This window comes from Micromonospora sonchi (genome assembly GCF_014646235.1).
GTDB lineage: Bacteria > Actinomycetota > Actinomycetes > Mycobacteriales > Micromonosporaceae > Micromonospora > Micromonospora sonchi.
This window is the reverse complement of record NZ_BMNB01000017.1, coordinates 1-56214: the sequence shown is the minus strand read 5'-3', so window position 1 is coordinate 56214 and position 56214 is coordinate 1. Positions and strand designations below refer to the sequence as shown.

General features: G+C 70.4%; 53 protein-coding genes, 1 tRNA gene, 1 other RNA gene and 2 pseudogenes (1 of these 57 only partly in view). 36 read left to right on the top strand and 21 right to left on the bottom strand.

Annotated features, from left to right (window positions below):
* Together IEY61_RS18755 and IEY61_RS18750 are read right to left on the bottom strand one after the other, a co-directional pair.
* Positions 1-668, bottom strand: partial view of an ACP S-malonyltransferase gene (locus IEY61_RS18755; RefSeq protein WP_189046123.1) — the 5' portion only. 325 nt of this gene lie to the left of the window's left edge; only the first 668 of its 993 coding nucleotides appear in the window; its start codon is at positions 666-668; the stop codon falls past the left edge of the window.
* A 78-nt stretch (positions 669-746) separates the two neighbouring features.
* Positions 747-2057: a PucR family transcriptional regulator gene (locus IEY61_RS18750; protein ID WP_308424579.1), complete on the bottom strand. Its 1311-nt coding sequence runs from the start codon at positions 2055-2057 to the stop codon at positions 747-749.
* 104 nt (positions 2058-2161) lie between these two features.
* Here IEY61_RS18750 and IEY61_RS18745 point away from each other — a divergent pair, with 104 nt between their 5' ends.
* Complete coding sequence (locus tag IEY61_RS18745; protein WP_189046119.1) at positions 2162-2416, top strand: hypothetical protein; 255 nt, start codon at positions 2162-2164, stop codon at positions 2414-2416.
* A 46-nt stretch (positions 2417-2462) separates the two neighbouring features.
* Here the strand turns inward: IEY61_RS18745 and IEY61_RS18740 are convergent, their stop codons facing one another.
* The 4 genes from IEY61_RS18740 to IEY61_RS18725 form a co-directional block, all read right to left on the bottom strand.
* Positions 2463-3116, bottom strand: a complete 654-nt coding sequence (locus IEY61_RS18740; RefSeq protein ID WP_189046117.1) for a hypothetical protein — start codon at positions 3114-3116, stop codon at positions 2463-2465.
* Between the two features lie 255 nt (positions 3117-3371).
* Positions 3372-4781 (bottom strand): glutamate--tRNA ligase, encoded by a 1410-nt coding sequence (gltX, locus tag IEY61_RS18735; RefSeq protein WP_268240662.1) that lies wholly within the window; start codon positions 4779-4781, stop codon positions 3372-3374.
* Between the two features lie 16 nt (positions 4782-4797).
* Positions 4798-6069 (bottom strand): MFS transporter, encoded by a 1272-nt coding sequence (locus tag IEY61_RS18730; RefSeq protein WP_189046114.1) that lies wholly within the window; start codon positions 6067-6069, stop codon positions 4798-4800.
* Complete coding sequence (locus IEY61_RS18725; protein WP_229706025.1) at positions 6066-7415, bottom strand: GH1 family beta-glucosidase; 1350 nt, start codon at positions 7413-7415, stop codon at positions 6066-6068. Before IEY61_RS18725 ends, IEY61_RS18730 begins: the two co-directional genes overlap by 4 nt.
* A 186-nt stretch (positions 7416-7601) precedes the next feature.
* On the opposite strand from IEY61_RS18725, the gene IEY61_RS18720 reads away from it, so the two are divergent.
* Entirely contained in the window at positions 7602-8048 is a 447-nt protein-coding gene (locus IEY61_RS18720) for an SRPBCC family protein (RefSeq protein ID WP_189046112.1), read from the top strand.
* Positions 8049-8219: 171 nt separating this feature from the next.
* Here IEY61_RS18720 and aceE read toward each other — a convergent pair whose 3' ends face one another.
* Complete coding sequence (gene aceE / locus IEY61_RS18715) at positions 8220-10964, bottom strand: pyruvate dehydrogenase (acetyl-transferring), homodimeric type (RefSeq protein ID WP_189046110.1); 2745 nt, start codon at positions 10962-10964, stop codon at positions 8220-8222.
* A 186-nt stretch (positions 10965-11150) separates the two neighbouring features.
* Between aceE and IEY61_RS18710 the strand changes: the two genes are divergently transcribed.
* The 6 genes from IEY61_RS18710 to IEY61_RS18685 all read left to right on the top strand — a co-directional run bounded on the left by IEY61_RS18710 (position 11151) and on the right by IEY61_RS18685 (position 16382).
* Positions 11151-11555 carry a YjbQ family protein gene (locus tag IEY61_RS18710; RefSeq protein WP_189046109.1) on the top strand — a complete coding sequence of 135 codons (405 nt, stop codon included), beginning with the start codon at positions 11151-11153 and terminating at the stop codon, positions 11553-11555.
* A 383-nt stretch (positions 11556-11938) separates the two neighbouring features.
* Positions 11939-14443 carry a transketolase C-terminal domain-containing protein gene (locus tag IEY61_RS18705; RefSeq protein ID WP_373293180.1) on the top strand — a complete coding sequence of 835 codons (2505 nt, stop codon included), beginning with the start codon at positions 11939-11941 and terminating at the stop codon, positions 14441-14443.
* Between the two features lie 119 nt (positions 14444-14562).
* Positions 14563-15000, top strand: coding sequence for a DUF3052 domain-containing protein (locus IEY61_RS18700; RefSeq protein WP_189046104.1), 438 nt, complete (start codon positions 14563-14565; stop codon positions 14998-15000).
* 56 nt (positions 15001-15056) lie between these two features.
* Positions 15057-15521 carry a peroxiredoxin gene (locus IEY61_RS18695; RefSeq protein ID WP_189046102.1) on the top strand — a complete coding sequence of 155 codons (465 nt, stop codon included), beginning with the start codon at positions 15057-15059 and terminating at the stop codon, positions 15519-15521.
* Positions 15522-15608: 87 nt separating this feature from the next.
* Positions 15609-15683: transfer RNA gene (locus IEY61_RS18690), tRNA-Val, on the top strand.
* 159 nt (positions 15684-15842) lie between these two features.
* Positions 15843-16382 (top strand): pyridoxamine 5'-phosphate oxidase family protein, encoded by a 540-nt coding sequence (locus IEY61_RS18685; protein WP_189046100.1) that lies wholly within the window; start codon positions 15843-15845, stop codon positions 16380-16382.
* A 22-nt stretch (positions 16383-16404) separates the two neighbouring features.
* On the opposite strand, the pseudogene IEY61_RS18680 reads toward IEY61_RS18685, so the two are convergent.
* Positions 16405-16605, bottom strand: a pseudogene (locus IEY61_RS18680) (recombinase family protein); the annotation flags it as partial.
* A 769-nt stretch (positions 16606-17374) separates the two neighbouring features.
* On the opposite strand from IEY61_RS18680, the gene IEY61_RS18675 reads away from it, so the two are divergent.
* Both IEY61_RS18675 and IEY61_RS32170 read left to right on the top strand, forming a co-directional pair.
* Positions 17375-19093: an FAD-dependent oxidoreductase gene (locus tag IEY61_RS18675; RefSeq protein WP_189046095.1), complete on the top strand. Its 1719-nt coding sequence runs from the start codon at positions 17375-17377 to the stop codon at positions 19091-19093.
* Positions 19094-19193: 100 nt separating this feature from the next.
* Positions 19194-19331, top strand: a complete 138-nt coding sequence (locus IEY61_RS32170) for an LPXTG cell wall anchor domain-containing protein (protein WP_373293176.1) — start codon at positions 19194-19196, stop codon at positions 19329-19331.
* 173 nt (positions 19332-19504) lie between these two features.
* On the opposite strand, the gene IEY61_RS18670 is transcribed toward IEY61_RS32170, so the two are convergent.
* Positions 19505-20260: a hypothetical protein gene (locus IEY61_RS18670; RefSeq protein WP_189046093.1), complete on the bottom strand. Its 756-nt coding sequence runs from the start codon at positions 20258-20260 to the stop codon at positions 19505-19507.
* A gap of 124 nt (positions 20261-20384) precedes the next feature.
* Between IEY61_RS18670 and IEY61_RS18665 the strand changes: the two genes are divergently transcribed.
* The gene (locus IEY61_RS18665) at positions 20385-20834 is read left to right on the top strand and encodes a dihydrofolate reductase family protein (protein WP_229706024.1); all 450 of its coding nucleotides are present in this window, start codon (positions 20385-20387) and stop codon (positions 20832-20834) included.
* 269 nt (positions 20835-21103) lie between these two features.
* Positions 21104-21682: a dihydrofolate reductase family protein gene (locus tag IEY61_RS18660; RefSeq protein WP_189046091.1), complete on the top strand. Its 579-nt coding sequence runs from the start codon at positions 21104-21106 to the stop codon at positions 21680-21682.
* Here the strand turns inward: IEY61_RS18660 and IEY61_RS18655 are convergent.
* The 3 genes and pseudogenes from IEY61_RS18655 to IEY61_RS18645 form a co-directional block, all read right to left on the bottom strand.
* Complete coding sequence (locus tag IEY61_RS18655; RefSeq protein WP_189046089.1) at positions 21664-22374, bottom strand: helix-turn-helix domain-containing protein; 711 nt, start codon at positions 22372-22374, stop codon at positions 21664-21666. The two genes, IEY61_RS18660 and IEY61_RS18655, sit on opposite strands and share 19 nt — an antisense overlap.
* Positions 22371-22744 (bottom strand): annotated as a pseudogene (locus IEY61_RS18650) (ArsR/SmtB family transcription factor). The gene IEY61_RS18655 and the pseudogene IEY61_RS18650 overlap by 4 nt, the downstream one beginning before the upstream one ends.
* Positions 22745-23018: 274 nt before the next feature.
* Positions 23019-23612: a dihydrofolate reductase family protein gene (locus tag IEY61_RS18645; protein WP_189046087.1), complete on the bottom strand. Its 594-nt coding sequence runs from the start codon at positions 23610-23612 to the stop codon at positions 23019-23021.
* Between the two features lie 74 nt (positions 23613-23686).
* Between IEY61_RS18645 and IEY61_RS18640 the strand changes: the two genes are divergently transcribed.
* The gene (locus IEY61_RS18640; protein ID WP_229706023.1) at positions 23687-24262 is read left to right on the top strand and encodes a TetR/AcrR family transcriptional regulator; all 576 of its coding nucleotides are present in this window, start codon (positions 23687-23689) and stop codon (positions 24260-24262) included.
* A gap of 714 nt (positions 24263-24976) precedes the next feature.
* Positions 24977-25774 carry an alpha/beta fold hydrolase gene (locus IEY61_RS18635; protein WP_189046083.1) on the top strand — a complete coding sequence of 266 codons (798 nt, stop codon included), beginning with the start codon at positions 24977-24979 and terminating at the stop codon, positions 25772-25774.
* Positions 25775-25896: 122 nt separating this feature from the next.
* Here the strand turns inward: IEY61_RS18635 and IEY61_RS18630 are convergent, their stop codons facing one another.
* Positions 25897-26835 (bottom strand): phosphotransferase, encoded by a 939-nt coding sequence (locus IEY61_RS18630; RefSeq protein ID WP_189046081.1) that lies wholly within the window; start codon positions 26833-26835, stop codon positions 25897-25899.
* A 171-nt stretch (positions 26836-27006) separates the two neighbouring features.
* Between IEY61_RS18630 and IEY61_RS18625 the strand changes: the two genes are divergently transcribed.
* Complete coding sequence (locus IEY61_RS18625) at positions 27007-28152, top strand: polysaccharide pyruvyl transferase family protein (RefSeq protein WP_189046079.1); 1146 nt, start codon at positions 27007-27009, stop codon at positions 28150-28152.
* A gap of 63 nt (positions 28153-28215) precedes the next feature.
* On the opposite strand, the gene IEY61_RS18620 is transcribed toward IEY61_RS18625, so the two are convergent.
* Entirely contained in the window at positions 28216-28422 is a 207-nt protein-coding gene (locus IEY61_RS18620) for a DUF8847 domain-containing protein (RefSeq protein WP_189046077.1), read from the bottom strand.
* 85 nt (positions 28423-28507) lie between these two features.
* Between IEY61_RS18620 and IEY61_RS18615 the strand changes: the two genes are divergently transcribed.
* Positions 28508-29029: a DinB family protein gene (locus tag IEY61_RS18615; protein ID WP_189046075.1), complete on the top strand. Its 522-nt coding sequence runs from the start codon at positions 28508-28510 to the stop codon at positions 29027-29029.
* Positions 29030-29165: 136 nt separating this feature from the next.
* On the opposite strand, the gene IEY61_RS18610 is transcribed toward IEY61_RS18615, so the two are convergent.
* Positions 29166-30032 carry a carbohydrate kinase family protein gene (locus IEY61_RS18610; protein WP_189046072.1) on the bottom strand — a complete coding sequence of 289 codons (867 nt, stop codon included), beginning with the start codon at positions 30030-30032 and terminating at the stop codon, positions 29166-29168.
* Between the two features lie 111 nt (positions 30033-30143).
* Between IEY61_RS18610 and IEY61_RS18605 the strand changes: the two genes are divergently transcribed.
* Both IEY61_RS18605 and IEY61_RS18600 read left to right on the top strand, forming a co-directional pair.
* A complete protein-coding gene (locus tag IEY61_RS18605) occupies positions 30144-33431 on the top strand; it encodes a DEAD/DEAH box helicase (RefSeq protein ID WP_189046070.1) in 3288 nt (1095 codons plus the stop codon).
* On the top strand, positions 33428-34582 hold the full coding sequence (locus tag IEY61_RS18600; RefSeq protein ID WP_189046068.1) for an SWIM zinc finger family protein: 1155 nt from the start codon (positions 33428-33430) through the stop codon (positions 34580-34582). The genes IEY61_RS18605 and IEY61_RS18600 overlap by 4 nt, the downstream gene beginning before the upstream one ends.
* Before the next feature lie 12 nt (positions 34583-34594).
* Here the strand turns inward: IEY61_RS18600 and IEY61_RS18595 are convergent, their stop codons facing one another.
* Both IEY61_RS18595 and IEY61_RS18590 read right to left on the bottom strand, forming a co-directional pair.
* Complete coding sequence (locus IEY61_RS18595; RefSeq protein ID WP_189046066.1) at positions 34595-34852, bottom strand: DUF3040 domain-containing protein; 258 nt, start codon at positions 34850-34852, stop codon at positions 34595-34597.
* A gap of 277 nt (positions 34853-35129) precedes the next feature.
* Positions 35130-35801, bottom strand: coding sequence for a bifunctional DNA primase/polymerase (locus tag IEY61_RS18590; protein WP_189046064.1), 672 nt, complete (start codon positions 35799-35801; stop codon positions 35130-35132).
* Between the two features lie 246 nt (positions 35802-36047).
* Here IEY61_RS18590 and IEY61_RS18585 point away from each other — a divergent pair, with 246 nt between their 5' ends.
* From IEY61_RS18585 to IEY61_RS18565, 5 genes are all read left to right on the top strand, one after another.
* Positions 36048-37280, top strand: coding sequence for a helix-turn-helix domain-containing protein (locus tag IEY61_RS18585; protein ID WP_189046062.1), 1233 nt, complete (start codon positions 36048-36050; stop codon positions 37278-37280).
* A 16-nt stretch (positions 37281-37296) separates the two neighbouring features.
* Entirely contained in the window at positions 37297-37914 is a 618-nt protein-coding gene (locus IEY61_RS18580) for a flavoprotein (protein ID WP_189046060.1), read from the top strand.
* A gap of 138 nt (positions 37915-38052) precedes the next feature.
* Positions 38053-38925: a Nif3-like dinuclear metal center hexameric protein gene (locus IEY61_RS18575; RefSeq protein ID WP_229706022.1), complete on the top strand. Its 873-nt coding sequence runs from the start codon at positions 38053-38055 to the stop codon at positions 38923-38925.
* 23 nt (positions 38926-38948) lie between these two features.
* Entirely contained in the window at positions 38949-39686 is a 738-nt protein-coding gene (locus IEY61_RS18570) for a zinc ribbon domain-containing protein (RefSeq protein WP_189046058.1), read from the top strand.
* 3 nt (positions 39687-39689) lie between these two features.
* Positions 39690-40898 carry a bifunctional RNase H/acid phosphatase gene (locus IEY61_RS18565; protein ID WP_189046056.1) on the top strand — a complete coding sequence of 403 codons (1209 nt, stop codon included), beginning with the start codon at positions 39690-39692 and terminating at the stop codon, positions 40896-40898.
* A gap of 75 nt (positions 40899-40973) precedes the next feature.
* On the opposite strand, the gene IEY61_RS18560 is transcribed toward IEY61_RS18565, so the two are convergent.
* On the bottom strand, positions 40974-41735 hold the full coding sequence (locus IEY61_RS18560) for a sulfite exporter TauE/SafE family protein (RefSeq protein ID WP_189046054.1): 762 nt from the start codon (positions 41733-41735) through the stop codon (positions 40974-40976).
* A 240-nt stretch (positions 41736-41975) separates the two neighbouring features.
* On the opposite strand from IEY61_RS18560, the gene rnpB reads away from it, so the two are divergent.
* An RNA gene (gene rnpB, locus IEY61_RS18555) (RNase P RNA component class A) lies at positions 41976-42395 on the top strand.
* Positions 42396-42899: 504 nt separating this feature from the next.
* Positions 42900-43553: a hypothetical protein gene (locus IEY61_RS18550; protein WP_189046052.1), complete on the top strand. Its 654-nt coding sequence runs from the start codon at positions 42900-42902 to the stop codon at positions 43551-43553.
* A 557-nt stretch (positions 43554-44110) separates the two neighbouring features.
* Here IEY61_RS18550 and IEY61_RS18545 read toward each other — a convergent pair.
* A complete protein-coding gene (locus IEY61_RS18545; protein ID WP_189046050.1) occupies positions 44111-44746 on the bottom strand; it encodes a hypothetical protein in 636 nt (211 codons plus the stop codon).
* An 80-nt stretch (positions 44747-44826) separates the two neighbouring features.
* Complete coding sequence (locus IEY61_RS18540) at positions 44827-45237, bottom strand: GntR family transcriptional regulator (RefSeq protein WP_189046048.1); 411 nt, start codon at positions 45235-45237, stop codon at positions 44827-44829.
* Between the two features lie 867 nt (positions 45238-46104).
* Between IEY61_RS18540 and IEY61_RS31280 the strand changes: the two genes are divergently transcribed.
* The 3 genes from IEY61_RS31280 (at position 46105) to IEY61_RS18525 (ending at position 48165) form a co-directional block, all read left to right on the top strand.
* Positions 46105-46449, top strand: coding sequence for a hypothetical protein (locus tag IEY61_RS31280; protein ID WP_229706021.1), 345 nt, complete (start codon positions 46105-46107; stop codon positions 46447-46449).
* A gap of 130 nt (positions 46450-46579) precedes the next feature.
* Positions 46580-47401 (top strand): GntR family transcriptional regulator, encoded by an 822-nt coding sequence (locus IEY61_RS18530; protein WP_189046046.1) that lies wholly within the window; start codon positions 46580-46582, stop codon positions 47399-47401.
* On the top strand, positions 47389-48165 hold the full coding sequence (locus tag IEY61_RS18525) for a glycosyltransferase family 2 protein (RefSeq protein WP_229706020.1): 777 nt from the start codon (positions 47389-47391) through the stop codon (positions 48163-48165). Before IEY61_RS18530 ends, IEY61_RS18525 begins: the two co-directional genes overlap by 13 nt.
* Positions 48166-48322: 157 nt before the next feature.
* Here the strand turns inward: IEY61_RS18525 and IEY61_RS18520 are convergent, their stop codons facing one another.
* Complete coding sequence (locus tag IEY61_RS18520) at positions 48323-49348, bottom strand: hypothetical protein (protein WP_189046044.1); 1026 nt, start codon at positions 49346-49348, stop codon at positions 48323-48325.
* Positions 49349-49538: 190 nt separating this feature from the next.
* Here IEY61_RS18520 and IEY61_RS18515 point away from each other — a divergent pair, with 190 nt between their 5' ends.
* The 8 genes from IEY61_RS18515 to IEY61_RS18480 all read left to right on the top strand — a co-directional run bounded on the left by IEY61_RS18515 (position 49539) and on the right by IEY61_RS18480 (position 55832).
* Positions 49539-49934 (top strand): transcriptional regulator, encoded by a 396-nt coding sequence (locus tag IEY61_RS18515; RefSeq protein WP_111241809.1) that lies wholly within the window; start codon positions 49539-49541, stop codon positions 49932-49934.
* Positions 49935-50138: 204 nt separating this feature from the next.
* On the top strand, positions 50139-51731 hold the full coding sequence (locus tag IEY61_RS18510) for an FtsK/SpoIIIE domain-containing protein (RefSeq protein WP_189046042.1): 1593 nt from the start codon (positions 50139-50141) through the stop codon (positions 51729-51731).
* Positions 51728-51976, top strand: a complete 249-nt coding sequence (locus IEY61_RS18505) for a hypothetical protein (RefSeq protein ID WP_189046040.1) — start codon at positions 51728-51730, stop codon at positions 51974-51976. The genes IEY61_RS18510 and IEY61_RS18505 overlap by 4 nt, the downstream gene beginning before the upstream one ends.
* A 5-nt stretch (positions 51977-51981) precedes the next feature.
* Positions 51982-52173 carry a hypothetical protein gene (locus IEY61_RS18500; RefSeq protein ID WP_189046038.1) on the top strand — a complete coding sequence of 64 codons (192 nt, stop codon included), beginning with the start codon at positions 51982-51984 and terminating at the stop codon, positions 52171-52173.
* Positions 52170-52715: a DUF2637 domain-containing protein gene (locus IEY61_RS18495; RefSeq protein ID WP_189046036.1), complete on the top strand. Its 546-nt coding sequence runs from the start codon at positions 52170-52172 to the stop codon at positions 52713-52715. The genes IEY61_RS18500 and IEY61_RS18495 overlap by 4 nt, the downstream gene beginning before the upstream one ends.
* The gene (locus IEY61_RS18490; RefSeq protein ID WP_189046034.1) at positions 52712-54466 is read left to right on the top strand and encodes a replication initiator; all 1755 of its coding nucleotides are present in this window, start codon (positions 52712-52714) and stop codon (positions 54464-54466) included. The genes IEY61_RS18495 and IEY61_RS18490 overlap by 4 nt, the downstream gene beginning before the upstream one ends.
* Positions 54463-54645, top strand: a complete 183-nt coding sequence (locus IEY61_RS18485) for a helix-turn-helix transcriptional regulator (RefSeq protein ID WP_189046032.1) — start codon at positions 54463-54465, stop codon at positions 54643-54645. Before IEY61_RS18490 ends, IEY61_RS18485 begins: the two co-directional genes overlap by 4 nt.
* On the top strand, positions 54645-55832 hold the full coding sequence (locus IEY61_RS18480) for a tyrosine-type recombinase/integrase (protein ID WP_189046030.1): 1188 nt from the start codon (positions 54645-54647) through the stop codon (positions 55830-55832). Before IEY61_RS18485 ends, IEY61_RS18480 begins: the two co-directional genes overlap by 1 nt.
* Positions 55833-56214 lie beyond the last annotated feature (382 nt).

Here is a 56214-nt window from a genome sequence, read left to right as displayed (position 1 = left end):
GTGCCGTCGAGGTTGGACAGCAGGATCCGGGCCGGGTCGTTCGGGACGATCCCGGCCGCCACCGTGGCCAGGGCCGCCTCCGCCGGCGCCATGTACGGAGTGTGGAACGCGCCAGCCACCTGGAGCCGGATCACCCGGGCCCGGGCCGGTGGCTCGACGGCGAGTTTCTCCAGCCCGGCGACCGCACCGGCGGCCACGACCTGACCGGTGCCGTTGCGGTTCGCGGCGTGCAGGCCGTGCCCGCCGAGCACGGCGAGGACGTCGTCCGGATCGCCACCGAGCACCGCCGCCATGCCGGTCGGCTCCAACGCGCAGGCCGCCGCCATCTCCCGGCCGCGTACGCCGGCGAGGGTGACCGCAGCCTCGGCGGACAGCACGCCGGCCAGCGCCGCCGCGCCGAGCTCGCCGACGCTGTGCCCCGCCGTGATCGGAACGTCGTCCATCGGCAGGTGTTCGGCGGCGAGCAGCGCCGCGGCGACCAGCAGCGGCTGGGTGCGAGCGGTGTCCCGGATCTCGTCGGCGTCGGCGGTGGTCCCGAGCCGCACCAGGTCGACGCCGGCCAGCGCCGACCACCAGCGCAACCGGGCCTCGGCGCCGGTCAGGTCGAGCCACGGAGTCAGGAAGCCGGGTTTCTGCGAACCCTGGCCGGGGCAAAGTACGGCGAGCACGCCTATGACTCTCCCGGATGGCCATCGGTCGCGCTGTGCCGGCTGCCACCAAACCGTACTAGAACCTTTGGCAGGTTCCTACAAAGATTGGCGCTGCTCGTCATCTTTCTGTGACCTTTTGTCGGCAGCTGGGACCAATGTCTGGGTCGGCACCACCGGATCCAGCCTACCCACGGTCAGCGCGACCCGCAGCGCGAAGGCGTCCCGGGAGGTCAGCGGGCTGAAACCGGTCACCTCGGCGATCCGCCGCAGCCGGTAGCGCACGGTGTTCGGATGCACGAACAGCGCCCGGGCCGCGCTCTCCAGCGTGCCACCGGCGGCGAAGAAGGCGTCCAGCGTCTCCAGCAGCTCGCCGCTGGCGCGGACGAGCGTCGCGTACACGTCGTGCCGCAGCCTCCGACGGGCCTCGGCGTCGCCGGCGAGCGCCCGCTCCGGCAGCAGGTCGCCGGCGTGCACCGGGCGGGGCGCGGCCGGCCAGGCGGGCGCGGCCCGGTAGCCGGCCAGTGCCGCCCGGGCCGATTCGGTGGCCTCGTCCAGGCTCGGCACCGCCGGACCGACCACCACCGGCCCGGAGCCGAAGGCGGTCAACAGCTTGCCGGTGGCCGCGACCGGGTCGGCGGCCCCGCCGAGCACGATCACCAGACGATCGCCGTGCACACCGCCGATCACCTCGACCCCGATCCGCCGGGCCTGGCGGTAGACCGTGTGCAACACGGCGGAGACCTCCCCGCCGGGCGAGGGGCCGACGGCCACCGACACCGGTGGTGCGTCCGTCCAGCCGAGCGCGGCGGCGCGGCTGGCCAGCACATCCGGGGAGTCGCCGCGCAGCAGCGCGTCCACCAGCAGGGCCTGGAGACGGGCGTCCCAGGAACCGCGCGACTCGGCGGCGCGGGCGTACACCCGGGCGGCGGCGAAGGCGATCTCCCGGGAGTACCGCAGCACCGCCTCGCGCAGCTGCGGCTCCTCGCCCGGAGCGGCGAGGTCGCCCACCTGCTCCTCGACCACGTCGATGGTGACCTTGATGAGCGCGACGGTCTGCTGGAGGGTGATCGAGCGGGCGAGTTCCTGCGGCGCGGTGGCGAACACCTCGTCGGAGACCTCCTGGGTGCCCTCGGCGGCTCCGCCGCCGGAGCGCAACCACTGCACCAGGGAGCTGGCGCCGGCCTGGGCCACGAGCATCACCCACGAACGCTGGTCGGCCGGCAGCTCGCGGAACCAGGGCAGGGTCTCGTCCATCCGGCTCACGCTGGCGGTGGCCAGCGCCCCGGCCGCGCGTTCGATCCGGCGCAGCGTGGCCGTCAGATCCGTTCCGCCCGATTCGCTCACCTGCCTAGCCTGACATGCCCTGACCGGGACCTGCACGGGCAGCCGTCGGCGGGGCCCGCACACCGGGTCGGGTACGCGCTGCAGGGCCCCTCGGGACCGGCCAGTACGGTGGCAGGGCACGTCGGGTGGGCACCGGCGGGTGAGGGCGACAAGGTGAGGAGAGGTCGATGGCGTACGGGGAGGCCGAGCACGGTTGCGCCCAGGGGGAGCCGTGCCGACCGGGCCCGCACGAGCAGCCGGCCCGTTCCCGCACCGCCGAGCCCGGTCCACCGCCTTCGCCCACCGCCGACTCGCCGGCGCAACCGGGGCACACCGCCTGCCGTAGCCAGATTCCGGGCTGGGCCGGGGCCCATCGGCACGGTCCGGTCCGCCCGGCGCTCCGCAACGTCCGTCAGGAGCGCCCACCGCGCCGCTGGTGCTGATCGCGCCGCCGCTGCTGTCGGCGTCGCCGGTGGCCTGCGCGGTCGGTCAGCGGGTCCGGCGGCGGATCAGCAGGGCGATCCCGGCAAGCCCGAAGGTGATCACCAACATCACCGCGATATTCAGCAGGAGCAGGCGGCGCAACTCGCCGAAGGCCTCGTTGATGTCCTGAGCGGGGTTGAGCGCGTCCTCGGGGATGATCCGTTCGCCCCCGCCGGTCCCGCCGCTGATCGCCTCGATCGTGCGCTCCAACGGCACACCAGCGGTACGCAGCGTCTCGGACATGTTGATCCGGCCGAGGAACCAGGCGGCGTTGACCTTGCGGCCATCCGGCTGCTTGGCCGGCCGGTGGATCCGCGGCCCGCCCGTCGCGGTCGGGTAGAGGTCGTACGTCTGCTTCGGAACGTCGCCGGCCAGCACCACGACGGTGTACTTCGGACCGAGTTCGGCCGCCTTCGGCTTGGTCGACTGGCGGACCAGTTCCCGGAAGTTGACCTGCTCGATAACGGCGTTGACGTGCTCGGGGTGGGAATCGGCCCGGAGCCGCAACGGCTCAGCCAGCCCGTGCCCGGTGATGTCCACCCCCGCCGGTGGCTTCGGCTTCGGCGTCGCCTTCGCCGGCTCGGCGAAGACGAGGGTCAGCAGCATCGCCGCCACACCACCCAGCGCCACCGCGGCCAGTCGCCTCACTCGTCGGACCATGCCGCCTCCTCGCCCCGTTCGATGGGTGGCTGTGCTGCACAGGTCACGCGACGGAAAATCTGGCGGCGGTGACCGTGCCCACAGGACGGGTACCTACCTCAAAGACTCCGCGGAACGTCGATCGGTTGCAGCTGACGGAACACTAATTGAAGCTATCTGCGATCGCGACTCGACCGACGAGCGACCGTGGACCATCGGGGCGGATCTTACCTTGTGCATGCAACGCCGGGGGACGCGATATGGACCCGAGGGCCTTCAGAAGAGGCGGACGCGGGCGGCGCGCAGCCGGGTGAGGGCGCGCTCGGCTCCGAGCACCTCCAGCGACTCGAACAGCGGCAACCCGATGGTACGACCGGTGACCGCGACCCGAACCGGAGCCTGCGCCTTGCCGAGCTTGAGGCCGCGTCGGGCGCCGACCGCCTCCAGAGTGGCCTTCAGCGTCTCCGCGTCCCATGACGGCACCGCCTCGAAGGCGGCGATGGCGTCGTCCAGCAGCTCCGCCGAGCCCTCCTTCATCGCCTTGGCCCAGGCCGCCTCTTCGATCAACGGCGAGGCGAGGAAGAGGAAGTCGACGTTCGGCACGATCTCGCTGAGCACGGCGATCCGGGTCTGGGCCAGCGGCGCCACCGCGGCGAAGACCGCCGGGTCGAACTCCTCCGGCTGCCACGGCGGCGGCGCGATGCTGCCGGTGCCGGTCAGCCACGGCTGGCAGACCTCGATGAACTCCTCGACCGGCAGCGCCCGGATGTACTCCCCGTTGAACGCGCGCAGCTTCTTCTCGTCGAAGAACGCCGGGGACGGGTTCACCTCCTCCAGCCGGAACTCGTCCTCGATCACCGACCAGGGCACGATCTCCCGGTCGCCGGAGGGCGCCCAGCCGAGCAGCATCAGGTAGTTGCGCATCGCGGCGGCCAGGTAGCCCTCGTCCCGGTACGCCTCCAGGGCCACCTTGTCGCGTCGCTTGGACAGCTTCTGCCGCTTCTCGTTCACCACCACCGGCACGTGCGCCCAGATCGGTGGCTTCACGCCGAGGGCCTCCCAGAGCAACTGCTGCTTCGGCGTGTTGGGCAGGTGCTCCTCGGCCCGGATCACGTGGGTGATCCCCATGCTCATGTCGTCGACGACGTTGGCCAGCAGGAACACCGGCGAGCCGTCGCCCCGGGCGATAACGAAGTCCTCGATGAGCTTGTTCTCGAAGGTCGGCTCGCCCCGGATCAGGTCGGTGACCACCGTCGTACCCTCGTCGGGGGTGCGGAACCGCAGCGCCCGACCCTCGCCGGGCGGCAGCCCCCGGTCGCGGCAGTAGCCGTCGTAGCCGGTGTACTGGTTTCCGGTCCGGGCCTGCACCGCCTCGCGGGTGCAGTCGCAGTAGTACGCCCGGCCCGCCTCGTGTAGCCGGCGGGCGGCGGCCCGGTGCTCCTCGGCGTACGAGGACTGGAAGTAGGGGCCCTCGTAGCTGCCCCGCTCGATGCCGATCCAGTCCAGCGCCGACAGGATGCCCTCGGTCCACTCCGGCTTGTTGCGCGCCGCGTCGGTGTCCTCGACCCGCAGCACGAACACCCCGCCCTGCTGCTTGGCGTAGATCCAGTTCTGCAGCGCCGAGCGGGCGCCGCCGACGTGGAACATACCGGTCGGGGAAGGGGCGAAGCGCACACGTACCGTCACGACTGTCAGCCTACCGTCAGGGCACGGAGCGGATCTTCAGCACCAGCACGCTGCCGAGCAGGGTCACCGCGGCGGTGGTCGCGTACAACGTCGGGTAGCCGCCGAGATGCACCACGATCGGGGCGGCGACGGCCGGGCCGAGCACCTGGGGTGCGGAGTTGGCGATGTTGATCACGCCGAGGTCCTTGGCCCGGTCGGTGGCCCTGGGCAGCACCTGGGTGATCAGCGCGGCGTCGACCGACAGGTACACCCCGTAGCCGGCCCCGAGCACCAGCGCGGCGGCCACCGCCATCGGCCAGGTGGGCGCGGCGGCCAGCAGCAGCGCCGCCACCGCCATCACCACGCCCGCGGTGATCACGAAGACCTTCCGCCGGCCGGAGCGGTCGGAGAGCCGGCCGGCGACCACCGTGGTGGCCATCAACCCGACGGTGTAGAGCAGGATCAACACCAGCAGCCCGCCCTCGGGGTCTGCCACCCGCACCTGGTCGGTGAGGAAGTAGAGCAGGTAGAGGGTGCCGAAGGCGTTGCCGAGCTGGACCAGGAACCGGGTGATCCAGGCCCAGCCGAAGTCGGGGTGCCGGCGTGGGGACACCCACATCCCGGCGAGCGGGCCGCGCAGCGCCGGCCGGTGCGCGCGCGGCAGCGGGTCGTCCCGCGTACGCAGGGCGAACGGCAGCGCGAGCAGCACCACGGCCGCGGCGACCGCGAGGTAGCCGGCGGCGTTGCCGGTGACCACGACCGTGACCAGCACCACCCCGAGCACCAGGCCCAGCGTCTGCGGGATGCCCACCCAACCGGAGACCGCGCCGCGCTGCGCCACCGGCACCCGGTCCGGCACGGCGGCGGTCAGGCTGGCCAGCATCGCGTTGAAGCAGACCTGCGCGGCGACCCAGCCGACCGTGACCCCGAGCACGGTACGCGCCTGCGCGAGCAGCACCAGGGCCAGCGCGCCGAGCAGCGCGCCGCCGAGGGTCCAGACGTGGCGACGGCCGAAGGTCCACCGGCCCAGCCGCAGGCAGGTCCGGTCGGAGAGCGCCCCGGCGAGCGGATTGGCGATCACCGCGGCCAGCGCGCCCGCTCCGGTGACCACCGCCAGCATGGTCTCCTTGTTCGTCGGCGCGAGCTGCCCGATCTGCTGGGGCAGCAGCACCTGGATCGGGGTGAAGAACGCCATCCAGACGCCGAGGTTCGCGGCGAACAGCAGCGCGATCCAACCCCGCCGTACCGGCACCATCGGCTCGGCCAGCGCCGCCGGCAGCGCGGCCGGGGTCGGGTCGACGGTGGTCACCGGGGGATTTCCCGCCGGGCCGTCGCGATGACGTCACGCAGCCAGGCGTACGACGACTTGGGCGTCCGCCGCCCGGTGGGGTAGTCGACGTGCACCAGCCCGAAGCGCTTGGTGAAACCCTCGGCCCACTCCCAGTTGTCCAGCAGCGACCAGACGAAGTAGCCGGTCACGTCGACCCCGTCGGCGATGGCGGCGTGGACCGCCCGGAGGTGACCGTCGAGGTAGCCGATCCGGTCCGGGTCGTGCACCCGGCCCTGCGCGTCGGGCCGGTCGTCGTAGGCGCAGCCGCTCTCGGTGATCTGGATGGGCGGCAGGTCCGCGCCGTACCGGCGGTGCAGCCAGCCGAGCAGTTCGCGCAGCCCGTCCGGGGCCACCGGCCAGTCGAAGGCGGTACGCGGGTAGCCGTCCAGCGGCACCGGCTCGAACGGCAGCGGCGAGTCTTCCTCGGGTGCCCGTACCCCGATCGGGTTGTAGTAGTTGACCCCCAGCACGTCGATCGGGGCGGCGATCACGTCGAGGTCGCCGTCGCGTACCACGGCGTCGTCGAAGCCCAGCTCCGCCGGGTACCCGCGCCCGAGCAGCGGGTCGGTGAAGAGCCGGTTGTGCAGGGCCTCGTAGGCCGCGGCGGCGGCGAGGTCGGCCGGGCCGTCACCGACCGGCCGCACCGGCGAGTAGTTGTTGGCGATGGCGACCGGGCTGCCGCTGCGGTCGCGCAGCGCTGCGGTCGCGAGGCCGTGCCCCAGCAGTTGGTGGTGGGCGACCGGGAAGGCGTCGAAGAGCAGCATCCGGCCCGGAGCGTGGACGCCCATGCCGTAACCGAGGCTCATGTGGATGAACGGCTCGTTGAGGGTGATCCAGAGCTTGACCCGGTCGCCGAGGCGGGCGGCGACCACGTCGGCGTACTCGGCGAAGCGGTGCGCGGTGTCCCGGTTCAACCAGCCGCCGGCGTCCTCCAGTGGCTGCGGAAGATCCCAGTGGAACAGCGTGGCGACCGGGTCGATGCCGCGCGCGAGCACTCCGTCGACCAGTCGTTCGTAGAAGTCCAGCCCGCTCGCGTTGACCGCGCCGGCGCCGGTCGGGAGCACCCGGGGCCAGGACACCGAGAACCGGTACGCGTTGATCCCCAGCCCGGCCATCAGGGCGATGTCCTCGGCGTACCGGTGGTAGTGGTCGCAGGCCACGTCGCCGCTACTGCCGTCGACGATCCGGCCCGGGGAGTGGGCGAAGGTGTCCCAGATGGACACTCCGCGCCCGTCGGTGTCGGCGGCGCCCTCGATCTGGTACGCCGAGGTGGAGACGCCCCAGCGGAATCTGGTGGGGAACCTGGGCATCGGTGCGTGCGGCATACGCCCTCCCGAGGAAACGCGAAATGTGCTCGGAACTCTAGGTGGCGTAGGGCGTCCGGTCCATAGGCCGATCTGCGGCCGGAATCAACACCTTTCGGCGTGTCTTCTGCTGACCCGTCCACATACGTCCGTTTTTGCGCATACAGTGCCGATATCGTGGGATGTCCTCACCGGAGGAAGACGGAAATGATCCTCGTGGAACGCAGCGCGCACGTGGCGGCGCCGGTGGAAGTGGTCTGGGACGTGGTGCAGCGGGCCGAGCAGTTGCCGGCCTGGCTGGCCGGGGTCCGTGCGGCCGAGGTCCTCTCGGGGGAGGGCTTCGGTCGGCGGCAGCTGGTCCAGGCCGGACGCGGTGCCGCGCATGAGGCCGAGGTGATCGCCTACCAGGAGCCGACTCTGATCGGCTGGCGCGAACGCGCCAAGGGCGCCGGTGCCCGAGCGGAGGCGCGCACCGAGATCTATGTCCAGCTCACCCCGGACGAAGAGGCGGGCGGGACGGTCGTGCGGCTCATCGTCGTACGCTGGCCGGCCGGCCCGGTCAAGGCCGCTCTGCTCCGCCTCGGCCTGCGTCGGGTCGGCGCCGACCTGGAGGACTCGCTGGCCCGGCTGACCGACCTGGCCGCCGTCGGCTGACCGAGGTCGCGTCCTGGCGTCACCCGCGAACGGTGGCGGCCCGGGTGCCCCTACCAGGTGCACCCGGGCCGCCGCTGCTTGGCCCTGCCGACGGCTGTCCCGCCTGCCGGTGTTAGAAGGGGCCCCCTTCAATACACGAGGCGTTAAAAAGGGGCCCTTCCTTTCAAACTGTCAGCTGTCGCCGCCGGTCTCGCCGACCGGGGCGGCGTTGACGTCGTCGATGGCGTACTTCTTGGCCGCCTCGGCGGGTACGTGCGCCGGTACCGTCCCGCGTAGCGCGAGCTGCCGCAGCGTGGCGACCGTGACCGACTCGGCGTCGACGTGGAAGTGCCGGCGCAGCGCGTGCCGGGTGTCCGACAGGCCGAAGCCGTCGGTGCCGAGCGAGGTGTAGTCGCCCGGTACCCAGCGGGAGATCAGGTCCGGCACCGCGCGCATCCAGTCGCTGACCGCGACCTTCGGCCCGTCGGCGTCGGCCAGCTTGCGCTGGATGTACGGCACCCGCGGCTCCGTGCCGGGGTGCATGAGATTGTACTCCTCGCACTCCACCGCGTCGCGGCGCAGTTCGGTCCAGGAGGTCACCGACCAGACGTCGGCGGCGATCCCCCAGTCCTGGGCGAGCAACTGCTGTGCCTTCAGCGCCCACTGCATGCCGGTGCCGGAGGCGAGGATGTTCGCCCGGGGGGCGTCGCCCTCCAGCGTCGGAGCGGGGGAGTAGCGGTAGATCCCCTTGACGATGCCCTCGGCGTCCACGCCCTCCGGCTCCACCGGCTGGTGGATCGGCTCGTTGTAGACGGTGAGGTAGTAGAAGACGTTCTCCTGCTTCTCGCCGTACATGCGGTGCAGGCCGTTCTCCATGATGTGCGCGATCTCGAACGCGAACGCCGGGTCGTACGCGACGACCGCCGGGTTCGTGGCCGCGAGCAGCAGGGAGTGGCCGTCCTCGTGCTGGAGGCCCTCGCCGTTGAGCGTGGTGCGCCCGGCGGTGGCGCCGAGCACGAAGCCGCGGGTCATCTGGTCCGCCGCCGCCCAGAAGCCGTCGCCGGTGCGCTGGAACCCGAACATCGAGTAGAAGATGTACATCGGGATCATCGGCTCGTCGTGGGTGGCGTACGACGAGCCGGCGGCGGTGAACGAGGCGACCGACCCGGCCTCGTTGATCCCCTCGTGCAGGATCTGGCCGACGGTCGACTCCTTGTACGACAGGAACAGCTCCCGGTCGACGGCCGTGTACCGCTGGCCGTGCGGCGAGTAGATCTTGGCGGTCGGGAAGATCGAATCCAGACCGAAGGTGCGCGCCTCGTCCGGAATGATCGGCACCCAGCGCTTGCCGAACTCCTTGTCCTTCATCAGGTCCTTGAGCAGGCGGACGAAGGCCATCGTGGTGGCCACCTTCTGCTTGCCCGAACCGCGCTTGATGTCGGCGAAGCGCTCGCTGCCCGGGATGGCCAGCGACTTCGCGGCGGTCCGCCGGGTGGGCAGGTAACCGCCGAGCTGTTGACGCCGCTCGTGCAGGTACTGCATCTCGTCGGACTTCTCGCCCGGGAGGTAGTACGGCGGCAGGTACGGGTCGTCCTCCAGCGCCGAGTCCGGGATGTCCAGGTAGAGCCGGTCGCGGAAGGTCTTCAGATCCGCCAGCGTCAGCTTCTTCATCTGGTGGGTCGCGTTCCGGCCCTCGAAGTGCGAGCCGAGCGTCCAACCCTTGATCGTCTTGGCCAGGATCACCGTCGGCTGGCCGGCGTGCTCCGTCGCTGCCTTGTAGGCCGCGTAGAGCTTGCGGTAGTCGTGCCCGCCGCGCTTGAGATTCCAGATCTCGTCGTCGGTCAGGCCCTCGACCATCTTGCGGGTGCGCGGGTCCCGGCCGAAGAAGTGCTCCCGGACGTACGCCCCGGACTCCGCCTTGTAGGTCTGGTAGTCGCCGTCCGGCGTGGTGTTCATGAGGTTGACCAGCGCGCCGTCGGTGTCGGCGGCGAGCAGCGGATCCCACTCCCGGCCCCAGACCACCTTGATCACGTTCCAGCCGGCGCCCCGGAAGAACGCCTCCAGCTCCTGCATGACCTTGCCGTTGCCCCGGACCGGTCCGTCCAGCCGCTGGAGGTTGCAGTTGATCACAAAGGTGAGGTTGTCCAGCTCCTCGCGGGCGGCCACCCCGATCGCGCCGAGGGTCTCCGGCTCGTCCATCTCGCCGTCACCGAGGAACGCCCAGACGTGCTGGTCGGAGGTGTCCTTGATGCCTCGGTGCTGCAGGTACCGGTTGAATCGGGCCTGGTAGATGGCGTTCAGCCCGCCCAGCCCCATGGAGACCGTGGGGAACTCCCAGAAGTCCGGCATCAGCCGCGGGTGGGGGTACGACGGAAGCCCGCCGCCCGGGTGCGACAGCTCCTGCCGGAAGCCGTCGAGCTGGTTCTCGCTGAGCCGGCCCTCGAGGAACGCCCGGGCGTACATGCCGGGGGAGGCGTGGCCCTGGTAGAAGATGTGGTCGCCGCCACCCGGGTGGTTCTTGCCCCGGAAGAAGTGGTTGAAGCCGACCTCGTAGAGCGACGCGGAGCTGGCGAAGGTGGAGATGTGTCCACCGACGCCGATCTCCGGGCGCTGCGCGCGGTGCACCAGCATCGCCGCGTTCCACCGCACGTACGCCCGGATCCGGCGCTCGACGTGCTCGTCGCCCGGGAACCAGGGCTCGCGCTCCGGCGGAATGGTGTTGATGTAGTCGGTGGTGGTCAGCGACGGCACCCCGACCTGGCGCTCGCGGGCGCGCTCCAGCAGACGCAGCATGACGTAGCGGGCACGCTTGGTGCCGCGCTCGTCGATGACACCGTCGAGCGACTCGACCCATTCGGTGGTTTCTTCTGGGTCGATGTCGGGAAGCTGGCTCGGCAGGCCGGCGGTGATGACCGGGCGCTTGCGTTCCGTAGCCACAGGCGGTCCCTCGGTTGTGTGTGGGATAGGTCTCTAGCGCCATCCTGCCCCGTCCTGGCACTCGTCGTCACCTCCACCCGACCGAAGGGCGACGCGCGACACAGGTACCCACCAGTAACTTTGCGCTACCTCGGCCTGGAAAGGCGGGTGGGTGTGACTGGGGAGGGATGGGACAGAATGTGTCGTATGCGCAGCGAGGTGATCACCGTCCGAACCGGTTCCCGGCCGACCGTCCGGGACATCACGAGCGAGGCGGAGCGGTTCGTCTCCGGGCAGGGCGACGGCCTGCTGCACGTGTTCGTGCCGCACGCCACCGCCGGGGTGGCCATCATCGAGACCGGCTCCGGCTCGGATGAGGACCTGCTCACCGCGCTGGACGACCTGCTGCCCGCCGACGACCGGTGGCGGCACCGGCACGGCGCGCCGGGGCACGGCCGCGACCACGTGCTGCCCGCCTTCGTCCCCCCGTACGCGATGCTGCCGGTGCTGGGCGGTCGCCTGGCGCTCGGCACCTGGCAGTCGATCTGCCTGGTCGACACCAACGGAGACAACCCCACCCGCGAGGTGCGCTTCTCCTTCCTCCCCGGCTGACCCCCGCCGCGGCGGCCAACCTATGTTGATCATGAGGTTAGCGGCAGTGTGGAGATCAACCACTGCCGCTAACCTCATGATCAACGCTGGAGTGGTGGGCGGGGTGATCCTGTACGGGTGGTTCGTGTTCGAGTGGGCGAGGTGTGCTCCGGTCGGTAATGCTGTCGGACGTGACCACCCCGCAGGATCTCGACGACCGGCTCCGGGAGTCGCTGGCCGCGCTGCCCGAACCGCGACACCGCGCCGACCCGACGCACCCGGTGGCCGAGGGCGTCGCACTGACCGGCGCCCAACTCTTGGCCCTCTTCGACGCCCAGGTCACCAGTCGGCAGCTCGACCTCGCCGGCCACTGGCTGCGCAGCTTCGGCGAGGGCTACCACACCATCGGCTCGGCCGGCCACGAGGGCAACGCCGCGCTCGCGGCGGCCCTGCGCCCCACCGACCCCGCGTTGCTGCACTACCGCTCCGGCGCCTTCTACTGCGTACGCGCCGCCCAGGCCGCCGGCCTGCGGTTCGACACCGAAGCCCAACTTCCTGCCGGCGAGGCCACCCCGTCCGGCTCAACCGACCCAGCTGGCTCACCCGGCGCTGCCGCTTCGGCTGGTCTGGCTGGCGCGGTCGGCGCCGACCCGGGTGATGCCGCCATCGACCGGGCCGCCGTCGGCGGCGGCGCCCCGCCCGACGGTGCCACCTCCGATGCCGAGGTCGACCGGGTCGCGCCCACGCCCGCCCCGGACGGCGAAGCCGCCGCGAGCGCGGACAAGGATCCGGCCTCCGCATCGCCCGTGGCCTCCGCACCGCCTGCGGTCGCCGCGTCGGCGGCCCCCGCACCGCTCGCGGGCGCCGGTCCGGTGACCGAGACCGTGTCCGGGCGCGACGACGAGGCGGGGCCCGGTACGCGGATGGGCTCGGTGCGGCGACCGGTGATTCCGGCGTACGCCGAGGCGGCGCGGGACGTGCTGCGCGGGATGGTCGCCTCCACGCAGGAGCCGATCGCCGGTGGCCGGCACAAGATCTTCGGGCGGGTCGATCTCGCCGTGGTGCCGACCACCTCGACCGTCGCCTCGCACCTGCCCCGCGCGGTCGGGATGGGGCTCGCCGTGGAACGGTTGCGCCGGCTCGACGCCCGGCGCCCGCCGATCCGGCCCGACGCGGCGGTGCCGCCGGCGCCCTGGGCACCGGACGCGATCGTGGTCTGCTCGTTCGGCGACGCCTCGATCAACCACGCCAGCGCCACCGCCGCCTTCAACACCGCCGGCTGGTACGACCACACCGGACTGCGTATCCCGGTGCTCTTCGTCTGCGAGGACAACGGCCTGGGTGTCAGCGTCCGTTCGCCGCAGGGCTGGGTGGCGACCGCGCTGCGCTCGAAGCCCGGCATCCGGTACTTCGCCGCCGACGGCGCCGACCTGGTCGGGGCGTACCAGGCGGCGGTCGAGGCGGCCGCCTGGGTACGCCGGCACCGGCGCCCGGCCGTGCTGCACATGAGCACGGTCCGGCTGATGGGACATGTCGGCGCGGACGCCGAGAGCGCGTACCGCAGCGCCGAGGAACTCGCCGCCGACCTGGCCGCCGACCCGGTGGTCGCCACCGCGCGCCGGCTGGTCGATGCGGGCCTGGCCAGCGGCGCGGAGCTGCTCGACCGGTACGACGAGATCGGCTGGCAGGTCCGCCGGATCGCCGAGCAGGTGCTCGACGAACCGAAGCTGACCAGCCCGGCAGAGGTGATCGCCCCGCTGGCGCCGCGCCGGCCGGCCCGGGTGGCCCGGGCGGTGGCCGACGCCGGTGCTCGGGCCGCGGGGGCGGACGCGGCGGCCCGGGTCGAGGCGTTCGGCGGCAAGCCCCCCGAACTGGCCGGCCCGCTCACGCTCGCGCAGAGCATCAACGCCGCGCTCACCGACGGACTGCTCGACCATCCGCTGCTGGCCGTCTTCGGCGAGGACGTCGCCGCCAAGGGCGGGGTGTACGGGGTGACCAAGGGCCTGCGGGAGCGGTTCGGCCCGGCTCGGGTTTTCGACACGCTGCTCGACGAGACGTCGATCCTCGGCCTCGGTCTCGGCGCGGGGCTGGCCGGCATGCTGCCGGTACCGGAGATCCAGTACCTGGCGTACCTGCACGGCGCCGAGGACCAGTTGCGCGGCGAGGCGGCGAGCATCGGGTTCTTCTCGCAGGGCGCCCTGCGTAACCCGATGGTCGTCCGGGTGCCGGGCCTGGCGTACCAGGAGGGCTTCGGGGGGCACTTCCAGAACGAGAACTCGGTGGCCGTACTCCGGGACGTGCCCGGCCTGGTGATCGCCGTGCCGGCCCGTCCGGACGACGCGGCGGCGATGCTGCGGACCTGCCTGGCGAGCGCGACGGTGGACGGCAGCGTCTGTGTGTTCCTGGAACCGATCGGGCTCTACCACACCCGTGATCTCTACCACGACGGCGACGGAGAATGGCTGGCCGGCTATCTCGAGCCGGGGGCCTGGGCGAGCGGGCACGTACCCGTCGGCCGAGCCCGGGTGTACGGCGTCGGCTCCGCCGAGGAGTTGACGATCGTGACCTTCGGTAACGGCGTACGGATGTCGCTGCGGGCTGCGTCGAGGCTGGCCGCCGAGGGCATCGGGTGCCGGGTGGTCGACCTGCGCTGGCTCGCGCCACTGCCGGTGGCCGACCTCATCCGGGAGGCCGCCGCGACCGGCCGGGTGCTGGTGGTGGACGAGACGCGGCGCTCCGGCGGGGTCGGCGAAGGGGTGATCGCCGCCCTGGCCGATGCCGGATATGTCGGCGCCGTACGTCGAGTGGCCGCAGTTGACTCTTTTGTGCCGTTAGGTCCGGCTGCCCGTCAGGTCCTGGTGTCCGAGGAAGCCATCACCCAGGGTGCCCGTACGCTGCTGGCACGGTAAATTTCGTTCCACCCGGTGCGCCACTTGCGCAGGAGGGCGCAACTGTGTGGACTTTGCCTGACGGCGTCGACCCGGCGCCGTGAACATGAACTTGCCACAGGATGAGGAGGCACGCGACAGTGAGCGCGACCGCTGGTCAGGCTGCTGACGGGGTACGCAGCCTGGCGGACCGGTTCGGCATTGAGCCGGGGATGGTCGTCATGGAGATGGGCTACGACGACGACGTCGACCAGGATCTCCGGGACGCCCTGACCGACCGTTGTGGAGAGCTGGTCGACGAGGACACCGACGAGGTGGTCGACGCGGTGCTGATGTGGTACCGGGACGGCGACGGTGATCTCTTCGAGCTTCTCGTGGACGCCCTCGGCCCGCTGGCCGACAACGGGGTCGTGTGGTTGTTGACGCCCAAGGCCGGCCGTGAGGGCCACGTCGAGCCGAGCGAGATCGCCGAGTCGGCTCCCACCGCCGGCCTCCAGCAGACCTCGACGGTGAACGCCGGCAAGGACTGGAGCGGTGCCCGTCTCGTACTGCGTCGGGGCGCCAAGGGCAAGAAGTGACCCGGTGGACGCTGTGACAGGCTGACGCCATCCCGACCCGATCCCGAGGAGTGCACATGCCGATCGAGGTTGGCGCCGAGGCGCCCGACTTCGTGCTGAAGGACCAGAACAACCAGGAGGTCCGGCTCGCCGACTTCCGCGGCCGCCGTGCCGTCCTGCTGGTCTTCTATCCGCTGGCCTTCACCGGCGTCTGTCAGGGCGAGCTGTGCGAGGTGCGGGACAACCTCGACGAGTACGTCAACGACGACGTCCAGGTGCTGACCGTCAGCGTCGACTCGGTCTACGCCCACAAGATCTGGGCGGACCGGGAGGGCTACCAGTTCCCGTTGCTGTCCGACTTCTGGCCGCACGGGGCCGTCGCCCAGGCGTACGGGGTCTTCAACGACGTCGCCGGCATCGCCAACCGGGGCACCTTCGTCATCGACAAGGCCGGCATCGTCCGCTTCGCCGAGATGAACATGCCGGGCGAACCCCGCGATCAGCAGGGCTGGCGCAAGGCCCTGGCGGAGGCCGCCGCCTGACCCGCCGCCAACCGATGTGAGGCGTCCGGCCGGGCCGGTGGGCGGCAGGGTAAGCTGCCAACCGCCGGTCCGCCGTACGGCGTTTCCGGGCGCGTAGCTCAGTGGGAGAGCACTCGCCTTACAAGCGAGGGGTCGCAGGTTCGAAACCTGCCGCGCCCACCATCCACCACCAGCACCGACGACGGCCCGGAGATCAAATTCCGGGCCGGGCCGTGACAGCAACGCGGTCACGAGACCGGTCGTCGAGCTTGCCGAGCGCGGGCTCAGTCTGCTGCTGGCCACCGTGACGACACTGTCGGTGGGAGCTGATTGACTAGCCGAATGTTCGAAACTCCCGACGAGCTCCACAGCCTCCAAGTCCTGCTCGACACGTCTTTGGCTGGCTCCAGCAGCCACCTCAAATCGATCATCCGGCCAGGTGAAAGCACCTTGGACGCCGAGCAGGTTGTCCGAGTCTGCCAAGGCATGTGCACCCTGGCCATCGCCACAGTCACCCGGCGCGGTGAGCCACGCATCAGCGGCGCCGACGGGCACCTCCTGCACGGCCGTTGGATCGTCGGCACCCACCGCCAGGCCGCTAAAGCCCGTCATCTCGCGGCGCGGCCCGGCATCAGCGCGACATTCATGCGCGGCGAGCAGCTCGGCATTTTCACGCATGGACACGCCGTTCCGCTGAACCCCGAGGGGACGAGCAGCGACCCGACTTGGCCGACCGTCCGCGACTACCTCGTCAACCACTACGACGGCGACGGCGACGATCCGTTCTGGGACGAGAACGTGTGGTATCGCATCGACCCCAGCTGGATGGTTGCCTACAGCGCCGACCCCGTCGAGCTGCTCGACCAACAACCGTCAGTCTGAAGAGAGCTCGCGCGGGTCCATCTCAGGCCGTCACTCCGGGGCCAGTCGAGGTTGACATGTCATGCAGGGAGCGGAACCCCACCCCGGCCCGGCGCAGGTCCCCGACCAGAGTGATCAGGTCATGAAGCGAGCGGGCCAGCCGATCCAGGGCGGGCACCACCAGGGTGTCACCGGGACGCAGGTAGGCCATGCAGGCTTTCAGCTCGGGGCGCTGGGCGTCCTTGCCGGTCCGCCCGGTTCCCGGGTCGGTTCACCGGCCCGAGTGGCGTTAAAGGCCGCGTTCCAGTCGACCGGCCGCGGCTTGGGTGGCTGTCGACAGCAACGGTGACAGCAATGGGCTGGGACGAGGACAGCCGCCGGCCGCCGGGCGTGGACAGTCGCCCGAGGTCGCGGACGCGGGCGGACCCCGCCGCACGAAGCGCCCAGAACTTACAAGCGAGGGGCCGCAGGTTCGAAACCTGCCGCGCCCACCAGTACGAACGACGGCCCGGAGATCAGTTTCCGGGCCGGGCCGTGACAGCAACGCGGTCACGAGAGCCGGCCGCCGGCGGGTCGCGATCCGTGGGTGGTGGCGCTAGGCCATCCCGCCTGCCGTCGACCCGGGCGAGCCGAGCAGACCGCCGCCCGACCCGCCAGCGTCCGAACCTGTGTCAAGGTCCGCTTGCCGTGGCGGGCCGGTCGGCGGCCCGCTCCCCGGTGGGCGGGTCGACGGCAGCGGGATGGCTTCAATAGTGGATCGAGGTCGAACCGCTCTATCCGAGTCTGGAACAGGTCGAACCGGTCACAAACTACCCGATCAACGAAGTTGACACGGCGCCACTGCTTCAGGGATGACAATGGTGGGGGCGAAGGGTGTCCGGCGTCTTGGTGAAAGTCACACCACAGTTCGATGCAGTAAGTGAATGTTCAACTCTTCTTGCTCTTAAGAAGCATTCTTCGGTGGAGATTGACTTTAATCATTCGTCCGTGGTGACCTGCTAGGAGGCTCGGAAATGAACGAGACGGCGAGCTGGCACGACAGTTATGACGTGGTAGTGGTGGGCTCAGGCACCGGCCTGATGGGTGCCATCACCGCAGCGCGAAGAGGTCTTCGAGCCCTGGTGGTGGAAAAGGGCGCCTACTTCGGCGGTTCGACGGCAATGTCGGGCGGCGGCATGTGGATGCCGAACAACAGGTTGTTGCAGAATGCAGGCGTCCAGGACACGAAGGAACGGGTACTGACCTACCTGGACACGCTCGTCGGGGACACCGCTCCGCGCGCACGCCGAGAAGCGTTCGTCGAGCACGCTCCGGAGGTTGTCGACGAGCTGCTCGCGGCCACTCCGCTGAAGCTCGGCCACATGACCGAGTATGCGGACTACTTCGCGGACCTCGAAGGAGGGTCGGCGATCGGGCGGTCGGTCGAATCGGCGCCGTTTGACATCAACACCCTCGGTGCTGAGGACGCCGCCCGCATCCGCACCAGCGGCGCCATCGCCGCGCCGGTACCGATGCCCATCACCTCCAAGGACTTCAGGTTGATGAATCTGATGGCCCGTCGACCCCTGCAGGCTTTCCCGACGATCTTCAAGCGGGTACTGCAAGGCGTCGGCGGCAAGCTGTTGAAGAAGGACATGGCCGCAGGTGGCCGAGCTCTCGGTGCGGGGCTGATCGCCGGCGCGCGTCGGGCAGGAGTGGGCATCTGGCTGAACAGCCCGCTCAAGGAGCTGGTCGTCGAGGACGGGAGGGTGACGGGCGTCGTCGTGGAGAAGGATGGTGAGCGCATGCGGGTGGCGGCCAAGGGCGGCGTCATCCTCGCCATCGGAGGCTTCGACCACGCCGGGGAGCAGCGCCGCAAGTACCAGTCGCAGGCACTCACCGAAGACTGGAGCTTCGGCAACCCCGACAACACCGGTGACCTGTTCGCGATCGCCGAGCAGGTGGGCGCGGGCCTCGATCTCCTGGACCAGGCGTGGTGGTTCCCATCGATTTCGCCGCTGACACCTGGGGCTGATCCGATCTTCATGCTGTCGGAGCGGTCGCTGCCGGGGTCGATGATCGTCGACTCCACCGGGCACCGGTTCTTCAACGAGGCCACCGACTACATGACGGCCGGCCGGGCCATGCTCGGCCTCGACGACGGCAAGGGCGACCACCTGCCGATCTGGTTGATCTTCGACCAGACGCACCGGAACCGCTACCTGTTCGCCGGCTCAGTGATGCCCAGGATGCCGATGCCGAAGATCTTCTACGAATCAGGTGTGGTGGTGAAGGCGAAGTCGATCGCCGAGCTGAGCCGCAAGATCGGGGTGCCTGGGCTGGTCGACGGCGCCGCGCACTTCAACGTGCTCGCGTCGCAGGGCCAGGACGACGACTTCAAGCGTGGCCTGGGGCACTACGACCGCTACTACGGCGACTCCACAAACACGCCGAACCCGAACCTGGGCACAATCACCAAGGCGCCCTTCTACGCGGTGAAGACGGTGCCGGCTGACCTGGGCACGTGTGGCGGCATCACCGCCGACGAGTGGGGCCGCGCGCTGCACGAGGACGGTTCACCGATCGATGGGCTCTACGCGGTGGGCAACGCCGCCGCGAACGCCTTCGGCACGTTCTATCCCGGGCCGGGTGCGACCCTCGGGCAGGGTTTGGTGTTCGCTTACCTGGCGGCCAAGCACGCTGGCGAGCGAGCACGGAGCTCGGAGCGGGCTCGGCCAGATGCTCAGTTCTGACGCCCATCGGCGGCATGCGACTCTGTCGAATTGGTGCATGGCTTCAATGGCCGAGTCGGACAATAAGGCCATGCAGACAAGGCGGGTGTGAGGAGCAATCATGGCGCGCAAGAAAAACCAAAGCGTCCGACAAACATGGATCCTTGCCTTCGGAGCGGGGGCGCTGACCGGGGCGGCGGGCGCGCTGACGCTGCGACGTCGCAGACGGATGGCATCGCAGAGTATGCCGCCCATGTGAGCGACACGGCCTTCACGCAACCGGACCGGCGTTTCGACGAACCCTCTCAGGGCTCGGTGAAGGCACCAGAATGGAACTTTCCTCCGAGGCGTTAAAGCGCCGTTACCTCGCGGAGCGCACTGCCCGCTTGGCGCATTGCGCCAATCCGTGCCAGCACCTGCTTGACAGCGGATCTAGGAAGCGTGCCCATGGCCGGGGCCAGTGGGCGCAGACATCAACGCGTGCCAGAGCCGTTGGTATTCGGCTGGTTCGCCGATCGCGGCCCGGTGCTGTGGGTGGTCGACGTAGTGCCGGATCGTGTCGGCGATGAACCAGGGGTGGACGTTGTCGATGCGCAGCCGCCGCCGACCCAGCGGAAGGATGCCGCGGCGGCGTACCAGGTCCGGTTGCGCGTACGCCAGGGCCAGGGTGGAGGCCCTGACTGCGGGCTGGAAAGGGCGGCCGGGTGCCAGGGCCTCCCAGGGCACCATCAAGGAGCCGGTGAAGTCGCGTTGACGGACACCGTCCGGTCGCAGCTCGACTGAAAAACCGCGCCAGCCGCCGGCAACGTTCACACCGACGCCGACCAGGAGCAGGATCGGCAACACGAGGAACGGGCCGCCGACGATTTCGCCAAGGTCGGTAGTCCCCAGCCACTGCGAGGCCGAGAAGATGAACGCCGCGGCCAGGTAGACCTGAAACGCGCTCGGTTCGGTGGCGAACGCCCGAGACTCGGGCTTGACCAGAAAGGCCGTCGGCCGTGGGGGAAGCAGGGCGAGGATGGCCAGCGACAACGCCAGCAGCACGGCGAGGAGGGTCGCGGTGCTCATGATCGAGTTCAGTGGATATGGCAGCCGGCGGCCCACGGCCAGGACCACGGCCAGGACAAGCGCAACGGTGAGGATCGGCCGCCGGTATCGGACCGTCACGGCGGAGATCGCGGCCAACATGCCACGAGCGTAGTCGAACTCATCCACACCCTTGACTGCCCGGCCCTCGGTGTGGCCTGACCGATGATTTCTCCGCGCCGTGCTGGTCTGTACGCCGAGTACCGACTTACGGAAGGCTGACCCCATGCGAAAGCTGACCTTTGGCATGAACCTGAGCCTGGACGGCTACATTGCCGCGCCCGGCGACGACCTCGGCTGGGGCGTGCCGAGCGACGAGCTGTTCCAGTGGTGGTCCGACCGGGTGAGGGCGACAGGCGTGGCGCTGTACGGGCGTAAACTGTGGGAGGCGATGAGCTCCCACTGGCCGACCGCCGATCAGCAGCCGGGTGCCACACCGGCGGAGATCGAGTTCGCCCGCCGCTGGCGGGACATGCCGAAGGTGGTGTTCTCCTCGACGACCAGCACGGTCGACTGGAACACCCGCCTGGTCACCGGCGACGCGGCCACCGAGATCACCCGGCTCAAGGCCGAGGAGGGCGGCCCCATGGATATCGGCGGCGCCACACTCGCCGCAGTGGCCATGCGGGACGGGCTGATCGACGAGTACGCGATCGTCACCCTCCGGTCCTGGTAGGTGGCGGCACGCCGTTCTTCGCGGCCCTGGACAACTGGGTGAACCTGACCCTGGTGGAGACCCGGGCGTTCCCTGGCGGCGTGCTCCTGACCAGGTACGAGACCAGGCGCTGAGCACCCCGACCCCCATCCGGTGGCCCGGCGTACCGTGGATCCCGCCATCGGGCCGGCACGCGTCTGGAAGCCCCTGTCGTTTTCGTCCAAGACCGCCGCCGCGGCCCTGATCTAGCGTGGGCCCGACAGCCCGTCCGAGCATGAGGAGAGAGCACGATGCGCAATCTGGTCTACACCGGCTTCATGTCGCTCGACGGCGTCGTGGACTCGCCCGGCGGCGGGCCAACGGAGGAGCACCGCAGCGGCGGGTGGGTGTTCAAGGACCTGGAGTTCGTCCCGGAAGCCTGGTCGCTGAAGGGCGAGGAGCTCACCGACACGACGGCCCTGATGTTCGGCCGCCGCAGCTACGAGGCGTTCGCGCCGGTCTGGCCCGGTTCGGAGGACCACGCCGCCTACAAGGAGCTGCCCAAGTACGTGGTGTCGACCACGCTCTCTGACGACGCCCTCGTCGACGGGTGGGGGCCGACGACGATCCTGCGTTCGACCGAGGACATCGCCGCGCTCAAGGAGAGCGAGGGCGGTGCGATCTTCATCCACGGGAGCGCGGAGCTGGCCCGGCGGCTGTCGGATGCGGACCTGATCGACCAGTACAACCTGCTCGTCTTCCCTGTGCTGCTCGGCGCCGGGAAGAGCCTGTTCGGCCGGGCCGACCGGGACAAGCACCTGCTGACGCTGCGGGAGTCGGAGAGCTACTCGAACGGGATCCTGAAGCTGGTCTACGACGTCAAGCGCTGATCCAGGTCGAGGGCGATCGCGCCGCCGGCGCCCTCGCGCAACTGCCTGGCGGTACGCCCGACGTAGGAGCGCAGTGCCCGGGCCAGGTGCGGCTCGTCGAAGTAGTCGAGCTTGGCAACGACGTCGGCGGACGGTTCGCCGGCTGCCAGCAGCTCCGCTGCCGTGCGGGCCCGCTCGATCTGCCGGACCGCGCCCTGCGTGAGGCCGGTCGCGGCCCGGAACCGACGTTCGACGGTACGCCCCGAGACGTCCGGGCGGTGCCCCCGCAGCACCTCGGCGACGAGCGGGTCACGGACCACGGTTCCGGCCCGGACGAGACTGTCGACCAGGGCCTCGGCGTCGTCGGGGCCGGGTGTCTCCCAGCGCGCGCCGTCCAGCCGGAACGCCCGACGCGTGGTGTCGGGGAGCCCGATGCCGCCGTCGACCAGCACCGGCGTGGGCACGGCCCGCAACGAGGTGCCCACGGCGAACTCGATGCCGGTGAAGGTCGCGCCCACCGGCACCGGCACCGTGGCGGTCCGGGTCTCGGGGCCGGTGATGCCGGCGTACGCCCGGCCAGCCTGCTCCCAGAACACCAGGCCCCAATGCACCCCCGCGACGGACGTCATCGCAGTGACCTGCTCGCTCGTGCAGGTCCACACGATGTCGATCCACGGCGAGTCGGACCGACGCACCTCGAACCGCAGTCTCACCCGGTGCCGCCAGCGGCCGGGGTAGCGGAAATCTCCAGCAGCGCGCCGAGCTGCTGGAGCGCTTGCGGTTTCACCCGGTACCACACCCAGGTGCCGCGGCGCTCCGAGTCGACCAGGCCAGCCTCGCGCAGCACCTTGAGGTGGGGGAGATGGTGGGCCCGGACAGGTCGAACGCCGGGGTCAGATCACAGACGCAGATTTCGGCCACGGACGCGATCATCGACATCAGCCGTAGCCGTACCGGGTCACCGAGAGCCTTGAACATCGGTGCGACCACCGCTGCCTGATCGGCGTCCATCGGGCGGACCGCGATCGGGGCGCAGCAGGCGACCGCGTTGAGGTCCACCACCGGCAGCGCTTGTTTCGACATTGTTCTAGGTTGACAGGCCTCGAAACAGGGTGCAACAGCGGGTCCGCTGCTTCGAAATCCATCTAGGCAAGGGCATCGAAGCTCACCAACCGCATCCGTTGAACCATCCGGAGGAGATGATGTCCCGCGTCCAGCTCGCCCTGCGCGTGTCCGACCTGCACCGATGACGTCGACGCCGCGGCCAAGCGCCTCACCGAATCCGGCCAGCCGGCCGCCAGCGGAACCCCAGCACGTTGCTGTTGATCCCGCCGGCCACCAACCGACCTCGCCGGGACTAGCGGCGGGCGAAGCGGGTGAGGGTGACTCCGTTGGGGAAGGCGGTGCGTTCGGCGACGTCGAAGACGGTGGGGTCGAAGGCGCCGTCGAAGGCCGGGATGCCGGCGCCGACGACCACTGGATAGCTCTTGATCAGCAGTTCGTCGATCTCGGGCAGGAGGGTGCCCGCGAGCTTGCCGCCGCCGCAGAGCCAGATGTCCAGTTCTGCGGTCTCCTCCTGTTTGAGCTCGCGGACGAGGGTGAGTGGGTCGTGCGGTACGACGGTGACCGCCGGGTCGGTGTCGGGCTTGAGGCTGCTGGACACCACGTACTGGCGCAGGTGCGTGTACGGGCTGGTGATTCCGGCGTCGAGCGCCGGGCGGTAGGTGCCACGACCCATGACGACGGTGTCGAAGCGCCGGTTGGCCGCATCGGTGAGCCCGACGGCGGCACGCATGGCGGTCGGGACGGTCTCGGGGTAGAGCGTGTTGGTCCAGGAGGAGTAGGCGGCGGCCTGCTGCTCGTCGCCGAGGGGGAAGAAGTCGTATTCGCCGCCGGGGCCGGCGATGTGGCCGTCGAGGGTGACGGCGACGTAGTACACGAGCTTTCGCACTCTGATTACTCCAAGCGTAGTACTCTGTTCGAAGTGGTCTGAAGGTACTACTACGCTTGGAGTGGTGTCAAATGGTGAGACGGAACGACCAGCGCCGTGCGGCCCTCGTCGATGCCGCCATCGAGGTGCTGGCCAGGGACGGAGCGCGGGGCCTGACGTTCCGTGCGGTGGACACCGAGGCCGCAGTGCCCGTGGGCACCGCCTCCAACTACTTCACCAGCCGCCACGACCTGCTCACCCAGGCCGGCGCCCGTGTCTACGAGCGGCTCCAGCCCGACGAGGCCACCATCGCGCGCCAGCGGGCGGCCGGCCGCGACCGGGAGACCTACGCGGGGCTGATGCGGGAACTCGTCGGCCGCGTCGCTTCCTTCCGTACCGGCTACCTCGCGCTCCTCGAACTCCGCCTGGAGGCCACCCGTCGTCCCGAACTACGCGAGGTCCTCACCGAGCGGGTACGTGCCGACGTCGAGGCCAACGTCGCCTACCACGAGGCCTCCGGCCTGCCCGGCGACGCCACGGATGTGAAGCTGCTCTACCTGGCCCTGAACTGGCTGATCGTCGAACAACTCACCCTGCCGGACGTCTTCACCGAGGACGAGCGAGAACGGCTGGTGACGGCCGTGGTCGAACGCATCGTGACGGCGCAATAGACACGCGACGCCGAAGTCGTGGGCGAGGACGCACCAGGCCCGAGCCCCGTGGGCCCGGGCCTGGTGCGTACTCCGGAGATCAACCGGTGGAGAGGGCGGCGATCGGAGCGCGGGTTGGCTGGGGTGCTCCGGTGGGTGGCCGGTGGCGGAGCAGGCGCATGGCGTTGACGATCACGACGAGGACGGAGTCGGGAAGCCCGTCGGCCGCGACACCGGCCGCCGCGGCTGCGTCCAGAACCGGCCGGGCCAGGGGGTGTTCGGAGCCCGCTTCGGCCAGGGCCGCCCAGCGCAGGACCTCCGTACGATCCCTGGTCGCATCCGGCTGACCGACTCGGTCGCGGCCCCCGTCATCGCGGCCAGATCCTCCCGGGTCAAGGGCACGTCCAGCAGGGTCCCGCCCTCCCACGGCCGGCGTACGCGCGGGCAATGCCGGTCCACCTGTGCCAGGTCGTCCGAATCCAGGTCCGCGAACATGGGCACCCGCCCCAGCATGCGTAGGCGCATATCGGGGGAACACAGATGCGGATCGGGGGTCGGGTTCGTCAACGGGTTCCGACGCCGCTCGGACATACCGGTCCCTCCCCACGTCGGCAGCAAGATCGTACGATCCGTCCAGGATAGGCAGGTCCGGCGCGCGACCAGGGCCAGCCAGCCCTCCGACGCGTACGGGCCTCCGGGTGGGATCGGTGGGCGGCCAGACGGGAGGGGCGGCGGGTGAGTTATGCGGAGGTCAACGGTGTCCGGCTGTGGCACGAGACGCACGGTTCGGGGCGGCCGCTGGTGCTGCTGCACGGCGGTTTCGGCGCGGTCGAGACGTTCGCCGCGATCCGGCCCGCGCTCGCCGATCGGCGGCGGGTGATCGGCGTCGACCTTCAGGGCCACGGGCGCACCGCCGACGTCGACCGGCCGCTGCGGTACGAGTCGATGGCCGACGACGTCGCCGCGCTGATCGTCCGCCTTGGCCTGGCCGAGGTCGACGTGCTGGGCTTCTCCCTCGGCGGCGGGGTGGCCCTGCGGCTGGCGATCCAGCACCGGGAACTGCTGCGCAGGCTGGTGGTGGTCTCCGCGCCGTGCCGGCGGCAGGGCTGGTTTCCGGAGGTGCTCGCCGGGATGCCCGAGCCCGACGAGGCGGCCGGCGAGCGGATGCGGGGCATCCCGTCGCATCAGCTCCACCAGCGCCTCGCGCTTCGCCCGCAGGACTGGCCGAGACTCTGGGCCAAGACCGGCGAGCTGCTGCGCCGCGAGTACGACTGGTCGGCGGAGGTGGCCGCCATGACCACGCCCACCATGCTGGTCTACGCCGACGCCGACTCGGTGCGCCCGGCGCACATGGTGGAGTTCTTCGGCCTGCTCGGCGGCGGGCACCGGGATGCCGGCTGGGACGGCACCGACCGCCCCGGTGCCCGGCTGGCCGTGCTGCCCGGCCTCACCCACTACGACATCGTCGACTCGCCGATCCTCCCCGCAACGGTGCTCCCCTTCCTGACCCACCCCTCCACCCCACCCACCTGACCCCCACGACAACCCTGTTGATCATGAGGTTAGCGGCACTTTGAAGATCAACAACTGCCGCTAACCTCATGATCAACGCTGGAGTGGGTGGAGTGGGGTGGGGTGGGTGGATGGGGTGGGGGTCAGGATGGCAGGCGCTCGGTCAGCCAATTGAGCACCGCCTCGGACTGGGCCCGCTGGAAGGCCCGGACGGTGGGGATGCCGGGCGGCGGTGGACGGCGGGCCCGGTCGGTGAAGAAGCCGGCCAGGCCGGCGTAGAGACCGGTGATCGCTTCCGGGTCGACGTCCGCGATGACCGGCAGCCGGCGCAGCAGGGCCTCGGTGTCATGACCACCGTGCAGGCGTACGTCCACCAGCAGCATCGCGGTGTCCAGCCAGGCGGGTCCACGGGACGCCCACGGCCAGTCGACCACGGTGACCCGGCCGGCCGCGTCGACCAGCAGGTTGTCGGCGCGGACGTCGACGTGGCAGAGGGTGTCGCCGGTCAGCGCGGTGAGGCCGTGCTCCGCCGCCGCGACGAGGTCGTCCAGGTGCGCCCGAGCCCACGGGTCCAGGTTGGGCGGTGGGTCCTCGGCGATCAGACGCCAGCCGGCGAAATCCTCGGCCAGGTGCGCGGCGATGGTTGGTACCTCCGGCACCGGCGTGGGGGTCAACGCCGCGGCCATCGACTCCAGTGCCGCCAGCACGGCGGCCAACTCGTCGGCCCGCCACGGGGTGGCCGGGTGCCGCCCGTCGACGTCGGTGAGGACCAGGGCCACCCAGTAACCGTCGTCGTGGCAACCGAGCAGCCGGGGGGTCGGTGCGTACGCCGGCAGCGCGGCGGTGATGCGCGCCTCGGCGCGGTGCATCACCGGGGTGTCCGGGTTCTGCGCCGGGCTGGCCGCCTTGACGAAGGCCCGCCGGCCACCGGCGGTGCGGACCCGGTCGGCGGTGCCGGGGGAGTAGCCGCCCGGCTGCGACACGGCCGCCACCACCCGGTCGCCGAGGATCTCCTCGACGGCGAACCGGACATGCCGGGGCAGTTGCCCCCAGCGGAGCCGATTCTTCGTACCCACCTGCACACCGTCCACGGTGCCGGCACCGGCGGCCCACGGCAACCCGGTTCCTGCCCGGACGTCTGGCCCCGGAGCACCCGGACACCGTCCAGGACAGCTCCGGCGCGGCCGGGCGGAGGAGTGTTCCCGGTCGCAACGGGGAAGCACCGGGCGGACGCACCTGGGGAGGAGCGACGGATGACGCGTGCCGGACTGACCATCGGCGTGCTCGGTTCGTACGGTGGGCGCAACCTCGGCGACGAGGCCATCCTCACCGGACTGCTGACCGACCTGCGGCAGCAGGAGCCGACCGGGCGGATCATCGTCTTCTCCCGCAACCCGGAGCACACCCGGCAGGCGCACCCGGATGTGGAGGCGGTGCCGTGGGAGGGGGTCAGCCGCAGCGACTCCGCTGTCGTACTGTCTCAGCTGGATCTGCTCATCCTCGGCGGCGGCGGCATCCTCTACGACAAGGAGGCGCGCCGTTACCTGCGGGTGGTCCGCGTCGCGCAGGAGCGTGGCCTGCCGCTGCTGACGTACGCGGTCGGCGTCGGGCCGCTCAGCGATGTGGTGGACACCGGCATGGTCCGGGAGACCCTCGGCGAAGCCACCGAGGTGACCGTACGCGACCAGGAGTCGCGGATGGTGCTGGAGGAGGCCGGTCTGCTCAACCCGATCACCGTCACCGCCGACCCGGCGTTCCTGCTGAAACCGGAGGAGTTTCCGGCGAGCATGCTGCGCGAGGAGGGCGTGCCGGACGGCAAACGGCTGGTGGGGATGAGCGTGCGGGAGCCGGGGCGGGCCGCCGAACGGCTCGACGTGGACGCCTATCACCGGCTGCTGGCCCAGATCGGCGACTTCCTGGTGCACCGGATCGACGCCCACGTGCTGTTCGTGCCGATGGAGCGCGACGACATCCGGCACTCGCACGGCGTGCTGTCGCACATGATCGCGGCGGAGCGGGGGCGGATCCTGCACGGCACCTACTCGCCGCAGCAGGTGTTGGGGCTGATGAGCCACTTCGACCTGGCGGTCGGCATGCGGCTGCACTTCCTGATCTTCGCCGCGATGATGGGTACGCCGTTCCTGCCCCTGCCGTACGCCGGAAAGGTCTTCGACCTGGCCCAGCGGCTGGGGGTGCCGGCGCTGCGCGGCGTGGAGCGGGAGGTGGAGGGCCCGCTGCTGGCCGAGGTGGACCAGTTGTGGGACGAGCGCGACCAGCGGGCGGAGCACACCGCGCAGCGGGTGGCGCAGGTCTGCGAGGAGGCCCGGGGCACGTCGCGGGTCATCGGGGCGGTGCTGGAGAGCCTACGCAGCCGTCCCCTGGCCGAGGCCGGCTCCTGACCGGGGCTGACCGACCGGCCGGGGAGCGCCCGCGCTCAGGCCGTCGGCCGGGGAGGGTCTCGCTCAGCCCGCCGACCCGCGCCAGCAGTAGCGCCAGCGCTGCGGTTCGGTCTCGACCGATTCCAACTCGTAGATGTCCGCCTCGGCCAGGCCGGCCGGACCCAGATGGTGGTGGGTCAGCGGGGGCCGCCCGTTCGGGTCCAGTTCGACGGTGATCGTCTCGCCGTCGGCCGCGCCGCCCACCAGGGGGATCTCAACCGTTGATGCCATGCGCCCATCCTGCCGCGCCCGCCGCCGTCGCGCAGCGGATGTAGCGGGGCAGCGTCGCCGGCTCGGCGCGCCTATCCTCACGCACATGGCGGAGATCTCGATCGATCAGACGCTCGGCCCGGTGGTCAACCGGGTGGCGGACGAACGAAACGTCCTCGAATCCTTCCTCGATTTCCACCGGGCGATGCTCCTGCGCAAGGTGCGCGACCTTTCCGACGCCGACGCGGCCCGCCGCCTGGTGCCGTCGGCCACCACGCTCGCCGGGCTGGTCAAGCACCTCACCGTGGTCGAGCGGAGTTGGTTCCACATCCTGCTCGACCCGGCCCCGGGCGAGGCGTTCCCCACCACCGAGCAGGCGGCGCTGGCCAGCTTCACCCTGACCGGGAGCGACACGGTGGAGAGCCTGGCTGCCGACTACGAGCGCGTCTGCGCCCGCTCCCGGGAGGTCGCCGCGCGCTTCGACCTCGATCACGTGGTGCCGCATCCGCAGCTCGGCGAGGTGTCGCTGCGCTGGATCCTGGTGCACCTGGTCGAGGAGACCGCCCGGCACGTCGGGCACGCCGACATCCTGCGCGAACTCACCGACGGCGCGACCGGCTCCGTCTGAAGCGGCACCGGGCGCCGCCGGCCAGGGTGTCGGCAGCGGCGGGCCGTAGGCGCGGTCCCGGGTCGGGTGGACGAGCGCACCGCTCCCACCGGCATCCTGATCCGGGAGCCGCAGTGGGTCGGCTCCCGGTCGAACGTCAGGGCCGGGGCAGCAGGCCGGGCGGGTACTCCATGCCGTCGTGGGTGCAGGCCGCCGCGGCGACCCGGGCGGCGTACCCGGCGGCCTCCCGCCAGGTCGCTCCGCGCAGCCGGGCCGCGATGATCCCGGCGGCGAACGCGTCGCCGGCCCCATTGGTGTCGACCACCGGGCCGGGCGGCGTGGCCGCCGGCACCCGGCTGACCTCTCCACCGAGGTGCAGGTCCGCGCCGTCGCCGCCGCGGGTCACCAGCACGGGCCGCGGCGCCAGCGCGGCAGCCGCCGCGCCCGCCCGGTCGCCCAGGGCAGCGCCGCTGACCAGCACCAGCTCGGCGAGGTCGGCGAAGGGGCGATGGTACGCATTCTCTCCGTCCCAGTCGTGCAGGTCGGTGGAGGTGCCCACCCCCTCGCCCAGCACGTCGCGAAGGGCGGGCAGCAGCTCCCGGACCCAACCCATGATCGACAGGTGGACGTGGGTGGCGTCGTGGGCAAGCGCCGCCAGTTGGGCGGCCGGGAACGGCGCGGGCCCCCCGGCCCGGGGGTCGTACAGCGACATCCGGCGGCCGGCCGGGTCGACCAGGTTCACCGATCGCCGGGTGCCGGCCGGGTCCTCGGCCAGCACGGCGGTGATCCCGGTGCGGCCCAGCGCGGCCCGGACCACGTCACCGGCCGGGTCCGCGCCGATCGCGTCGACCACCGCCACTCGCAGCCCGAGCGCGTGCGCGGCGAGCACCACACCGGCGCCGGTGTTGCCGATCCGCAGGTCGATCGGTTCGACGGTGACGGAGTCGACCACCGGTAGCGGCAGACCGGGTACCCGTACCCGCACGTCCACCCCGAGGCCGCCGATCACCAACAGGTCGTACATGGCGCCGACGGTAGCCGGTCGCTGCCGCCTATCCTGGCCCGAGTGTTAACAGGGGGCCCCTCCTCTACCGCAGGCGTTAAAAGGGGGCCCTTCCTTACGGTTGGGGGGCGCGTGCTGGTCGTGCACGGGGTGTGGGTGGCCGGGCCGGGGCTGGCCGTCTGGGCCGAGGACAGCACCCGGCCGACGGAGGTGGCGCGTCGGCCCGGTCGGGCGCCCCGGGAACGTCCGCACCCGTTCGCCGCCGAGCACGCCACGCTGGTCGCCGCGCTGGCCGGAGCAGCCGAACCGACGGACCTGGGCACCGCGTTGCTCAGCCTGCCCACCCGCGCCGGCTCGCCGCTGGACTCGCCGGAGCTGGTCCGGACCTCCGACGTGCCGCCGGCCCGCGGCCCGGTCACCCTGGCCGGCTGGCGGGTGCCCATCCTGACGTACGCCCCAGACGCCGCGTTGCCGCTGCTCCGTGCCCTCGACGGGCTGGCCGCCGCGTCCGGCGCGAGCCTGCGGCACCTGGCCGAACTGGGCGCCTTCGCCGCCGACCTGGCCACCCGGGGCCGCGTCCTGCCCGGCCTCGCCGACCTGCCCGACCCGGCGCATCCCACCGCCGGCGCCGGACCGGCACGCCGCGTTGCCTCGGCTGGGCCGGCACGCCGCGCTGCCTCGGCCGGGCCGGCACGCCGTGTCGCCAAGGAAGACGGCGTGCCGGCCCGCGCGGTGTGGCGACCGCTGCTCACCGGGACCGACGCCGCCTGGGCGCGGGCGCTGGCGCTGGCCCTGCCGCCGGCCACCCGCGCGGTGGTCGAGGCGGACCTGTCCGGGATGCCGGCCGCCGAGGGCACACCGGATGCCGCCCACCCCCGCCGGAGCGGCCGGTCCCACCGTGACCGGACCCGCCCGGCCGGCGGCGCGTCCCGCCCGGCCGCCGACGCGCCGGGGTTGCTGGTCGCCGACGCGCTCGACGCGCTCACCGACGCGGCGGTGCGGGCGGCCCTGCCGGAGGCCACCCTGAGCCGAGGGGTGCGGAACACCGGCGCGGTGGCACCCTGGCTGGGCGCGCTGACCGGGCTGCGTCGCGAGTTCACCGCCGACCCGGCGGCGCTGCACACCCTTCGTGATGAACTGGACGCCTGGCAGCGCGACGCCGCCGGCGGGTCGGTACGGGCCAGTTTCCGGCTGATCGAGCCGGCGACCGAGGAGATCGACGACCCGCTGACCGTGCTCCCCGCCGACCTCGACACCGCCGTGGCGACCCCGGACACCTGGCGGGTGGAGTTCGGCCTGCGCGCGGCCGACGAGCCGGGCCTGCACGTCGACGCCGGCCAGGTGTGGCGCGGCGCGGGCCGGCCCGTCGCCGGCGACAATCCACAGGAGACGCTCCTGGCCGAGCTGGGCCGGGCCAGCCGGCTCTGGCCCGAGCTGGACGCGGCGCTGCGCACCGCCACGCCGGAGGCGCTGGAGCTGGACACCGAGGGCGCCCACCGGTTCCTGCGCGAGGGCGCGCCGATGCTGCACGCGGCCGGCTTCACCGTGCTGCTGCCGTCCTGGTGGCGACGGCCCTCGGCGCGGCTCGGCGCGCGGTTGCGGGCCGGCTCCCGCCCCGCGCCCGGCACCGTCACCGGTTCCGGCGACCGGGTCGGACTCGACGCCCTGGTCGACTACCGCTGGGAGGTGGCGCTCGGGGACCAGCCGCTCACCTCGGACGAGCTGGCCCGGCTGGCGGAGCTGAAGACCCCGCTGGTGCGACTGCGCGGCCGCTGGGTCGAGCTGGACCCGAAGCGGCTCGCCGCCGGGCTGCGCCTGCTGCGCTCCAGCGGCGAGCTGACCGTCGCCGACCTGCTGCGCCTGGGCCTCGCCGACGGAGAACAGCCGGACGCCCTGCCGGTGCTGGAGGTGACCGCCGACGGGGCGCTGGGTGATCTGCTCGCCGGCTCCGTGGAGCGCCGGCTCGCCCCGTTGACCGAGCCGCCGTCGTTCCACGGCACGCTGCGGCCGTACCAGCGGCGGGGGCTGGCCTGGCTGGCGTTCCTCCAGTCGCTCGGCCTGGGCGGGGTGCTCGCCGACGACATGGGACTCGGCAAGACGGTGCAACTGCTGGCGCTGCTCGCCGCCGACCCGCCGGAGGCCGGGCCGACCCTGCTGGTCTGTCCGATGTCACTGGTCGGCAACTGGCAGCGAGAGGCCGCACGGTTCACGCCGACGTTGCGCGTACACGTGCACCACGGCGCGCAGCGGGCGCGGGGCGAGGGTTTCGCGACCGCCGTGCACGCGGCGGACCTGGTCCTCACCACCTATTCGGTGGCTGCCCGGGACGCGGCTGACCTCGCCGGCATCGACTGGAACCGGGTCGTGCTGGACGAGGCGCAGGCCATCAAGAACGCCGCCACCCGGCAGGCCGAGGCGGTCCGCGCGCTGCCGGCCCGGCAGCGGATCGCGGTGACCGGTACGCCGGTGGAGAACCGGCTGGCCGACCTCTGGTCCATCATGCAGTTCGTCAACCCGGGGTTGCTCGGCCCGGCGGCGACGTTTCGCAAGCGGTTCGCCGAGCCGATCGAGCGGCACGGCGACGCCGAGACCGCGCAGCGGTTGCGCCGGATCACCGGACCCTTCGTGCTGCGCCGGCTCAAGACCGACTCGTCGATCATCTCCGATCTTCCCGAGAAGCTGGAGATGGAGGTCTTCTGCAACCTCACCGCCGAGCAGGCGGCGCTCTACCGCGCGGTGGTCGACGACATGCTGGCGCGGATCGAGTCCAGCGACGGCATCGAGCGGCGCGGGCTGGTGCTGGCCACCATGACCCGACTCAAGCAGGTCTGCAACCATCCCGCGCAGCTGCTGCGCGACGACTCCCCGCTCGCTGGGCGCTCCGGCAAGCTGGCCCGGCTGGAGGAGATCCTCGACGAGGTCCTCGCGGCGGGGGAGAAGGCCCTGCTGTTCACCCAGTACGCGGAGTTCGGCGGGATGCTGCGCGGGCATCTGTCGGCCCGGTTCGGCCGGGAGGTGCTGTTCCTGCACGGCGGGGTCACCAAGGCCGACCGCGACGGCCTGGTCGCGCGGTTCCAGTCCGACGACGGACCCGCCCTGTTCGTGCTCTCCCTCAAGGCCGGCGGGACCGGGCTGACCCTGACCGCCGCCAACCACGTGGTGCACGTCGACCGGTGGTGGAACCCGGCGGTGGAGGACCAGGCCACCGACCGGGCGTTCCGGATCGGACAGCGCCGCCGGGTGCAGGTCCGCAAGTTCGTCTGCGCCGGCACGGTGGAGGAGAAGGTAGCCGCGATGATCGCCGAGAAGCGAGGGCTGGCCGCGTCGGTCGTCGGCACCGGCGAGCAGTGGATCACCGAGCTCTCCACCGCCCAGCTGCGCGAACTGTTCACCCTGGAGGCCGGGGCGGTGGCCGAATGACCCGCCCGACCGGGGCCGGGCGTACCGGCCGGGCCGCCGGTACTGGCCGGGCCGCCGGTACCGGCCGGGCCGCCCGGGACGCCGCTGCCGCCGGGGGACCGGGCGGCGACGCGGAGCAGCGGGGCTCCTTCGCCGACTACGGGCCGCCGCGCCGGGTCGACGGCGGGTTACGGGCCCGCAGCGCCCGGGGCGCGATCGGGGTGTCCTGGTGGTCCCGTCGGTTCCTGGAGGTGCTGGAGTCGTTCGCGCTCGGCACCCGGCTGACCCGGGGCCGGTCGTACGCCCGCGCCGGCCAGGTGCTGCAGCTCGACATCGCACCCGGTGCGGTTAGCGCGCTCGTGCAGGGCTCGCGGGCCCAGCCGTACCGGGTCCGGATCGCACTGTCGCCGTTCCCGGCACGGCTGTGGAGCCGGATCGAGAAGCAACTGGCCGCCCAGGCGTTCTTCAGCGCCCGGCTGCTCGCCGGTGACCTGCCGGCGGAGTTGGAGGAACTGTTCGCGGAGGCCGGGGCACCGCTGTTCCCCACCACCGTGGCGGAGCTGGACCAGCACTGTTCGTGCCCGGATTTCGCGGTGCCCTGCAAGCACCTCGCGGCCACCTTCTACCTGCTCGCCGAGGCGTTCGACGCGGACCCGTTCGCCCTGCTGCACTGGCGTGGACGGAGCCGGTCCGAGCTGCTCGAGCGACTCCGCGAGCTACGCGGCGCCGACGCGGAGGCGGCGGGACGCACGGCGGCGCCACGCTCCGCCGGGCCTCAGGAGCTCGACACCCGGCCCCGGCGCCTCGGCACCCAGCGCCGAGGCGACCACCCCGACGGCGACTCCGCCGACGCTGAGCCGGTCACCGACGTTGAGCCCGACACCGGTCTGCCGGCCGGGTCGCGGTCGGCGCCGGTCACGACTGCCGGGCCGCGGTCGACGCCGGTCGCGTCGGCCGGTGCGGTCCGAGCCCTCGCCGACCTGCCCGACGCGCCGATCGCCGGTGTCGTAGACCGGTTCTGGCTGTCGCCGGTGCCGCTGCCGGACCGCCCACCGACGCTGGCGAGCAGCCCGGACCTGCTGCTTCGGCAGCTCGGTGCGCCCGCACCGGCGATCGGCGGGCCGGGCCTGGTGGAGCGCCTGCGGCGGGTATACCGGCAGCTCGATCGGTGACCGGACGGGCGGTCACAGCCAGCGTTGCCGGAACCGCCACATGAGCACCGCGTTGGCCAGCAGCACCACGGCGCAGGCCGCGCCGGCCGACCGCCCGAACACCACGGTGGTCGCCGGCAGCGACGCCCACAGCACGATGGTCAGCAGCAGCAGCCATCGGCCGTGCCGGAGCCGGGCCCGCTGGTCGAGCCGGGCGAAGAACGCCGGATCGCTCTCTCGCAGGTGGCGGGTGATCTGCTCGAATCTACGCTGATCCTCTTTGCTGAGCATGTGCCTTCCCCTCACGCGTTCAGCAACGGCGTGGCGGAATACCCGCTGAGGTCGGAGCTCACGCGCTCTTCCTGGTGCTACTTGCGCCAGGCCGGAAAACCCCGCCGCCCGCGCTGCCCAGTGCGGCCCTGTGCGGCGGTGCGGCCAGTGTGGCGGAATGCGCCGGTGCGGCGGAGTGCGGCAAATGCGGCGGAGCGCGGCAAATGCGGCGGAGCGCGGCGCTCCGTACCCGAACCGGCCGTTGTCCGCCGGGTCCGCTTCCCGCTCCCGGCGGGCGTCACCTGGCCCGACGGGGCAGCGGCAGGTGTCCCGGCACCAGCGCGGGGGCCAGCGTGATCCCGGCGTCGCGCAGCGCGTCGATCAGGGTGGTCTGCACCAGATAGGAATCCGGCAGTTGCCAGCGGGCCTGTTCCGGCGCCACCGCCCAGCGGACCTGCCCTTCGGCCAGTCGGGTGGGCGGCGCGGCGACCCACGAACCGGGGCCGTGCCGCATCACGTGCCGGCAGTGCTCCAGCTCGGGGCGCAGCGGGTCACCCGGACGGACCAGGAACATCCAGCGCGCCGTGGGCGTGACCAGCACCGGTCCGCGTACGCCCGGACCGACGGGGTGCGCCCGCACCGCCTCCAGGACCCGCCGGCCCAGGTCAGCCGGTACCTCCAGCACGTCGAAGGAGCGGCCGGTGGGCAGGAGTATGCCGTGCGGGCGGGAGCGCCACCAGGTGGCCACCCGGGCGGGGTCGGCGCTGGCGGCGTGCTCCCAGTCCTCCAGTGCGGGATGGCAGCCGACGGTCGGGCAGCCGGCTCGGCCGCAGACGAACCGGCTGCGCGCCAGGCAGGCGCCGGGGGTCACCGTCCAGCCGTGCATCGCGTACCGCACCGCGACCCGGCGCAGCCGCACCCGTTCCAAAGGTGACAGCGGTGCCACACTCGGCCCGACGTTTGCCCACATTGGCGTCATCTCCTCTCGCCGGACCATTCTGGTGCGGCTCGTATGTCGAACACCGTCACTGCCCTGGTCCGCGATCGTTCATCTGGGCAAGGTGACCGATGCAACTTGCACGAAAAGTACGAGGGTCAGCCGTACGGCTGACGCACAACCTGTGCGACCAGTGAAAACGTGAGATACGGACGGATCGACGCGCCCGCTGAACGGCTCCCGGGACGGCCGAGGCAGCAGCAGGGGAGGACTGACAAGATGGACGAACTGCCCATCGGACGGCGGGTGGCTTACTGGCGGGGCCGGCGAAAAATGTCGCAACAGGTCTTCGCCGACCGATTGGGCAAGTCGAAGAGCTGGGTCGACAAGATCGAACGAGGCGTACGGCGGCTGGACAAGTTCTCCGTGCTCTACGAGATCGCCGACATCCTCCAGGTGGACGTGCAACTGCTGCTCGGCAAGGACCCGGAGCGGCGCACCGACGCGCTGAACTGCATCGACCAGTTCGAGGTCGAGGAGATCCGGGCGGCCCTGGAGACGTACGACTCGGTCAGCGCGTACTTCAGCACGGCGCCGTGCCCGCCGCCGCTGGCGGACACCGGCAAGGCGGTCACCCACGCCTGGCTGACCTACCAGTACGGCCGCTACGGGATGCTCTCCCGGGCGCTGCCCAAGCTACTGCGCGACGCCCAGGCGGCCGACGTCGCCTACGCCGGCGGTGACCAGGCGGAGCGCGCCGCCCACCTGCTCGGGCAGGTCTACCAGATCGCCTCCTCGGTGCTCCGCAAGCTCGGCGAGTGCGAGCTGGCCTGGCTCGCCGCCGACCGCTCCATCGCGGTCGCCCAGCGCGCGAACGACCAGTTGCTCGCCGGCGTCGCCACCACCCGGGTCTGCAACGCCCTGGTCGCGATGGGCCGTGCCCGGCCGGCGCTGGAGCTGAACGTCAACATCGCGAACCGGCTCGACCTCGGTGGCACCAACGGCAGCCGTCCGGAGCGCCTCTCGGTCTACGGGATACTCCTGTTGCAGGGGGCGATGGCCGCTGCCCGCATCGGCGACACCTCCACCGTGGACGACCTGCTCGGCGAGGCCCATGCGACGGCGGAGGAGCTCGGCAGCGACCAGAACCACTACTGGACCTCGTTCGGGCCCACCAACGTGGAACTGCACCGCGCGGCGGCCGCCGTCGAGCTGGGCGACGGTGGGCGGGCGATCGAGGTGCACCGGCAGCGGATCCAGCAGACGCGGTTGGACGCCCTGCTCCCCGAGCGCCGGGCGCATCACCTGCTCGACCTGGCCCGAGGCTTCGCCCAGATCGGCGATGTGGCCAACGCCGGCGAGATGCTGCTGCGCGGTGACCGGCTGGCTCCGTCCGAGATCCGCTGCCGGCCGATCGCCCACGAGGTGATGTCGGACATCCTGCGTCGCACACGTGGTGCGCCGCCCTCACTGATCGCAGAGTTAGCTGAGCACATGGGAGTAGGAGTATGACCACGGGGCCGGCCTGATGACCGGTTCGCACCGCCATGACGGGCACCGCGAGGTGCTCTACATCATCGCCTGCGGCTCGCCGCTGGCCCGAGACGTCGGCCGACTCGTCGAGCTGGCCCAGCAGGACGGTTGGGACGTCTGCGTGGTCACCACGCCCGACGGCGCCAAGTTCGTCGACCGGACCGCGGTGGCCCGCCAGACCGGCCACCCGGTGCGTACGCACTACAAGAACCCCGGGGATCCGGACGTGCTGCCGTCGGCCGACGCCATGATCGTCTGCCCGGCCACCGTCAACACGGTCAACAAGTGGGCGGCCGGCATCACCGACACCCTCGCCCTCGGGCTGCTGGTCGAGGCACAGGGCCGGGGAGTGCCCCTGGTCGCCGTGCCGTACACCAACGCGGCGATGGCCACCCACCCCGCCCTGCTGGCCGGCATCGCCCGCCTCACCGACTGGGGGGTGCACGTGCTCTTCGGCGACGACGTCGTCCCGTTGCACCCGCCCGGCACCGGCGAGCGGCACCAGCACACCTTCCCCTGGGCCCTCGCCCTCACCGCCCTCACCGCCGCCCGCGTCGGGTGCAAGGAAGGGCCCCTTGTTAACGCCTCAGGTAGTAAAAGGGTCCCTTCTTAACACCTCGGCCGCCCGCCCCCGGGCGGTCGCCGGAGAGCGGGGAAGGACCGCGCCCGAGGGTGCGGGGAGACCCCGGGTGCGCCGAGGTCGGCCAGGTGACGTCCCGTGATGCCGCCGACGCCGGTAAGCTGGCCCGCCGTGAGCACAACCACGGCCCTGCCGACCGTCGCCGACGTCGTGGCCGAGCTGGAGCGGCGCTACCCGCCGGCCTGGGCCGAGGAGTGGGACCGGGTCGGGCTGGTGCTCGGCGAGCCGTACGCCGCCGTACGCCGGGTCCTCTGCGTCGTCGACGTGGTCCCCGAGACGGTCGCGGAGGCGCTCGCCGCCGACGTCGACATGATCGTCGCGCACCACCCGCTGCTGCTTCGCGGCGTCTCCTCGATGGCGCCGACGACGTACAAGGGCCGGATCATCCACCAGCTGATCAAGGCCGACATCGCGCTGTACGTCGCGCACACCAACGCCGACGTGGCCGCGCCCGGGGTCTCCGACGCGCTCGCCAACCGGCTCGGGCTGGTCGACCTGCGCCCGCTGCAACCGTCCCGGCCGGGCACGCCCGCCGCCGGGTCGGGACGCGGCACCGGCCGGATCGGCCGGCTACCCCAACCGATGGCCCTGGCCGAACTGGCTCGGCACGCCGCCGCCGTGCTACCGGCCACCGCCGCCGGCGTACGCGCCGCTGGAGACCCGGACCGGGCCGTGCGTACGCTCGCGGTCTGCGGCGGTGCGGGAGACAGCTTCCTGGCCGACGCGACCGCCGCCGGGGTGGACGCCTACCTCACCGCCGACCTGCGTCATCACCCGGCCGGTGAGCACCTCGCCACCAACGGGCCGGCGCTGCTCGACGCCACCCACTGGGCCACCGAGCGGCCCTGGCTGGACGACCTGGCCGCGGTGCTGCGGACCGCACCGGGCGTCGATACGCTGGTGTCCGACCTGGACACCGGTCCGTGGACCGTGCACGCCACCGCACCCTCAGCGAGTGAACCCCGCACCGGACCAACCCCGTAGCGGACGACAAAGGAGCCCTGACCGTGAAGGCTGACCCCCAGGTCCAGCGTCGCCTGCTCGACCTCCAGGCGATCGACACCGCCCTCGCCCAGCTCGCCCACCGCCGGCGGACGCTGCCGGAACGGGCCGCGCTGGAGGCCCTGGCACGGGAGTTGTCCGCCCTGGAGGACGAGCGGGTCCGCGCTCAGGTGGCCGTCGACGACCTGGACCGGGACATCTCCCGCATGGAGAAGGACGTCGATCAGGTGCGGGCGCGTAAGGCCAAGAACGAGGCCCGGCTGGCCGCCGGCACCGGCCCGGCCCGCGAGCTGGAGGCACTCCAGCACGAGCTGGTCTCCCTCAATCGCCGGCAGAACGACCTGGAGGACGCCGAGCTGGAGCTGATGGAACAGCGCGAGACCGCCCAGTCCGTGCTGGACGGGGTGGAACAGCGGCTGACCGAGGTGCGCGAGCGGCGGGCCGTCACCGAGCAGCGCCGCGACGAGAGCCTCGCCGAGATGGGCCGCGAGGAGGAGTTCAAACGCTCCGCCCGGCAGCCCCTCGCCAACGACCTCCCCGCCGACCTGGTGCAGCTCTACGATCGGATCCGCACCGACAGCGGGCTCGGCGCGGCCCTGCTCGCCGCCGGTCGCTGCGGCGGGTGCCGGCTGGATCTCTCCGGCGCCGACCTGGGCCGGATCCGCAAGGCAGACCCGGACGAGGTGATCCGCTGCGAGGAGTGCCGCCGGATCCTGGTCCGCACCAACGAGTCCGGGCTGTAGCCGGTGGCGCCGCGTACGCTCCTGATCGAGGCCGACGGCGGCGCCCGGGGCAACCCGGGCCCGGCCGGCTACGGGGCGGTGGTCCGCGACTCGGCCACCGGCGAGGTGCTGGCCGAGCGCAGCGAGGCCATCGGCATTGCCACCAACAACGTCGCCGAGTACCGGGGACTGATCGCCGGCCTGACCGCCGCCGCCGAACTGACCGCCGACGAGGTGGAGGTCCGGATGGACTCCAAGCTGGTGGTCGAGCAGATGAGCGGCCGCTGGCAGATCAAGCACCCCGGGCTGCGGCCGTTGGCCGCCGAGGCCGCCCGGCTGGTCGGCCGGTTCACGGCCGTCCGGTTCGAGTGGATCCCCCGGGACCGCAACACCCACGCCGACGCCCTCGCCAACGCCGCCATGGACGCCGCCGCGGCAGCCGGCACCACCACGCCCGCTGTCGAACCACCACGCGTGGTCGAGCCACCGCGTACGCTCAGCGGCCCGCAGCCGACCGGTGGCGGCGCGGCAACGACCGCCGCCCGGGCCGAGGCACCGGGCGCCGACCTGACCACCGCCCCGGTCTCCTGGGAGCCGCGACCCAGCTTCACCGCGACCCGACTGATCCTGGTCCGGCACGGCGAGACCGAGTACACCGAGCAGGGCCGCTACTCCGGTCGCGGCGACGTCGCGCTCTCGCCGAAGGGCCAGGCCCAGGTGCGGGCCACCGCCGCCCGGGTGGCCGCGCTCGCCCCGGACGCCGCGGCCGTGGTCAGCTCACCGCTGTCGAGGTGTACGGCCACCGCGGAGGCGATCGCCGCCGCCATCGGAGAGGTGCCGGTACGCCGCGACGACGACCTGATCGAGTGCGACTTCGGCGCCTGGGAGGGGCGCACCTTCGCCGAGGTACGCGAACAATGGGCCGGTGAACTCGACGCCTGGCTCGCCTCCACCCGGGTCGCCCCACCCGACGGCGAGTCGTTCGCCGAGGTCGCCGTGCGGTGCGCGCGGGTGACCGAACGGCTCTGTGCGGCGTACCCCGGTCAGACCGTCATCCTGGTCTCGCACGTCTCGCCGATCAAGCTGATGCTGCGCGACGCGCTCGCCGCCAGCGACGCCTTCCTGCACCGCCTCTACCTCGACGCGGCCGGCATCTCGATCTTCGACCGTTGGCCCGACGGCGGCCTCGCCGTCCGCTCCGTCAATGACACCGCCCACCTCGCCGAGGTGTAAGGAAGGGCGCCTTATTAACGCCTGGTGTATAGGAAGGGCCCCTTCTTAACACCCCGCACACCCGCTGGCGGCGGCTCAGGCGAAGGCGCGCCAGAGCAGGTAACCACCGATGAGGGTGCCGAAGACCACGATGACGGTCTTGAGCACCACCGGCGGCAGCCGGCGGACCAGCCGCGCGCCGGCGTACCCACCGATCAGCGTCGCCGGCGCGATCAGCGCGACCCCCGCCCAGTTCACCGGGCCGGCGAAACTGAAGACGAGCACCGTGGTCAGGCCGACGAGGGCGGAGAGCAGATTCTTGATCGCGCTCACCCGGGCCAGCGTCGCGTCCAGCACCAGGGCCAGGCCGGCGACCAGCAGCACCCCGACCGCCGCGCCGAAGTACCCGCCGTACAACGCCGCCAGCGCCACCACGACCTGGACGGTCACCGCTCGCCGGCGCGGCGCCAGGTCGCGCGGGTGGCCGACCAGCCGGCGCAGCGGATCCTGGAAGGCCAGCATCGCGGTCGCCGCGAGCACCAGAAACGGTACGACCATCTCGAACGCCCGAGCCGGGGTGACCAGCAGCAGCGACGCCCCGACGAGCGCAGCGACGACCGCGGTGGGCACCAGGCTGACCAGCAGCCGCCCGCGCGGCAGGTCCATCCAACTGCCCGCCACGGCGGCGCCGTAACCCGGGGCGACCGCAACCGAGTTGGTGACGTTCGCCGCCACCGGCGGCAGCCCGATCGCGAGCAGCGCCGGAAACGTGATCAGCGAACCACCACCGGCGACCGCGTTGACGGTGCCAGCGGCCAGCCCGGCGGCGAGCAGCAACGCGGCTTCCGCAAGATCCATGACACCATGAGGCTAACCCAGCCGCCCCGGTCCGTACCCTCACCTGCCCCGGATCGCTGCTGCCCGGGGTCGCTGGTCCGCGGGGTCGCTGCTGCCCGGGTCGCTGGTGCAGCAACTTCGGGGAAAGTGCTGCCTCAACCCTGCCGGGAGGCCGCACTTTCCCCGAACTTGCGCGACGCCCGGCGGTGCGGGGTGGAAATCGAAAGGCCTGGCGCGCCGTTAGTATGGGTGCGCGACGGACGAGTCGACCGGGCGGTCGCGTCGGCGGGCAGCAAGCCCGCCGCCGAGGAACGTCCGGACTCCACAGGGCAGGGTGGTTGCTAACGGCAACCCGGGGTGACCCGCGGGACAGTGCCACAGAAAACAGACCGCCGCCCCAAACTGGGACGGTAAGGGTGAAACGGTGGGGTAAGAGCCCACCAGCACCCCGGGTGACCGGGGTGGCTCGGTAAACCCCACCCGGAGCAAGGCCAAGAAGGGCCGTCACCGCAAGCTGACGACCCGCGCAGACGCTAGAGGGCGGCCCGCCCGATGTCTGCGGGTAGGCCGCACGAGCCTGTCGGCAACGGCAGGCCGAGATGGATGGCCGCCGCCGGCGCCAAAAACCTCTTCGGAGGTACGCGCCGCGCACAGAATCCGGCGTACAGGTCGACTCGTCCGTCGCCCACCAGATCAGAGCCCCGATCAAGGCTCTGAGCTGGCTGTTTATCCGGTGCTGTTGGTTGACCTTGGTCATCGTTGGGTGGCGTTTGACGGCCTGGCCACGGCCTGAGACGGCCTGGAGACGGCCTGAGTGCTGGCTCAGCGGCACACTAGCGGCGCGAAACGACGTGTGGCGGCCCGCTGATCATGACGGCGCTACGGCAGGATAGGGACGTGTCGCGACGTTTAAACCGACGCGGCACTTCCGATACGAGTAGTGGAGACCGAGTGGCGCTCCGATTCAGGTTGGGACTTCCAGCCCACACGCCAAAGGTCCACGCGCCGTTCACTCCCGGGCAGATCGCGGTACTTCGTCGCTGGCAGGCTGCTCCTGTCGCCGAACACATGAGGTGCCCGCGTCACGGGGACGTACGGCGCAAGAGTTCGGATCTCGTTCCAGAGGTCAGCGGTTGGCGCTGTGCATTCCGGACGCCGGACTATCCCGATCTGACCTGTTCATACGTGGTCGACTGGGCCTACGCCGGGATGTTGGACGAGAACGATGTTCGGCTGCTGGAGGAGATGTCGGTTGACGTCGTCGAGGTGTCGTTTGACGACGACTCGGACGAACCCTTGAACGTCTTCTCCGACCATGACCTTCTCCTAGCTTTCCACGATGAGGTCGACCTTGATTGGGAAGAGGTCGCCGAGCGCAGCGCGCTTGATCAACGGCGAGGTCTTGTCATCACGCAGAGCACAGTCCTGGAGGATCTCCTCAGTGACGTGATCCTGCAGCTGGAGGAACCTGATGATGCCGAGGCGCGTCGGAGCGAGCTAGACCAGTGGATGATCGGCAAACGCCTAAAGCGTGTCGAGTCGCTTCTGGCTAACGGCGCATCGCCCGAGGAAAACCGCAGCTTCCCACGCGAGGAGCTATGGGCCGCGATCCGGCGCCGCAACGAGCTAGCGCACGGAGACATCACCCGGGTCACCAGCGACCCTTACCCGCGGCCCGACGGACCGGGCAGAGCCCTGCAAGTGGAGTGGCGCCTCGTAGACCGCCGGACCCGCGAATCGCGACTGATCACCATGGCCGGACTACGCGAGGACGTGTATGCAGCGATTGCGGCATACAAGAGTCTTCTTCGGTGGACTGTGGCCAACCTTAGCGACTAGACCCGCATGCCTTGCCGGTGTTGCGGTGGGATCTGTGGGCCGTGCCGCTGGTCGTTGTGGTATCGGGGCACTTCCCTGCCGGTGGGTCTGCTTGCGTGATCCCGCGACACGGTGGCAAGCCAGTCCTGGGGTTGGACTGGCGCGGCAGGCGGAAGCCCCGACCATCCGACCAGAGTGGCCCCGCCGGCTTCCGTCACGGCCTCGCTGAGGCTGGTTCCTCTTCCCGTGGGGGCGGTGTCCCGGCGGCTGTCGGTGGCTCACCGCCCCGGCGCCGTAGGCGGCCGGGGCGGCTTGCCGCCGGCCGGGCTTGCCGCCCTGCACCGCGCGGAGCGCGGTGCCTTGATCTAGAAAAGAGGAAATCGGCAATAGGATCGGATGAATCCGGGGCGGGAAGATACGCGGGGCTCTCGGTGCTGCCCGGGGCGGAGGCTGACGGGATGGCAACCATCATCCCGGAGCGCCCGGGGCCCCGCCGAAGGCACCCAGGTGTCGGTGACCACCCGAAGGATCTGCTAGGTCCAGCGCTCAGCCCCAGGGCCGAATTCAGGATGTCAACCTCAGTAGAGGTAAGAGTAGTGCTCTGCCATGTCCCTCTTGTGATTCAATGCGACGTCGATGGCCGTATCTACCCCTTCTAGGAAGTTGGCCACGCCCGCCATAGCCTCATGAAACTTACTTACGTCGATGTACTCGATGCCCTCTAGAGTGGGCCGACCATCACGCCGCCTGTTGTACCGGAACTCCTGGCCGTCCTTGTCTAGCTGCGTCAGCTGGCCGATAATGCGAGAGACGTTGCGAACATTTGCGCTCTCGCTCTCGCCGTGAGCCTCAATGATGAGCGGCTTAATCTTGTCCCACAGTCTCGCGATGTTGTGACCCGTCTCGACGGCTACCGGCCGTCCAAGTAGTTCTTGCAAAGCAGGTAGCAGGTCCTTGAGGCGCAATTCGATGTGATGGCGCCAGCACATACCAAACGGGAAGATCAGCAGGTCAATCTCGTGGTGTCGTTCGGCTATCTGGCTCGCGATAATCTCTGCCGCAAGCCGGTAGCCTTGAATCGGGCCGTACGGGTTACCGTTCTGCCATCCGATACATGCCATGTACTGCCAGACTTGACCTATGCCTCGTAGGCCGTGGGCGCCAGTCGGCCACACCATCTCCAGGTCACCGTCGTCGTCCAACGCGAACTCCACCTCCTACAACAGTTTCACCCCGCCAGGCTCTCGCTGCCAGCCTGTTTCTTGATGAAGTAAAGAAGCTCTATGCTCTGTGGTTATGGGCTGACGTGGCCTACGTGATATGCCCTGACAACTGCTTCGACGTGATCTCCCCGTCGAATGACCTTCTCCCGCTCGATCAGCGTTGTTCCGATCTCAACCTGGAACAGTGTTGCTAGACGCTCATCCGCAGATACCTCTCGCTGACTGGCGTCTAGCTTGTCCGGCGGGTTTTGCGTTTGCGGCGTTGCGTATGTGCCCCTGCCGTGTTCGGTGGCGGCCAAGCCCTCTTCCCGTAAAGCGGCTATCGCCTTGCGGATAGTCCCGCGCGCTACCCGGAACTCAGCGGTGAGGATGCTTTCGGCTGGCAGTAGGGCACCGGGCGGGATCGCACCGCTCTCGATCCGCTTTCGCAGATCGTCGGCGATGACCCGATAGCGGGGCTGTCCGTAGTGCGGGGTGGGCACCTGCTCACCGTACCTGGCACTTGTCTTACCAAGTGCCAACCACGGGCACCGTTTTGATGTGTAGACAAGTCGTCCACTTGTAGGTACGTTTCCGGGTGTGCGGCCGGGATGACGGCGTGTATCAGGGGTGGTGCTGCGTCGGCCTGGTCGTGCATGAAGGCGCGGCGTCCTGGTGGGCCGGTTGCGGTGGCCGCGCGTACGTGGCTCGGCGATACCCGACCCGTCCGGTGTCGGACGGTGCGCCGTGCCCCCTGTCGGGCCGGCGGCCGATTGGTCCCCCTGGTCGGTCGCCGGCTCCCTACGTGTGGAGGTGCGATGCCTGGCTCTCATCGTCGACGTCCCTGGTTCTCGTCCTGGCGTTTACGTCGACGGGTAGACCGAATCATCCCTGCGGCAGGCAGCCGTCATACCGAGGCCAATCCCGCCGGCTATCGGATTCCGTCGCGCTGGTCGGCGGGATGGACCCGGGAGCTTCCGGCGCTGCGTCCGCCGCCCTTCATGACCCTCGGCCAGGCGTACCGGGGCAACGGTGGGAGGTGGCCGCAGTGAGTACGCCACGCCAGCCGACGAGGCCGCCTGTACATCCGGACTGGTGTGCGTCAGATCGGTGCGGGCATTTGATCCCGCCGGTGTTGTCGCACATGCAGCGGCGTCACCGGGGCGCATCGCTGAAGGTCGGTGACGCCTGGGCGTCCGGGTCGGTCGTGTCCTACCTGGTCGGGTCCGATGGCCAGGTTCCGCGGGTCATGGTGCACGTGTCCTGCCGGATAGGCGCTCCCTGGGCGGAACTTCCTCTCTCTCAGGTCAGCCAGTTAGTGGAGCAACTGCGGTCGCTGCTGGTTCAGGCCGGGCAGCAAGGGGGCGAGCATGGCGACGAGTGACGAGCCCACCGGCGCGCGGCCGGCTAGGGCAGCGAAGGGCGCCGAGTGTCCCGACTGGTGTCGGGGCTGTGGGCCGAACGACCCGATGCATCGGGGGCTGCTCGCCACGGTCGGCAGCGAGCGTAGCGGCTGGGTGAGTGTGCAACTGCTCCTCGACCGGTTCCGCCGCCGCGACCCGGTCGTCAAGGTCGACGCGACCCGCTCCGGCGCCACGGAATCCGTGCTGCTCTCGCGGGTACAGCTCGACCGGCTGATCTACGAACTGACCTACGTCCGGTGGCGAGTGATGACCAAGGGGCGACCGTTGGAGGGCAACTATGACCGCGACTGATCGCCGCAGCACCCTCCGTGCTCCTACCGCTGCGCATCGTCCGCGTCGGCCGGCCGTGGCGGTGGATCCGGTGCCGGAGCGGCCGGCGGGCGGGACCACCTGGCAGTCGTTGGAACGTCTAGGGGGTACGGTGACCGGTGTGCATGGCCGGGACTGGCGCCCTCGTTACCTGCAACTCGCTGAAGAGTTGCGGGTCAAGATCACGAGCGGGGAACTTGCCCCCGGCACCCTGATGCCCTCCGAAACCGAGTTGGCCGACACGTCGGGGCTGTCGCGCACCAGCGTCCGCAACGCCATCCGCCAGCTTCGCGAGTGGGGCCTGGTCCGCGCGGAGCAGGGGCGCGGCACCTACGTACGGGCACCCCGCCAGCGGGTACGCCGCCGCAACGCGGAGCGGTACCAGTGGGAGAAGGACAGGGTCCTGCTCGACGAGGAGGAGCGGCTCAAGACCGGCGCGACCGAGCACGACACCGGCCTGACCGTCGACGACCTCAAATTCCATGCCGAGTTCACCCGCGTGGAAGCCGATGCGGACATGGCGGCGGCGTTGCAGGTCGAGCCGGGTACGCCGCTGCTGCGCCGGGTCTACTGGACCTCGTCCCGGCACGAGAACGCGCCGCTGACCATGTCCTACTCGTACTTGCCCTACGACCTGGTGGCCGCAAACCCGGACCTGCTCGACGCCAGCAACGAGCCCTGGCCCGGCGGTTCACAGCACCAGCTCTACACCATCGGCGTCGAGCTGGACCGCATCGACGAGGAGGTTCGTGCACGTCCGCCGTCGCCGGATGAGGCCGAACTCCTCGACATCGACCCCGGCGTCTCCGTGCTCACCGTGCGCAAGACCTCCATCGACACCACCGGCCGCGTCGTCGAGGTGGCCGACGTGGTGATGCCGGGCGACCGGACGGAACTGGTCTACTCCCACAAACTGCAACGGTGGAAAATTTGACACGTCTCGTCTCGGTCATCACCCCCGTCCACGCGCCCAGCGTCGAGTACCTGACCGGCGCGTACGACTCGTTGGTCAAGCAGGAGATGCCCGACGGGTGGGGCTGGCAGTGGCTCGTCCAGGAGGACGGGCAGACCGGAGCATTGGCTCAGGTGCTGCCGGGCGACCCTCGCATCAGCCTCGGCGGCGGTCGTCCCGGCGGGCCGGGTGTCGCCCGTACCCTCGCTCTGTCCCGCGTGACCGGCGACCTGGTCAAGGTGCTCGACGCGGACGACCAACTCACGGCCGGCGCGCTCGCCCGCGACATCGCCGCCTTCGACGCTCATCCGCACATCGGCTGGACGACCTCGCGCGTCCTGGACCTGATGCCCGACGGGTCAACCGTCGGATGGGACCAGGACCCGGCCGCCGGAACCATCGCCCGCGGTGCCGTCCTCGCCTTCTGGCAAGCCAACGGCTACCGCGCCCAGGTCCACCCCGCCACCCTCTGCATCCGCCGTGATCTGCTCCTGGCCCTCGGCGGCTGGATGGCGCTGCCGGCCTCTGAGGACACCGGCCTACTTCTGGCGGCCAGCGCGGTCAGCGAGGGCTACTTCACCCGCGAACACGGCCTGCTCTACCGCAAATGGCCCGGTCAGGTCACCAGCCAAGCCGCCCACCGTGAACCCATCGAGTACGAAGGCCGCATGAAAATCATCGAGGCCAGAGCCGTAGCCCTGGCCTCGATGCTGCCGAATGGGCTACCGGTAACACCTGCCGCGTAGCCTCCTGGCCGGCATCCCGTAGGTAAGCTGCCGCACCTTCATCGCCGCCTCGTAGGTGTCGCGGATGGCTGGCCAGGCGTCTCCCCGGCATATCGCTCGACGGCCTGAAGCGCCGAGTGCTACCCGCCTGCAATTGAAATTGCTGAAAATTGAATGCCTAGAAGGGCGGATCATCTTTGGATCGCGGGGGTTGCACTTCAAGCCTTCGGGCTTCATACAATGCCTTGGCTGTGCTGAAAGCGGTGCTGAAAGAGTCGTAGTCGAGCCACGTCTTCTCGCTCATGTGTTCATGCCATCGCGGTTCGTTAATCCGCAGAATTGGGATGGCGTATCCTGGGTCGGTCGCAATTAGGTGCGTAGAGGTGATGACCCATTGCGGCGGGCAGTACTGGACCACACTGGTCAGCGGCTCGAAGCTTCCGCCTGTCGCTGAACGGTGTGCCAGTTCCAAGAGTTCTTTGAGGTCAGCGAACACTTTCCCAGGGTTGTAGAGATGGTCGCCGGGGTATTGGGCCAGTGAAACCAGTTCTTCCGCCAGGGCGATAAGCACATCTTCGGCGTCTTGTTCATTAGACCAGGCGATCCGTCGGACCTCACTACCCCCCACGTCCTCTAACCGTAGGAACAGATCCTCGTCAGGGTGTGGTGGCTCGTTAAATTGCGGATCGCCGCTTGGCGTTTCGAACCACAGGTAAAGGCTGGTGTATTCGATCTTTACTCTGCAGCCTTCGTGGCTAATTAGGCCGAGCTTACGCGCTCGTGTCAGCGCGTCAAATAGGCTCCGGTGCGAAGGCATTTCGCCAATGTCCGAGAACTTCTGATTGTCGATTTGTCGGCTTGCGGCCAGTCGTCGTGAAACGGCATCGGCGAGTTCTTCCCGCGTCTTTCGGATCTCACCTTGAGTGTTAGCTACCTCTTCCGACAGCGAGGCCAGTTCGGCCGCCGCTGCGACCTGGCGGCTCTCAATCTCCTTCTGCGCTTCTTGGACATTGTCGAATCGTTGCTCGATGTGTCTGCCGAAGAGTGCCAGTGGTGCGAATAGAAAAAGAGCGGTCCCCGCATTCACCAGCGTGCCTGACCACCATGGGTCTTCGACCGAATGCGACAAGTACAGCACCAGTGCGCCGAGTAACACGGATCCAGCGGCGGTCAACCACCTGTTCCGAAAGAGCCACTTCAGCACGCTACCCCCACCCTCTTCGTCGGCCTGTCGATGGTAATGACCAGGTTCAACCCGTGTGGGTGCAGATGATCAAGCCCCTGCTGCCGCAGCTTGTTATCGCGACCTCGGCGTAACTTGTTGACTTGTCTGCCAAGTGCCGTCTACCTTGGACCGCAACTTGGCAGACAAGTTACAACCTGGAGGTTGAGCGATGGCTCTGCGTGGCGGTACGAGGTTCGCCGTGCGGTTCGAGGACGTGTTCCCGGCGGGGTGCGCGTTGGTGCCCGAGTCGCTGGGTGAGGTCGAGGACTACGACGAGAAGACGGGCCGGCGGTCCCCGGCCAAGGACAAGCTGACCGGCCAGCGGGTGTGGCAGGTCCGGGTGATGGACCTTGACCCTGAGCTGGGCAAGCGGTCGCGGGAAACGACGGTGAAGATCTCGGCTGACTATCAGCCGGTGCCGCCGACGGGTGCGCCGTTCGAGGCGGTGGAGTTCGACGGGATGACGGTCACGCCGTACGTGGCGAACAACGGTCGGATGGCGTATTCGCTGCGGGCGACCGGGCTGCGGGCTCCGGTGGTCGGCGGCAAGAAGGCGGCGGCGTAGCCGCATCTGGTGGGGGCGGGGCTGTCTGGTCTTGGCGGACGGCAGCCCCGCCCCCTGGTGTCTCTTCCCCTGCTCTGTCGAGAGAGGTCGTGACGTGTCCAAGGGTAGGCGTCGGGCTGGCCGTGGCTGGCCCAGGTGTGCCGTGTGTCGAGCCTGGTCGCTGCGGGGTGCCAGGTGATCGGGCGGCCTCGCGGTGAAGTGGTGATGACCTCGGCCGGGGATCTGATGGTGATCCGGCCGAAGCGGTTCGAGTTGCCGCTCTGGGCGGTGCTGCTTGGCCTGGTGCTGCGCTGGTCGGGTCGGCTCGTGTGGTGGTGTCTGCGGCATCCGGTGGCCACCGGCTCGGCGGTGCTGGCGCTGTGGCTGTTCGTCGAGTTCGGCTGGTCCGGCCTGGTGGTGCCGCTGGTGCTCGGGTCGGCGGCCTCGGCGGTGTGGCGTTGGCGGGACGAGTCGTCCTGGTGGACCTGGCTGGCGGGTCCGCTGCTCGGGGCGTTCCGTCGGGTGTTCGTGTACCGGCGGGTGTGGCGTGAGGTCATGACGCTGTGCCGGCTCGCCGACATGTACGACCATCGGCCTGTCCTGCCGCAATTGCTGCGGGTGCGTTCGGATCAGGCGCTCGACGTGCTGACTGTCCGTATGGTCCGGGGCCAGACGCCGGAACAGTTCCAGGCGGTCAGCGCCAACCTGGCGTACGCCTTCGGTCGGCGGCACGTCCGGGTCTACTCGGAACGTCCCGGCGACCCACCGGCCCGCACCGGTCGGGCTGCCTGGCTGCTGCGGCTTGTCGATCGGGTGCGGTACCGGGATCGGCCGACGCTGGTCTACCTGGCGGTGGTGCGTACCGATGCTCTGCGCACCGTGGTTCCGCCGTTCGACGTGCCGGCGGTGCCGGACTTCACCGCGCTGCCCCTGGCCCGGCGGGAAGACCTGCGCCCCTGGTCGCTGCACCTCCTCGCGACGCATGTTCTCGTCGGTGGGGCGACCCGCTCCGGCAAGGGGTCGGTGTTGTGGTCGCTGGTGCGGGTGCTCGGCGGCGGGATCGCCTCCGGCCTCGTCCGGCTCTGGGTGATCGACCCCAAGGGCGGGATGGAATTCGCGCTCGGCCGTCCGATGTTCGCCCGGTTCGCCTGCAAGTCGTTCGAAGCCATGGCCGACCTCCTCGACGAGGCCGTCACGGTGCTGCGGGAGCGGCAGAACCGGCTTGCCGGCACGGTACGGGTGCACACGCCGACCGAGACTGACCCCCTGGTCGTGGTCGTCGTCGACGAGATGGCCGCACTGACCGCGTACCTGCAAGATGTCGAGCTGCGTAAGCGCATCGCGTCGTCGCTCGGGCTGCTGCTGTCCCAGGGGGCCGGCGTCGGCGTCCTCGTGGTGGCCGCGTTGCAGGATCCGCGTAAGGACGTGCTGCCGTTTCGGGACCTGTTCCCGACCCGCATCGCGCTCGGCCTCACCGAGGCGTCCCAGGTCGACATGGTTCTTGGCGATGGTGCCCGCAACCGGGGCGCGCTGGCTGACCAGATGCCTCGGTGGGCCAAGGGCGTCGGGTACGTGATCCTCGACGGCACCCCGGACCCGATGCGGGTCCGGTTCTCGTACGTCTCCGACGACGACATCCGCGCCATGGCCCGGCAGTACCCGGCACCGGTCGACGCGGCGGACATCCTCGCCCAGGTCGGCCGGGAAACGGCCCCCGAACCGGCCCGGCCTCCGCTGCCGCGCAAACCGTCCGGCCCGCTGCTGCCCGAATCGCTGCGCAACCTCCTCGACCGCGACACCGGCGGTGAGGGCCGATGACCGCGACTGGTCGCCGCTTCTACCGGCTTCGTACCCCCGAACCGGTAACCGCCGTCTCCGTCCGCGTCGACCCGGACCGACCCGACCCGTACCCGATCTATCTCGCCGTCGGCGCGGGCCGGCGACGCATGTCCCTGACCCCCGATGAGGCGTGGGCGCTGTGGCGCTGCCTCTCCGAAGCGGTCGCCTCCCTCGGCACCCCGCCCGATTACATCCGCACCGACATCCGACCGGCCCGGAGGTAACCGCCGTGAACACCCTCACCCGCGTCATCAACCGGCTCCGGCGTCTGCTGCGCATCCGGCTCGTCGGCCCCGCCCACCAGACCGCCGCCGCACTGCACGGCCTGGCGCACATGGTCAACCGCCGCCACGACATGAACGGCCGGCGCATCCGCATCGACCTGACCATCCGCGAAAAGCCGTTGGAGGAGTGGCGATGAACGCGCGCACCGAATCCGCGGTACGCCTGGTGATCCTGCTCGCCATCGGCACCATGGCCGGCGCCGCCGCCTTCACCCACGTTCACGACCTGTCCGTTGCCCACGGCCAACCGCACTGGATCGGCTGGGCCAACGCCGTAGCCGTCGAGCTGATGGCGATTTACCTCGGCCTGGAACTACGCGCCCGCCGTCGCACTGGTCGCCCCGTCGGCCTGGTCGGCTCGCTCCTGGTGGCGTTCGCGCTGCTGTCCCTCGCCGCCCAGGTGGCGGGCGCCGAACCGTCGGTGTGGGGTTGGATCGTGGCGGCGGTGCCGTCGCTGGCCTTCCTCGCCCTGGTCAAAGTCGTCCTCTCCAACGCTCCGGTCACCCCGCCGGCCGTCGAGCCGGACCAGCCGACCGCGTACCGGACCGAGGAACCTGAGCTGGCCACCGCCATCGAACCGGTCCGCCCGGCTGAGTCGACGCCGTCCGTCGTCCCGGCGGTGCTGCCTCCCCGTGTTGTTCAGCCCAACCGGCCGCATGTCGTCGGGATCATCCGATGACCGTTGCCACCCTGCCCGGCCTTGAACCCGCCCCGACCCCGGCTGCGCCACCTCGGCCGGGGTCGCGGGCGGCCCGCATGGCACTACCCCGCTCGGTCGACGTCCTCAAGGAGATTGCGGCCGAGTACGGCGTCTGCGTCCGCCCTCTTGCGATGCGCCGTACCGACTTGAACACCGGGCTGACCGAGGTCATCGACCTGCCCTGCGGTGCGACGCGGGAGGACAAGTGCGCGCCGTGCGCGAAGAAGAATCGCCGGCTGCGGCAGGCCCAGATCCGGGAGGGCTGGCACCGCGACGACGAACCGCTACCGCCACCGGACCCGGCGACCGAGGAACAGAAGGCGCTGATCCTGCTACGCGGTCACCTGGAGTTCTCCCGCGACGAGGCATCCCGCGCAAGCCAGTGGGACCAGGTCGAAGACCTCGACGAGGCAATCCGCGAAGTCGAAGAAGCCATCACGGCCGAAGGACTCCGGGGCCGCGTCGCCCCGCCACACGCAACCGGCGACGACGACCAGGCCGACGACGACAACGGTAGACGCCGCAAGCGATCCACCCGCCGTCGCCAGGACGCCCCCGACCTACCTCGCCGCAAGGTCGAGCGCCGCACCGTCGGCAAGACCTACACCGCCCCCGACGGCACCACCTACCGCCCGTCGATGTGGCTGACCCTCACCCTCGACTCCTACGGCCCGGTCCGCCCCGACGGCACCCCACTCAACCCAGACAGGTACGACTACCGCCGCGCCGCCTGGGACGCGGTCCATTTCCCCCGGTTGCTCGATCGGTTCTGGCAGAACCTGCGCCGCTGCGAGGGATGGAACGTCCAGTACGCCGGCTGCGTCGAGCCCCAACGGCGCCTCGCCCCACACGCACACTTCGCCATCCGGGGCACGATCCCGCGTGACGTGCTGCGCACCGTGGCGGCGGCCACCTATCACCAGGTGTGGTGGCCGGCGGTCGACGTTCAGCGGTACACCCTCGACCGGCTCCCGGTCTGGGACGAACAGACCTCGGCATGGGTCGACCCCGACACCCGCGCGCCGCTGACCACCTGGACGGAAGCCCTCGACACCATCGACGACGACCCGGACGCCGAACCGGTGCACGTCGTGCGCTTCGGCTCCCAAGTCGACGCACGCGGCGTCATGCCCGGCACCGAAGACGCCGAACGGACCATCCGCTACGTCACGAAGTACATCACCAAACACACCGGCGACGTCCACAAGATCACCACCGACCGGCAACGCAAACACCTCGACCGGCTCTGGCAGCAACTCCAGATCACCCCCTGCACCGATCGCTGCGCGAACTGGCTGCTCTACGGCATCCAACCGAAGCGGGCACACGCGAAACTCAAGCCGGGCCGCTGCAAGGGCAAGGTCCACCAACGGGACACCCTCGGCATCGGCGGCCGGCGCATCCTCATCTCCCGCGACTGGTCCGGTAAAACGCTGAGCGACCACAAGCACGACGTACGGGCCTGGGTACGAGCGCTGCTCGGCGTCACCGTCGGCCTTGATGGCGTCGACGACCAGGGCGCCACCGTCGAACCAGTCCGGCACGCCTGGGAACTCGCCCGACCCGACGATCCCGACGTGGGGCCGCTGGCACACCGGCTGCTCCGGGCGATCGGCGAACGCGCCCGCTGGCGCTCCGAACTCCTCGCCGCCAAGGACCGCGCCGCACAGCCGCCGTCGAGCACATCACTGGACGGAACGACGCACGACACGGGGGAGGGGCAGCAATGAAGACGATCGACGAGCTGTGGACGATCCGAGACGTGTCGGCGTACCTGCGGGTGCCCGCTGAGACGCTGTACCGCTGGCGCAAGGTCAAGTACGGCCCGCCGGCGGCCCGGGTCGGTCGACACCTGCGGTACGAGCCGGATTCGGTCCGGGCGTGGGTACGTGAGCAGGCGGCGGCCTGATGGGGCACGTAGAAGATCGCTGGTACAAGGTGATCCGGCACCCTGGCGGCCGGAAGGAACGGATCAAGTCGGATCTGTTCGGCAAGGGGATGCGCTACCGGGTTCGGTACATCGGCCCGGACGGCAGGGAGCGTAGCCAGTCCTTCCCGGACCGGGCCAAGCGGGACGCTGAGGCGTTCCTCGTCTCGACGGAGACGGACAAGCTCCGGGGCTCCTACGTCGACCCGAAGGCCGGCCGAATCACCTTCGCCGAGTACGCGGAGGACTGGCTCCGGACGCGCTCCTTCGACGAGTCGACCCGGGAGAGCACGGAGTTCCGAGTACGAAAGCACCTGGTGCCGTTTTTCGGCTCTCGGCAACTGGCCTCGATCAAGCCGGGACACATCCGTGAGTGGGATGCCGGAATGGTCGGCAAGCTGGCCCCGGCGACCCGGGCCGTCGTCTTCGCACACCTGCGGACCATCCTCGGCGCGGCTGTCGACGACGAGCGGATCGCCAAGAACCCGTGTTCGGCCGCCTCGGTCAAGCCGCCACGGCCGGTACAACGTCGCGTCGTTCCGTGGCGGGCCGACGAGGTTTCGGCAATCCGCCGGGGCCTTGCTGAGCGGTACCGCCCGATGGTCGACCTGGGCGCCGGCTGCGGGATGCGACAGGGTGAGATCTTCGGTCTCGGCGTCGATGACATCGATTTCGCCTCGGGCTCCGTCCACGTCGTTCGGCAAGTCAAGGTGGTCCGCTCCCGGCTGGTCTTCGGCCTGCCCAAGAACGACCGGGACCGTCGCGTACCGCTGCCCGAGTCGGTGACTCAGTCGCTCAAGGAGCACGCCGACAAGTACCCTCCGCTGTCAATCACTCTTCCGTGGGAAGACCCCTTCAGCGACGAGCGGGTGACGGTGCCACTGGTCTTCACCACCACCCGACGGGGTGCGATCAAGCGGGCCACCTTCGACGGCAAGAGCTGGCGCCCGGCGGTCGAGGCGGCCGGCATCGTCCCGACGCGGGCTACCGGGATGCACGCGCTTCGGCACTTCTACGCCTCGGCGCTGCTCGACGCGGGGGAGAGCATCAAGGCCCTTGCCTCCTACCTCGGGCACTCCGACCCAGGCTTCACGCTCCGGGTCTACACCCATTTGATGCCGGCCAGCGAGGAACGCACCCGCCGCGCGATCGACGATCTATTCCGCTGACGCGTGCGCCGCTTGAAGATCAAGCTTTTGGATTTGTCGCGTCGGCGACATAGTTCACGGGTGGCTTTCTGGCAACGAAACGATCTGGTGTGGCGGATTGTCTGTGAAGTTGTTTAGGGTGCACTCATGAACTCTGCTAGCCGACAGGATGCGCGAGTCAAGGTTTGGTCTCGCTTAATTACGTCAAATCCTCCTGTTTGGGTCAAAACGGTGCGAGTGATTGAATCCGAAGTTTTTGAGAGGCAGGAAATCCACCTAGTACGGCAGCCGCCATTGGCGGTCTGACCTGCCGGGATGTGGTGGGGGCGTGCAACGTGGACGCAGCCGCCTGTTGATCATGTGTTTGTGAGGACAACAAAATCGAAGGCGGCTGCTGCTGCCA

What these genes read in the sequence shown, in the direction of transcription:
- IEY61_RS18585 (WP_189046062.1), top strand. Translation starts at nt 36,048, where the DNA reads ATGGACGAACTGCCCATCGGACGGCGGGTGGCTTACTGGCGGGGCCGG.
- IEY61_RS18725 (WP_229706025.1), bottom strand. Translation starts at nt 7,415, where the DNA reads ATGCCGCACGCACCGATGCCCAGGTTCCCCACCAGATTCCGCTGGGGC.
- IEY61_RS18590 (WP_189046064.1), bottom strand. Translation starts at nt 35,801, where the DNA reads ATGTGGGCAAACGTCGGGCCGAGTGTGGCACCGCTGTCACCTTTGGAA.
- IEY61_RS18480 (WP_189046030.1), top strand. Translation starts at nt 54,645, where the DNA reads ATGGGGCACGTAGAAGATCGCTGGTACAAGGTGATCCGGCACCCTGGC.
- IEY61_RS18600 (WP_189046068.1), top strand. Translation starts at nt 33,428, where the DNA reads ATGACCCGCCCGACCGGGGCCGGGCGTACCGGCCGGGCCGCCGGTACT.
- IEY61_RS18720 (WP_189046112.1), top strand. Translation starts at nt 7,602, where the DNA reads ATGATCCTCGTGGAACGCAGCGCGCACGTGGCGGCGCCGGTGGAAGTG.
- IEY61_RS18665 (WP_229706024.1), top strand. Translation starts at nt 20,385, where the DNA reads ATGCGAAAGCTGACCTTTGGCATGAACCTGAGCCTGGACGGCTACATT.
- IEY61_RS31280 (WP_229706021.1), top strand. Translation starts at nt 46,105, where the DNA reads ATGGCGACGAGTGACGAGCCCACCGGCGCGCGGCCGGCTAGGGCAGCG.
- IEY61_RS18675 (WP_189046095.1), top strand. Translation starts at nt 17,375, where the DNA reads ATGAACGAGACGGCGAGCTGGCACGACAGTTATGACGTGGTAGTGGTG.
- IEY61_RS18670 (WP_189046093.1), bottom strand. Translation starts at nt 20,260, where the DNA reads ATGTTGGCCGCGATCTCCGCCGTGACGGTCCGATACCGGCGGCCGATC.
- IEY61_RS18610 (WP_189046072.1), bottom strand. Translation starts at nt 30,032, where the DNA reads ATGTACGACCTGTTGGTGATCGGCGGCCTCGGGGTGGACGTGCGGGTA.
- IEY61_RS18515 (WP_111241809.1), top strand. Translation starts at nt 49,539, where the DNA reads ATGGCTCTGCGTGGCGGTACGAGGTTCGCCGTGCGGTTCGAGGACGTG.
- IEY61_RS18510 (WP_189046042.1), top strand. Translation starts at nt 50,139, where the DNA reads ATGACCTCGGCCGGGGATCTGATGGTGATCCGGCCGAAGCGGTTCGAG.
- IEY61_RS18580 (WP_189046060.1), top strand. Translation starts at nt 37,297, where the DNA reads ATGACCGGTTCGCACCGCCATGACGGGCACCGCGAGGTGCTCTACATC.
- IEY61_RS32170 (WP_373293176.1), top strand. Translation starts at nt 19,194, where the DNA reads ATGGCGCGCAAGAAAAACCAAAGCGTCCGACAAACATGGATCCTTGCC.
- IEY61_RS18560 (WP_189046054.1), bottom strand. Translation starts at nt 41,735, where the DNA reads ATGGATCTTGCGGAAGCCGCGTTGCTGCTCGCCGCCGGGCTGGCCGCT.
- IEY61_RS18495 (WP_189046036.1), top strand. Translation starts at nt 52,170, where the DNA reads ATGAACGCGCGCACCGAATCCGCGGTACGCCTGGTGATCCTGCTCGCC.
- IEY61_RS18710 (WP_189046109.1), top strand. Translation starts at nt 11,151, where the DNA reads ATGCGCAGCGAGGTGATCACCGTCCGAACCGGTTCCCGGCCGACCGTC.
- IEY61_RS18695 (WP_189046102.1), top strand. Translation starts at nt 15,057, where the DNA reads ATGCCGATCGAGGTTGGCGCCGAGGCGCCCGACTTCGTGCTGAAGGAC.
- IEY61_RS18625 (WP_189046079.1), top strand. Translation starts at nt 27,007, where the DNA reads ATGACGCGTGCCGGACTGACCATCGGCGTGCTCGGTTCGTACGGTGGG.
- IEY61_RS18685 (WP_189046100.1), top strand. Translation starts at nt 15,843, where the DNA reads ATGTTCGAAACTCCCGACGAGCTCCACAGCCTCCAAGTCCTGCTCGAC.
- IEY61_RS18490 (WP_189046034.1), top strand. Translation starts at nt 52,712, where the DNA reads ATGACCGTTGCCACCCTGCCCGGCCTTGAACCCGCCCCGACCCCGGCT.
- IEY61_RS18595 (WP_189046066.1), bottom strand. Translation starts at nt 34,852, where the DNA reads ATGCTCAGCAAAGAGGATCAGCGTAGATTCGAGCAGATCACCCGCCAC.
- IEY61_RS18620 (WP_189046077.1), bottom strand. Translation starts at nt 28,422, where the DNA reads ATGGCATCAACGGTTGAGATCCCCCTGGTGGGCGGCGCGGCCGACGGC.
- IEY61_RS18485 (WP_189046032.1), top strand. Translation starts at nt 54,463, where the DNA reads ATGAAGACGATCGACGAGCTGTGGACGATCCGAGACGTGTCGGCGTAC.
- IEY61_RS18740 (WP_189046117.1), bottom strand. Translation starts at nt 3,116, where the DNA reads ATGGTCCGACGAGTGAGGCGACTGGCCGCGGTGGCGCTGGGTGGTGTG.
- IEY61_RS18615 (WP_189046075.1), top strand. Translation starts at nt 28,508, where the DNA reads ATGGCGGAGATCTCGATCGATCAGACGCTCGGCCCGGTGGTCAACCGG.
- IEY61_RS18745 (WP_189046119.1), top strand. Translation starts at nt 2,162, where the DNA reads ATGGCGTACGGGGAGGCCGAGCACGGTTGCGCCCAGGGGGAGCCGTGC.
- IEY61_RS18660 (WP_189046091.1), top strand. Translation starts at nt 21,104, where the DNA reads ATGCGCAATCTGGTCTACACCGGCTTCATGTCGCTCGACGGCGTCGTG.
- IEY61_RS18505 (WP_189046040.1), top strand. Translation starts at nt 51,728, where the DNA reads ATGACCGCGACTGGTCGCCGCTTCTACCGGCTTCGTACCCCCGAACCG.